The sequence below is a fragment of the Micromonospora sp. NPDC049891 genome, from assembly GCF_040660295.1.
Classification (GTDB): domain Bacteria; phylum Actinomycetota; class Actinomycetes; order Mycobacteriales; family Micromonosporaceae; genus Micromonospora.
In genome coordinates, this window is record NZ_JBFAML010000014.1 from 114,924 (window position 1) to 166,787 (window position 51,864).

Below are 51,864 nucleotides of genomic sequence, written 5' to 3' on the forward strand. Positions count from 1 at the left end.
CGGTCCACCGCGACCCGGGAGATATGGCAGAACCTGCGGGTGGGCGCCGCGACGTGACCACCGGCGCGCGACACCTCGGCGCTGTCGCGACGGTTGAACCGTGGTGGGCAGACAGCTGAACTGGAACGAGTACGCCACGGCGTGGGCCCGGCTGCACGGCGGTTTCGATCCCCGGGCCGCCACGCCGGTGGTGCGCGGCTGGCTGCGCTTCTCCTACCACCTCGGATTCCTGCTGGGTCGGCTACGGGTCGGCCCGACCGCGGTGACGGTGGTCGGGGTGCTGCTCTGCCTCTGCGTACCGCTGTTCGCGGTCCGGCCGGGCGACGGGCCGTTCCTGGGCGCGCTGTTCGTGCTGCTCGCCTCGGTCGCCGACAGCGTCGACGGGGCGGTGGCCGTGGCCACCGGACGCACCACCCGGCTCGGCTACGTCTACGACTCGCTGGCCGACCGGCTCGGCGAGGCCGCCTGGCTGGTGGCGTTCTGGCTGGTCGGCGCGCCGGGGGCGCTTGTCGCCGCGGGTGGTGCGCTCTCCTGGCTGCACGAGTACGTCCGGGCCCGCGCGGTCGCCGCCGGCATGCGGGAGATCGGCGCGGTCACGGTAGGGGAGCGACCCACCCGGGTCTGCGTGGCCGTGGCGGGGCTGCTGCTGGCCGGCCTGTCCGGGCTGATCGAGGCGGACCTGGCCGCCGGCACCATCACCATGGCCAGCGCGGTCTGGGTGCTGCTCGCCGCCTTCGGGCTCGGCCAGTTGCTCTCCGCCGTCCGCCGGGCGCTCATCGACGCGGACTGAGTCGTGCGCCGGGCGCTTGTCGACGCGGGCTGAGCCCTCCGGTCGCCTACCAGGCGGGGCCTATCGCGTCGGCGACGATCTGCGCGGACAGGGTCACCATCGGCAGGCCACCACCCGGATGGCTGGAGCCGCCGACCAGCCACAGGCCCCGGGCCGGTCCCCGGTTGGCCGGTCGGAGCAGGCCACCGGCCGTGCCGTAGATGGTGCCGCCCGGTGCGCCTGTGGCGCTGGCCAGGTCGGCCGGGGTACGGACGTCGCGGAACACCAGCCGGTCGCGTACGTCCACGCCGCGTCCGGCCAGCACGTCGAGGATCCGGTCGGCGTACGCCTGCGCCAGGCCCGGCCGACGCCAGTCGACAGATCCCGGAGCGGTGCCCTGACGGGCGGCGTTGACCAGCACGAACCACGCCTCGTGCCCGGCCGGGCGGACGACCGGGTCGTTCGCCACCGTGACGAAGACCGTCGGGTCGGCGGCCGGGCGGGCCCGCCTCCCCCGTCCCGGATCACCGAAGACCGCGTCGAACTCGGCGTCGTAGTCGGCGGGGAAGAAGACGTTGTGGTGGGCCAGCCCGGAGTCGCCGCGTACGCCGAGCAACAGCACGAAACCGGCCAGGCTGCGGTCGGTGAGCCCGGCCAGCCGGCGCGGGTCGGGCAGCAGGTCCCGGTAGACGCTTAGCGCGTCGACGTTCGCCACCACCACGTCGGCCGGGATCGGGGTGGCCGAGTCGGCGACGCGTACCCCGTGCACCCGGCCGCCCACCGCGTCGATCCGGTTGACGGTGGTGCCGGTGCGCACCACCACCCCCAGATCCAGGCAGCGCGACAGCAGCGCGTCGGCGAGGGTACCCAGCCCGCCACGCAGATACCAGCCGCCGAAGGCCAGCTCGGCGTAGGGCACCGCGACAAGCGCGGCGGGTGCCCGGCGCGGATCGGCGCCGGTGTAGGTGGCGTACCGGTCCAGCAGCATCCGCAGTCGCGGGTCGGACATCAGGGTGCGACCCAGCCCACGCAGGCTCTGGCCGGGCCGGATCGCGGCCAGGTCGCCCAGCCGCCAGGCCAACCGGGCCAGGTCGCGGGGGGAGTCGACGCGGCGGCGCAGGATGTCGCGTTCGGAGGCCCGCCACACCCGGCCGGCGCGCCGCCACAGCCGCTGCCAGTCGGCGGCGGCCCGGTCGCCGAGGGCCGCGCCGATCCGGGCGGTGAACTCGGCCGGGTCGGCGCAGGAGTCGAGCACCGGGCCGCCACCGGGGAAGACGTGCCGCACGATCGGGTCCAGCGGCACCAGGTCGAGGTACTCGTCGAGCTTCGCCCCGGTCGCTTCGAACAGCTCGTGGAAGACCTGGGGCAGGGTGAGCAGGCTGGGGCCGGTGTCGAAGTGGAACGGGCCCTCGGGGGTGTCCCGGCGGTGCCGTCCGAGTTTGCCGCCGACCTCGTCGGCACGTTCGAGGACGGTCACCTGGTGTCCGGTGACGGCCAGCCGGGCCGCGGTGGCCAGCCCACCCACCCCGGCGCCGACGACCACGATCCGCGCCATGTCGCGTCCCCTCAGCCTTGGTGCCTTGTCGGATCGCCGCCTGGACCTCGCCGCGACACCGTCAACGCCCTGAACACCGCACTAGCCGACCGGACGGCCGCGCCAGGACAGGCGCCGCCGCTTGCGCAGATGGTACGACCGTAGGGTCAGCCAACCGAGGACCGCGACCGACACGGGGTGGCCCAGCGCGTCGGGCCAGGCCCGGCCGCCGGTGGCCCGGGCGCTGATCACCCGCCCGGCCACCCCCGCCAGGTACGCGCCCCCGGCGACCCCGGCCACCATCGGCGCACCGGCGGCCAGCGCCGCGACGGCCACCAGCGGTGGTGCGGTGTAGAGCGCCAGCAGCAGGGCCAGCACCACGGCCGCGCTGGTCGGGTGCCCGAACGAGGCCCACAACGACTTGGTGTAGCCGTCGCGCAGCTGCGGCCAGTTCTCGTACATCCGGCAGCTGGCCAGTCGGGAGCCGTCGGCGAGGGCGATCCGGCCACCGGCCCGCTTCACCGCCCGGGCCAGCTCGATGTCCTCCAGCACCCGGTCGGCGACCGCCGCGTGCCCGCCCGCCCGCAGGTAGCCGGCCCGGTCGACGACCAGGAACTGTCCGCCGGCCGCGGCCAGCGACGGCCGCGGCGAACGCTCCATCGCCCGCAGCGGCAGGAAGGTCAGCCACAACCACTGCAACAACGGCTGCACCAGCCGGTCGGCCACCGTCCGCACCACGATCCGTGGGTACGGCGACAGCAGCGTCGCCCCGGCGGCGCGCAGTTCGGTGACCGCCGCCGCCACAGCGTACGGGTCGAGCACCACGTCGGCGTCCACGAAGACCAACGCGGTGACCGACTCCTCGACGCCTGAGGCCAACTGCCAGCAGGCGTGCGGCTTGCCCAGCCAGCCCGGCGGCGGGGCCACCCCGGTGAGCAGGGTGACCCGGGGGTCGTCGGCGACGACCGCGCGGACCACCTCGGCGGTGCCGTCGGTGGAACCGTCGTCGAGCACCACCATCCGCAGCCCGGGGACTGCCCGCTGGGCGAGCAGGGCGCGCAGGCACGGGGTGACCCGGTCGGCCTCGTCGCGCAGCGGCAGCAGCACCGCCACCGTCTCGGCGACCTCCACCGGTCGGTCGGCGGGCCGGCGCAGCCAGCGACCGGCGTTCACCACTGTGTGCGCGGTCAGCACGGTGACGCCGAGCAGCAGGACCAGCGCGACGGTCATGCCGCCACGTCGACCGGGGAGCGCGGCGAACCGGTGTCCCGGTCGCGGGTGCGCCGGGCCCGCAGCAGGGTGACGGCCAGCGGTACGGCGACCACCGCCATGCCGACCGCGCCCCACACCGCCGAGGCGGGCAGGTCGAGGAAGACGGCGTGGGCCAGCACGCTGGAGCCGTACGTCCACAGGTAGAGCGCGTACATCGGATGGTCGCGGTCACCGGTGCTGGCCACGGCGGGCCCGGCGAGCGGGCGCAGCGCGGTCATCATCAGCACCGCGAACAGCAGCCAACCCAGGTAGTTGCTGACCGGGATGCCGGGCAGGCCGGGCAGGGCCGGGGTGGGATCGCGCCACACCCAGTGCCCCTCGGCCACCATCTGCGGGTCGAGGAAGAGGTCCCAGGCGGCCAACCCGACGGTGGCCAACGCGATCCGGCCCGGCCAGCGCCACCGACCGGGTGTCCCGCCGGTGAGTCGGGTGGCCGCCAACCAGGCCGGCCAGGCCATCCAGGTCCAGGCCAGCGGGATGATCAGCGGAACGCCTGCCAGTTTCGGGCCGAGCTGACCGGAGTAGTCGTAGCTGCCGAACGGGAAGCCGGTGGCCACGCCGAGCGCCTCGATGGCGAAGCCGCCGCCGGTGGCCACCGCGACAAGCGCCACCGCCGTCCGTGGTCCCCGGCTGACCAGGGCGTGACCGACCGAGAGCAGGTAGCCGAGCACGACGGTGGCCACGGTCAGTCGGGCCCGGGTGACCCCGTCGGTCAGCGGGTAGCAGATCTGTGCCAGCACCAGCAGGGCCAGCAACGTCCAGGCGTAACCGCGGGCCGGTGACCGTGCGGTCATGACCGCACCGGCGGTGGGGTCGGCACCGACGCCTGTGGTGACGATCCCGGCACGGGCAGTGGCAGATCCCGGCCGAGCACCCCGAACGGGCGCTCGTCGCCGGGGAAACGGAAGTTGCGCAGCACGTCGACGAAGCCGAACCGGCGGTACAGCCGCCAGGCACGCGAGGTCTGTTCGTCGGCCTCCGGGGTGGACAGCAGGGTGGTGGCGCCCTCGGCCATGGTGAGCAGGGCGCGCAGTTGCCCGGCGCCCAGCCCGTGCCCCTGGGCCGGTGGCCGCACGTGCAGCTCGACCACCTCGAAGCAGTCGGTCAGCCAGCGCCGCCGGGTGGGCTGGTCCAGTGCCCGCCAGACCTGGTCGTGCCACCACTGACCGGCGGCGCCGACGTAGCCGTACCCGAAACCGGCCAGGTGGCCGGAGCTGGTGAGGCTGGCCACGGCGCGGAAGCCGGGCCGGCGTACGTGGGTGGCGATGTAGCCGCGACGGGCCTCCAGCAGGTCGGCGCGGTAACCCATCGCCTCGCCGTAGACGGCCACCACGTCGTCCAGCCGCCGGAGGAGATCGTCAGGTGTCCACCGCACCAACCTCATGCCCGCTCACCCTTCGCCGGGTCACCGTCGTCGGTGGCCCACCCCAGTACCGTCCGGTCGCCGACCACGTCCCGCACCTCGAACCGGGCGAAGAGCTCCTCCGCGTACCACCGCTGGGTCTCCGTCCGGGTGATCGCGGCCCGGTGCTGCGGGTGACGGTACGCGAACGCCACGAGATCCGCCGGATCACGCCACACGCTCACCGTGCCCTGCCAGCCCAGCGGCGCCTCGCCGACGCCGAAGCGGGCCAGCAGCCCGGGTGCGGCGTGCAGGGCCGCGGCCACCGGCGGGACCGCTCGCCAGAAGGTGAGTGCCCGGGTCGGGCGTAGTCGGGCCCGGGTCAGCGCCAGCACCGGGCCGGTGACCCGGCCGCCGGCGGGCTCACCGAACGGCCGCCGTCCGGACCATTCACCCCGGCTGGTCAGTGGCCGCAGGTCGAGTCGGACGCCCGCGCGGGCGAGACCGGACCAGGCCCGCGCCACCGGCGAGTCGGCGAACCGGGCGGCTGCGGCGGGGGAGTCCCAGACCGTCAACGCCGCCCAGCGGGTCAGGTCCGCGTCGCCGGGCCCGAAGCCGGTGCCGGTCCCGGTGCCGAGCAGCTTGCCGAACCGTACGCCGGGCAGGGCACGCAGCCGGCGCGGGTCGACCGCCATCCGGGTCAGTGCCCGACCCACGGCGGTCGGCGCGATCCGCCACACGTGCAGCGTGACCAGTTCGGGGACGCTCTCCGGGCGACTCACGCCGCCACCTCGCTGCGCTCGCCGCCGGCGCGAGGCACCACTGTGCCGTGCCTGATGGTTCGCTCGCTTCGCTCGTTCACGCCACGTCGGTCGGGGTCCCGCCGGTGACCCGCAGCAGTTCGGCGTACGTGATGGGGAAGACCGCCTGTGGTACGCCGCCGGCGGCCCAGATCTCGTCGTACTTGTCCAGGGCGGTGTCGACGAGCGTGCGTAGCGGCTGCGGGTGACCCACCGGGGCGACCCCGCCGATCACCTGCCCGGTGTGTTCCTTGACGAACTGTGGGGTGGCCCGGCGCAGCCGGGTGACGGCGAGCCGGGTGGCCAGGCCGGCGGTGTCCACCCGGTGCGCGCCGGAGGTGAGCACCAGCAGCGGGGTCCCGTCGGCGTCGAAGACGAGCGAGTTGGCGATGGCGCCGACGTCGACGCCGAGCGCCTCGGCGGCGGCCGCGGCGGTGTGCACGGCGTCGGGCAGCAGGCGGACCGTGGCGGGCGCGTCGGAGCCGTTCCGGGCGTTCGCGGCGTCGAGGGCGTCCTGCACCGCCCGGACGTTCGGGTGTGACTGCATGCCGCCATTCTTCCCGGTACGCGGACCGTCCGCGCAGCCGGCCACGTCGCCCGGGGAGCCGGCGCGCAGCGACCGGCACAGCGGCACAGGTTGCCGCATGTCGCGGTGTCCGGGCCGGTTGAAGCCGCGAGTTGCGGCGTCTCGCGGGACGCTGCTGATCCGATCGACGTTGTCGGCGCGTCACACGTTGCGTTTTCGTCGGAGGGAGGGTGTACTGTCAGCAGCAGTTAGAACGAGTGTTCGATTGCCTCGAACGTTCGTTCCAACCCCTCTCGGGGGCTGGTGTTTCGCGGCACCGGCTTCCGACAGGTGCGGTGCCGCGGACCGCACCTGGGCTCCGGGCAGTCGCGAGTCCGGGCCCGTCAGGCAGGACCGTCGTCCGCCGCCCAACGACCCCCGGGCGGCGGACGACGGACCCGCCGGTACGCCGGCCGGGTGTGGTGTGGGGAAGCTCCGCACCCGGCCGGCCACCCACCTGGTGCGTCTTCCTCCGCACCGACCGCCGCGGGCTTCCGCGTCGACGGATCCGACTCCGTCGTGCGTCTGCCCGCCCCGGCTCATCTGGAGGAGAGACCATGCCGACCAGTCCGGCTCAGGCGCCGACGGTGCCCGCGCATGTGCTGCCGCACCGCACTCCCGTCCAGTTGCTCGCGGTGGCCCGGCAGGGGCTCGCCGAGGCCGCCCGGACCGGCCCCGACGGCCTCCGGTACGCCACCGCCCATCTCGCGGCCCTGCGCGCCGCCGCAGCGGTGCTCGCCGCCCGCGCCCGTCCCGCGCCCGTCCGACGCCACCGGATCACAAGCGTCTGGGTGCTGCTCGCCAGCGTCGCCCCCGAGCTCGACGAGTGGGCCAGCTACTTCGCCCTCGGTGCCGGCAAGCGGGCCGCCGCCGAGGCCGGCATACCCCGGGTGGTGACCGCCCGGGAGGCCGACGACCTGCTCCGCGCCGCCGAGGAGTTCGTGACGGTGGTGGAGGCGGCGCTCGGCCTGGCGCACCAGCCGGCGATCGAGGGTCTGGTCGCCTGAGCCGCGGCGTCCGGCCACCACCGGCGGGACCCCAGGGTGGCCGGACGCCGCCCCGCCACGCGCACGTTCCTGTGATCCACGACAGCACCATCCACGGGCCGGATGTCCGTGGCGACGACGGGGGAGGTCCGATGGCGGGCCGCATGGTGGTCGGTTCCGCCGCGCTGGCCGGGCTGGTCCGCCCGGCCAGCGCACCCGACCCGGCGGGTGGGCACCGGGTGCTGCCCGTGCGGCCCGAGCTGACCGGGTTGCTGCCCAACCGGGGTCTGCGGCGCGGCAGCACCATCGCGGTAGGCGGCGGGCAGCATCGACACAGCGGCACCACCTCGTTGTTGCTCGCACTGCTCGCCGAGGCGTCCCGTGCCGGATCCTGGTGCGCCGTGGTCGGGATGCCGACCTTCGGGGCCGGCGCGGCGGCCGAGGCCGGCATCGTCCTGGACCGGCTCGCCCTGGTGCCGCAGCCCGGCCCGGAATGGCCCACAGTCGTCGCCGCGCTCATCGACGGGGTCGACGTGGTGGTCACCGCGGTCCCGTCCACCGTCTCCGCCTCCGTCGCCGACCGGTTGGCCGCGCGGGCCCGGCAACGTGGCAGCGTGCTGGTGCCGTACGGCCGGTGGGACGGCGCGGACGTGACGCTCCAGGTGGTCCGTGGGATCTGGCAGGGGCTCGGAGCGGGGCGGGGACGGCTGCGCCGCCGGGAGGTGACCATCTCGGCTCGCGGGCGGGGCGCCGCCGCCCGTCCCCGGGAGGTCAAGGTCTGGTTGCCCGGTGACGACCTGACCCGGGTCGTCCCCGGCCCGGCCGTAGCCGCCCGGTCGGGCGCCACTCGCCTGCGGGTGGTGGCGGGCCGTGGGTGAACCGGTCCGGACGCTGCTGCTGTGGTGCCCGGACTGGCCGGTACTCGCCGCCGAGATCGTCGACGGGGTGCCCGCCACCGGGCCGGTCGCGGTGCTGCACGCCAATCGGGTGATCGCCTGCTCGGAGCGGGCTCGCGCCGAGGGGGTACGCCGCGGGCTGCGCCGGCGGGAGGCGCAGGGACGCTGCTCCGGGCTCACCGTCGTCGACCACGATCCGGGGCGGGACGCGCGGGCGTTCGAGCCGGTGGTGGCCGCGGTCGAGGAGGTGGCGGTCGGGGTCGAGGTGATCCGCCCCGGGGCCTGCGCGCTGGCCGCGCGGGGGCCGAGCCGCTATCTGGGTGGTGAGGAAGCGGCCGCCGAGCGGATCATCGAGCACGTCGCCCTCAGTTGCGCGGTGGAGAGCCAGGTCGGTGTCGCCGCCGGGGTGTTCGCCGCAGGGCTGGCCGCCCGCGAAGGGCGGATCGTGCCGCCCGGCGGGACGGCGGAGTTCCTGGCCGGTCAGCCCGTCGAGGCGCTCGGCCGTTCCGCCCTGGCCGACCTGCTGCGCCGGCTCGGGGTGCGTACGCTCGGCGACTTCGCCGCGTTGCCCGCCGGCGACGTGCTGGCCCGGTTCGGGTTCGACGGGGCGCTGGCCCACCGGCTGGCCGCTGGGCGGGACGACCGGCCGCTCGCGGTGCGGCGCCCGCCGGTCGACCTGACGGTCACCGCCGACCTGGACGACCCGATCGACCGGATCGACGTGGCGGCGTTCGCGGCCCGGACGCTGGCCGAGCAGCTGCATGAGCGGCTCGCCGGGTACGGACTGGCCTGCACCCGGTTGGGCATCGAGGCGGTCACCGCGCACGGCCAGGAGCTGCACCGGGTGTGGCGGCACGACGGGCTGCTCACCGCGGCGGCGATCGCCGACCGGGTCCGCTGGCAACTGGACGGCTGGCTCTCCGGTGCCCGTCGCGGCGGTGACCGGCCCGCCCGTCCCACGGCCGGAATCATCCGACTGCGGCTGCTGCCGGACGGGGTGCTGGCCCAGGCCGGCCTGCAACCCGGGCTGTGGGGGGAGACCGGCGCGGAACGCGAGCGGGCGCACCGCGCGCTGAGCCGGGTGCAGGGCCTGCTCGGCCCCGAGGCGGTGGTCACCGCGGTGCTCGGCGGTGGACGGTCCCCGGCCGACCAGACCCGGCTGGTGCCCTGGGGCGACGAACGGCTCCCGGCTCGTTCCGGTGGGCGGCGGGCGAGCGCCGGGTCGGCCGTACCGTCCTGGCCGGGACGAATGCCGCCGCCCTCGCCGGCCGTGGTGCTGCCCACCCCGCTCGCCGCGAGCGTGCTCGACGCCACCGGCGCGCCGGTCGTGGTGAGCGCCCGGCTGGCGGTGAGCGCCCCACCGGCCCGGCTGAGCATCGGCACGAGGCCGCCGCAGCCCACCGGCCCCACTCCCGCCCCGGGTCCCGTTCCTTCGGCCGCCGTCCTCCGTGGTGGCACGGTCGCGTCGGTCGAGATCGTCGGTTGGGTCGGTCCGTGGCCGGTCGACGAGCGGTGGTGGGCCCCGGCCGAGGCCCGCCGCCGAGCCCGGTTCCAGGTCCGCCTCGCCGATGGCAGCGCCCTGCTGCTCGCCGTCGAGTCCGGTCAGTGGCTGGTGGAGGCGATTTATGACTGACGTCGGGCCGACGGACTTCACCAGTTGCGGTATGTGGGGGCATCCGGGCGGGTTGAAGGCGCGAGATACAGCGTCCTGCGCGACGGTCGCGACGGTGAGGTGGCGGCGGTGAGTTTCCACAATCCCCGGCTGCCCTGGTCGGAGTTGGAGCGGGTGCTCTCCGGGCGGTCGGACGGCGGGAAGGGCAGCGACGGCGGGAAGGGCAGCGACGGCGGGAAGGGCAGCGACGGCGGGAAGGGCAGCGGGGGGAAGGGCAGCGGTGCGGAGCGGCACCTGCACGTGGTGGATCCCCTCGCGGTCGACGCCGACGGGGGCGACTCGCCGGCCTGGAGCCGGCGGCGGGAGCACTACCGACCGCCGGAGCTGACCCGGCCCGACGGCGTGCCGCCGTACGCCGAACTGCACGCGCACACCAACTTCAGCTTCCTCGACGGCGCCAGCCACCCCGAGGAACTGGCCGAGGAGGCCGTCCGGTTGGGGCTCAGCGCGCTCGCCGTCACCGACCACGACGGTTTCTACGGTGTGGTGCGCTTCGCCGAGGCGGCCCGCGCGCTGGACCTGCCGACGATCTTCGGAGCGGAGCTGTCCCTCGGCCTGCCCGGCCCACAGAACGGCGTACCCGACCCGCACGGCAACCACCTGCTGGTGCTGGCCCACGGTCACGAGGGGTACGCCCGGCTGGCCACGACGATCGCCCGCGCCCAGCTGCGCGGCGGTGAGAAGGGCCGCCCGGTCTACGGCGAGCTGGAGGAGATCGCCGCCGACCTGCGGGACCACGTGCTGGTGCTCACCGGTTGCCGCAAGGGGCACGTGCCGGCCGCCCTGCTCACCGAGGGGGTCGACGCGGCGGCCCGCGAGCTGGACCGGCTCACCGCGCTGTTCGGCGCGGAGACGGTGGCGGTGGAGCTGACCGACCACGGGCATCCGGTCGACGGTGACCGCAACGACGCCCTGGCCGAGCTGGCGGCCGCCGCCGGGCTGCCCACGGTGGCCACGAACAACGTGCACTACGCGACCCCGGGGCGGCGTCGGCTGGCCACCACACTTGCCGCTGTCCGGGCCCGGCGCAGCCTGGACGAGATCGACGGCTGGCTGCCCGCGGCGGGTACCGCCCATCTGCGGGACGGCGCCGAGATGGCGGCCCGGTTCGCCGCCTACCCGGGCGCGGTGGCCCGGGCCGCCGAGTTCGGCGCCGAGCTGGCCTTCGATCTCCAACTCGTCGCGCCACAGCTACCGGCGTACCCGGTGCCGCCGGGGCACAGCGAGATGAGCTGGCTGCGTCACCTCACCGAGCAGGGTGCGCGGGAGCGCTACGGCCCGCGCGAGGCGCACCCGCAGGCGTACGCGCAGCTCGACCACGAGCTGAACATGATCGAGGAACTGGGGTTCCCCGGTTACTTCCTGGTGGTGTACGACATCGTCGCGTTCTGCCGGCGGGCGGACATCTACTGCCAGGGCCGGGGTTCGGCGGCGAACTCGGCGGTCTGCTACGCGCTGCGGATCACAAACGTGGACGCGGTCCGGCACCGGCTGCTGTTCGAACGGTTCCTGGCTCCCGAGCGGGACGGGCCGCCCGACATCGACGTGGACATCGAGTCCGACCGCCGGGAGGAGGTCATTCAGCACGTCTACACCCGGTACGGCCGGGAGCACACCGCCCAGGTCGCCAACGTGATCTCCTACCGGCCCCGCTCGGCGGTGCGGGACGTGGCCAAGGCGTTCGGCTTCCCACCCGGCCAGCAGGACGCCTGGAGCAAGCAGATCGACAGGTGGGGCGACGTGGCCACGGTGGACGTACCGGAGATCCCCGAGCAGGTGGTCGCGTACGCCAACGAACTCCAGACGTTCCCCCGGCACCTGGGCATCCACTCCGGCGGCATGGTGATCTGCGACCGGCCGGTGATCGAGGTCTGCCCGGTGGAGTGGGGGCGGATGCCCGGCCGCAGCGTGCTCCAGTGGGACAAGGACGACTGCGCCGCCGTCGGCCTGGTCAAGTTCGACCTGCTCGGCCTCGGCATGCTGTCGGCCCTGCACTACGGCTACGACATGATCGGGATGAGCCTGGATCTCGGGGACATGGCGCTTGACGACCCCGAGGTCTACGACATGCTCTGCCGGGCCGACTCGGTCGGGGTGTTCCAGGTGGAGAGCCGGGCCCAGATGGCCACCCTGCCCCGGCTCAAGCCCCGGACGTTCTACGACCTGGTGGTCGAGGTGGCGCTGATCCGGCCGGGGCCGATCCAGGGCGGCTCGGTGCATCCGTACATCCGGCGCAAGAACGGCCAGGAGCCGGTGACCTACCCGCATCCGCTGATGCGCAACGCGCTGGAGAAGACCCTCGGCGTGCCACTGTTCCAGGAGCAGCTGATGCAGCTCGCCATCGACCTGGCCGGCTTCGACGCGGCCGAGGCCGACCAGTTGCGCCGGGCGATGGGCGCCAAACGGTCGGTACAGCGGATGGAGAAGATCGCCGACCGGCTCTACCGGGGCATGGCCGAGCGCGGCATCACCGGCGAACTGGCCGACGACGTCTACCGCAAGCTCACCGCGTTCGCCAGCTACGGCTTCCCGGAGAGCCACGCGATGAGCTTCGCCTACCTGGTCTACGCCAGTTCCTGGCTGAAGCGCTACCACCCGGGTCCGTTCCTGGCCGCGCTGCTGAGCGCCCAGCCGATGGGTTTCTACTCGCCGCAGACCCTTGTCGACGACGCCCGCCGGCACGGTGTGGAGGTCCGCCGTCCGGACGTCAACGCCAGTGGTGCGAAGCCGGTGCTGGAGTCCACCCCGGACACCCGCTGGGGCAGCCGGGCGGGGGAGCCGCCGCACGCCTGGGGGCTGGGCGGTCCGGCGGTCCGGCTCGGGCTGTCCAGCGTGCGTACCCTCGGCGACGGTGTGGCCGAGCGGATCGAGGCCGAGCGGGTGGCGAACGGCCCGTACCGCGACATGCCGGACCTGGCCCGGCGGGTGGGGCTGACCGCCGCACAGTTGGAGGCGCTGGCCACCGCGGACGCCTTCGCCTGTTTCGGGTTGACCCGGCGGCAGGCGCTCTGGGCGGCCGGCGCGGCGGCCCAGGAGCGGCCCGGCCGGCTGCCCGGCACGGTGACCGGTACGGCGGCGCCCGTCCTGCCCGGGATGGAGGAGGTGGACCGACTGGTCGCCGACGTCTGGGCCACCGGGTTGTCGCCGGAGAGCCATCCGGCCCGGTTCATCCGTGCGCAGCTGGAGGCCGTCGGCGCGGTGCCGATCGACAGGTTGGGCCGGGTGGAACCGGGGCGGCGGATCCGGGTCGGCGGGATCGTCACCCACCGGCAGCGGCCGGCGACCGCAGGTGGGGTCACCTTCCTCAACCTGGAGGACGAGACAGGCATGCTCAACGTCACCTGCTCGCCGGGGCTGTGGCAGCGGCATCGGCGGGTGGCCCGCACCAGCGCGGCGTTGGTGGTGCGGGGACGGCTGCAGCGGCACGAGGGGGTGGTCAACCTGGTCGCCGACCGGTTGGACGCGATCGAACCACCGGTCCGCCCCACCTCCCGCGACTTCCGCTGACGGCAGGCGACGGCAGGCAGGTGGTGCCCCCTGGCGATCTGGTCCCGGCTGACTAGGCTCGACCGGGTGGAACAGACCCCAGGCCCGGCCGGGCCGCCGCTCACCCCCCGTACCGCCGTGGTCTGGTCGGTGCTGCGCGCCGAGTTGGACCGCCGGCCGGCCGCCGAGCTGACCGTGCTGGACGTGGGGGGTGGCACCGGTGGCTTCGCGGTGCCGCTGGCCCGGGCCGGGCACCGGGTGACAGTTGTCGACGCCAGTCCCGACGCGCTCGCCGCGCTCAGTCGCCGGGCCGCGGAGGCCGGGGTGGCCGGGCGGGTACGCGCGGTGCAGGGTGACGGCGACGCGCTGGCCGGGTTGATCGAGCCGGCAAGCGTCGACCTGGTGCTCTGCCATGCCGTGCTGGAGGTCGTCGACGACCCGGCACCTGTGGTGTCCGCGCTGGCCGGCGTACTGCGGCCGGGCGGTGCGGCGAGCGTGCTGGTCGCCGGGCGGGCCGCCGCGGTGCTCGGCCGGGCCATGAACGGGCACCTGGACCTGGCGGCGACGCTGGCCGCCGATCCGGCGGGCGCCGCCGGCGCCCGGGACACCCTGCGTCGCCGTTTCGACGTCGAGGGCGCCGCCGCGCTGCTGGCCGCCGCCGGGCTCACCGTCGAGGAGATCCACGGCGTACGCGTCCTCGCCGACCTGCTGCCCGCGGCGGTGGCGGACGGTCAGGCCGCTGCCCTTGTCGAGTTGGAGCGGACGCTGGCCGCGCGACCACCCTGGCGGGACATGGCGGCCCAGCTGCACCTGTTCGCCCGCCGCCCGGCATGACCGGCGTGGTCGGCCGGGCCCGGCCGCTGGAGGTCGTCGCGCCGGGGTACGGCGGCGGAAGCCTCGCCGACGTGCTGCCCAGCGCGCTTGCCGTGCTCGGTGTCCCCGGCGTCGCGGACCCGCTCGGCCTCGCCGCCGAACTGTCCGAGGTGCGCCGAATCGCGGTGCTGCTTGTCGACGGCCTGGGCTGGTACCAGATCCCGACCGCCGCACCGTACGCGCCGACCCTGACCGGGTTGACCGCCGCGTCGGGCCGACCGCTCACCTCCGGTTTCCCCTCCACCACCCCGACCAGCCTGGTCACCCTGGGCACCGGAGTGGCGCCCGGTGCGCACGGGGTGCTCGGCTTCACCGTGCGCGTTCCGGGCACCGAGCGGGTGCTCAACCACATCGAGTGGCTCGACGGCGATCCCGATCCGCTGCGCTGGCAGCCGGTGCCCACCCAGCTGGAACGGGCCCGGGCGGCGGGGGTGGCGGTCACCGTGGTGAGTCGGCCGGAGTTCGGCGGCACCGGCCTGACCCTGGCCGCGAACCGGGGCGGTGACTACCGCGGTGCGGCCGGGGTCGACGCGGTGGCCGCCACCACGTTGGCCGCGCTGACCGCCGGACCCGGCCCGACCCTGGTCTCCGCCTACCACCCGGACGTCGACCGGCACGGTCACCTCAGCGGCGTCGACTCGCTGCCGTGGCGGGTGGCGGTCACCGAGTTGGACGGGTTGCTGGCCCGGCTGGTGGACGGGCTGCCGTCCGACGCCGCGCTGCTGGTCACCGCCGACCACGGGCAACTCGACATCCCCGAGGGGGACCGGTTCGACCTGGACACCGATCCCCGGCTGACCGACGGGGTGCGGGTGGTCGCCGGCGAACCCCGGGTGCGCTACCTGCATGTCGCCCCGGGGGCCACCGCCGACGTGGTGGCTGCCTGGTCGGCCGTGCTCGGCACCGCCGCCCGGGTGTTGACCCGGGAGGAGGCGGTGGCCAGCGGCCGGTTCGGTCCGGTGACCACCGGCCACCTGGACCGGATCGGCGACGTCGTGGTGGTCTGCAACGACACGTACGCCGTGCTGGCCAGTCGGTCGGAACCGCCGATGGTGTCCCGGCTGGTGGCCTTCCACGGTGCGGACACGGCGGCCGAGATGACGATTCCGCTGCTGGTGGTGCGGGGCTGACCGGCCGGAATGTCACAGCCGCGGGCTAACCTGCGCGGGTGGGCCGCAGCCAGTCGCTACCCCGGGGCGGCGATTCCCGGTTCGGGCCCGGCGCCGACGACGCCGGGTGCCCGATCCTGCACGTCGACATGGACGCCTTCTACGCCTCGGTGGAGGTCCGTCACCGACCCGAGCTGCGCGGCCGGGCCGTGGTGGTCGGCGGGGTCGGTCCGCGCGGCGTGGTCAGTTCGGCCAGCTACGAGGCCCGGCGGTACGGCGTACGCAGCGCCATGCCCACGATGCGGGCCCGCGCGCTCTGCCCGCACGCGGTCTTCCTCGCCCCCGACTTCGCCAGCTACTCGGCGGCCTCGCGGGCGGTCATGCAGATATTCCGGGACGTCACGCCGCTGGTCGAGCCACTCTCCCTGGACGAGGCGTTCCTCGACGTCGCCGGCGCCCGGCGACTGTTCGGCCGGCCGGCGGCGATCGCCCGTGGCATCCGGGAGCGGGTCGCCGAGGAGCAGGGGCTGACCTGCTCGGTGGGGGTCGCACCGAGCAAGTTCGTGGCCAAGCTCGGCTCGACCCGGGCCAAGCCCGACGGTCTGCTCGTGGTGCCGGCCGACCGGGTGCTCGAGTTCCTCCACCCGCTTCCGGTCGGCGCGCTGTGGGGGGTGGGGGAGCGCTCCGAGCAGGCGCTGCTGCGGCTCGGTCTGCGTACCGTCGGTGACCTCGCGCAGGCTCCGCTGGGGATGCTGCGGACCGCGATCGGCGAGGCGGCCGCCGCGCACCTGCACGAGCTGTCCTGGGGTCGCGACCCACGCCGGGTCAGCCCGGAGCAGGCGGAGAAGTCGATCGGCGCGGAGGTCACCTTCGACGTGGACGTCGACGATCCGGCCGAGATCCGCCGTACGCTGCTGGCCCTGGCCGAGAAGGTCGGTGCCCGGCTGCGGGCCGGCGGGCAGGTGGGCCGGACGGTCTCGCTCAAGGTGCGGACCGCCGATTTCCGCACCGTGAGTCGGGCACGCACCCTGGACGTGCCCACCGACGTGGCCCGGGAGATGTTCGACACGTCATGGGCGCTCTACACCGCGCTGAACCCGGGTGAGCGGATCCGCCTGCTCGGTGTCCGGGCGGAGGGATTGTCGGCGGCGGCCGAGACGCCGCGGCAGCTCGCGCTCGGGCAGCCGGAGCGGGGCTGGCGGGAAGCGGAGGTCGCCGCCGACGCGGCGGCTGCCCGTTTCGGGCGGTCCGTCATAGGACCGGCCAGTCTTCTCAGCGGGCGCGATCCCCGACGAAATGAAAATCCGACCCGGCCGTAGGTCGTCCCGCTTTCCGACGCGCGAGGGCCCTCGTAGACTTGCGGGTAAGCAGCCGGTTGGCTGCCACGGTCTGTCGGTCCGACCGGACCGACCAACGTGACCGGGGAGGAGTGCCGTGCCGCTCTCGGAGCACGAGCAGCGGCTGTTCGAGCAGATCGAGCGGTCGCTTGCCGAGGACCCCAAATTCGCCTCGGCCGTGCGCGCCAGCGATCCGCGCTTCCACGCGCGGCGTCGCCTGCTCGTCGCTGCCGGCATGATCATCGCTGGCCTGGCGTTGCTGGTCTATGGCGCGGTGATCAAGACTCCGCCGCTGGCAGTGGCGGGATTCGTTGTCATGCTGGCCTCGGCCGCGTTCGCGGTGCAGTCGCACCGTCGGGCGCAGTCACCCGACCTGCACGTCGTCGGGGGCACGGCGAGTCGTCGCCGGTCCCGGGGCCGTGCCGGCCGGAGGTCGGGTTTCCTCGACCGGATGGAGGACCGGTGGCGGCAGCGCCCGGAGGGGCACCGCTGATCCCGTTCCACAGCTGACGAGGAAGCACGTCACCCCGGGCTCGACCGCCCGGGGTGAGCGACGCGCGACCGGCCAGGGTGCCGTTCGAGGCTTCGTGTTGCCCGTCGTAGGCCCCCAGGCCCGCCCGGCCGGTTGTCGGTGGGCGCGTCGGGGTGGGCTGACAGGGCACTCAACGTCATGTCGAGGTGACATTTTCATGTCACCTCGACGTGTTCCCGAATGGGAAACCCGGGCTGCCGGTCACTTTCCGTCACAGGGTGTCCAGCACCAGACCGACGCCGATCAGGTGGACCCGTTGTGACCACCGATCGGCGGGCCGTTGCCGGCGACCCGGATGGTGTCGCCGGCAACGGGGATCAGCGACCCGCGCGGCTGGCGATCAGCCGGCGCGGACTGAACCGCAGCAGCCTCCGGCGCACCTGGCCGCCGGAGTTGACAAGTCGTGACGAGTTGTCGGCGATGGCGGTGCGCCACCGGTACAGCACCGACGGCGGCAGTACTGTCGCCACCAACCGGGTCCGCCGGTCCGCCTGCTCGGCGAGCGCACCGCGCACCGTCCGCAGGGCGGCCGGCAGCGGTTCCCCGGTCAACGGGTCCCGGGCGTAGCGGGCCCGTTCCTCGGCCCGCCCGAGCAGGCGTACCGCCGATCCGGCGTCGGTCTGCGCGGCCAGCCGCTCCCGGGCCAACCGCTCCGCCGTGGCCCGTGGGGTCTCCGTCCGGTCCACCCCGACCCGGTAGTCGACAAGCGTGTCGATCAGTTCGTCCCAGGCGGCGTGCGCGTCGGCTCGTGCCCGGTCCGGATCGGTGGCGACCACCATGGCTGGTTGCCCGGTCGCGGATGAGGCCGCGTCCGGCGCGTCGACCGTCCGAACCGCCGGTGCCGGCCGGCCTCGACGACGGCGCAGGGCGAGCCGGCGCAGCGCGGGCACGGCGAGCAGGACCAGCAGCGCCAGCAGGCTGGCGGCGACCAGCCAGGGCCAGATGGGCCGCTGCTCCACAGGAGCGTCGGAGCCGAGCGCCGCGCCCGGGTCCTCGCCCTCCTCGAACTGGTTCGGTCCCTGCTCCGCCTCGGTCGACGGATCCGTCTCGTCGGGTGTGTCCGAGGTGCCGCCCTGCGGCGTGCTCTCCTCCGGGGCGTCCACGTCCGGTGCCCACGCCGAGCGGGTCGAGCCCGGCACGCCGTAGGCCGGCGTGGCGTCGAAGGGCACCCAACCGATCTGGTCGAAGTAGACCTCCGTCCAGGCGTGCAGGTTGCGGTTGGTCAGGGTGAGCCTGTCGTCGCTGCGCCGGCTGCCGTTGGTGAACCCGAAGGCGACCCGCGCGGGGATCCCCGCGTCGCGGACCATCCAGGCCAGCGCCGCGGCGTACTGCTGGCAGTAACCGACCTTGTTCTCCAGGAAGTCGAGGATCGCCTGGCCGCTGGTGCCCTGCTCGGTGCTGAGCCGGTAGCTGAAGCCGTTGTCCTCGGAGAAGTAGTCGTAGATGGCCCGGACCTTGTCGTACTCGGTGCGTGCCCCCCGGATCAGATCCTCCACCAGGGCCCGGACCTCCGGCACGTCCGGCGTCACGGTCTGCTGCCGGCGCAGCGGCAGGTCCGCCGGCAGTGGCTGGGCCCGCCGCAGCGCCTGCGGACTGTACGACGAGCGCACGTAGTCGAAGGAGTACTCCTTGCCCCGGGAGTTCTCCCGGTTGGAGAAGACCACCTGAAGGTTCGGGTCGTAGAACCAGTTGTTGCCCAGCTCGCCGAAGCCGACCGGTTCGGCGTAGACCGGCAGCAGCGGCATGTTCAGCTCCCGGCTCACCTGCACGGTGGCTCGTTGCCGGGTCCGTTCGACACCTGGCAGCGACCGCCCCGACGGATCGGGCAGCTCGCCGGTGACCCGCCTACCGTTGGGGCCGCGCACCCGGAACCCGTCGGTACGCAGGTCGTCGGCGACCCCGAAGCGCAGGTAGAACGGCTCCTCCTCGGTGGTGGTGACCGTCACCAGGTCGGTCACCTGGGACTGGTTGAGCTGTCCACTGAGCGCGGCGAAGAGGTCCACCCGGCCGGGGGAACCCCCGAACCCGGGACCGATACCGGAGCCGGCGCCGGAGTTGAGCGTGGTCATCAGTCCGGCGGTCATTCCCGGCACGGCCAGCGGCACCAGCACGGCCAGCGCGAGGCCCACCACCGCCAGTCGACGCCCGGCGGCGGCAAGTGGCGAGGACTCCCAGACGTCGACGTCGCGGCCGTCGCCGGTGAACCGCCGGCCGAACCGGCGGACCCGGTCCACGTTGTCGGTGACCAGCAGCCACAGGAAACCGGCGGCGCCGATCGCGAACGGCACCGGCGGAACGCTGTCCACGTAGACCGCCACCGGCACCGAGTAGATGGCCAGCATGGGCAGGCCGGCCAGGGCGGGGCGGCGCAGTCCGACGCAGAGCACGTCCACCAGCACCGCCACCCCGCCGATGCCGAGCACGGTGATGAACAGCAACGGATCGGTGTCCGGGACCTTCACGCCGTGGGAGCGCATGTCCTCGACCGAGTTGCCGAGCAGTTCCGCGAAATGCCCGAAGGTTGCCGGCGTGGGCAGCACCGCCAACAGTTCGCTGCCGCTGGGGAACAGCCAGGTCAGGGCGAGCGTGAGGCCGCCGACCATGGCCAGGATCTGCACCCACAGCGGGGTCCGGCCGAGCCGGGCCAGCGCCGCCGCGGCCGCTACCGCGGCCACCGCGATGACTGCCTGGACCAGCCACGTCCAGCGGTCGAAGATGGCCGACAGCGGCGCCGCCGCGAGCAGCGTCGCGCCGGCGGCCACCAGGCCCAGGTTCCGATGGGCGATCATGAGGGGGACCTTCCGTTCATCGCACGCCACCGGCCACGGTCTCGGCCATCGCCGCGCGTAGCGCGAACCCCTGCGAGCCCCGGCCGGCCTGCGGCCACAGCGCCGGCAGTCGGCCGCCGTGGTCGACGCCGATCACCCGCCAACCGGAGTGCAGCAGCGCAAGTGCCGCGGCGTCGTGCGCCTGATCGGCCTCGGCCCGCGCGGGCGTCGGCAGGTTCAGCCAGGCGGAGCTGTCCAGCAGGAAACAGATGCAGGTGGCACCGTTGGCCCGCAGCCCGGCCAACAGTTCCGCCTCGGCCGTGCTCAGCGACCCGAACAGGCCGATGATCAGCCCGCCGTCGGAGCGTTGCCGGAGATGCTGCACCAGGGTGGTGATCTCGACCCGCTGGTCCAGCCGGACCTCCGCGAGCTGGTCGAGCAGCAGGCCGTCACCGGCGCCCTCGGTGGCGTCGACGTCCGCGCCCGAGCCGGTCACCAGGCGCAGCTTGTAGCCGGCCTGCCGCAGGTGCACGGCGACGCTGGCGGCGGCCGAGACCGCCCACTCGAAGCTGGCCGTCGGGCCGTCGCCCTGGTGGCCGTACGCGCGGGTGTCCAGCAGCACCGTGGCCCGGCTCTCCCAGGGCTGTTCCTCCCGCCGCACCATCAGCTCGCCGGTGCGTGCCGTCGACTTCCAGTGCACCCGGCGCAGGTCGTCGCCGCGCCGGTACTCCCGGGTGGCCGCGTCGTCCTCGCCGTGCACCGCCACCGAGCGGGCCCGGCTCTCGCCGCTGCCGGCGTACTCGCCGGGCAGCCGCACCGACGGCAGCGGGACCACCTGCGGGACGACCGTGAGGCGGTCGGTGCCGGGGAAGGCGCGGCTGAGTTCGCAGAGACCGAAGGGATCGGTCATCCGGACCACCAGCGGGCCCACCTCGTACCGGCCACGCACGTCGGCGCGCACCGTGTACGCCACGGAACTGGCCTGGTGCGCGCCGAGACGCTCCAGCACCACCCGGGGCCGGCTGCCGAGGGCGTACGGGAGCCGATCCTCCAGCAGCAGGGTGCCGGTGGGCAGCCGGGACATGTTCTGCAGGCGCAGCACCACCCGGGCGGTCGCGCCGACCGGCACCCGGTGCGGCTCCAGTGACCGGTGGCAGGCGAGCTTGTAGCGGCTGCGGCCGACGTAGAGCGCGGCCAGCAGCGGCAGGACGGCCAGCAGCACGGCCACCCGCAGCAGGTCCTTCTCGCCGAGGATGCCGGCGGAGATGGCCGCCGCCACTGCCGCGGCCAGGAAGGAGCGGCCGCGGGTGGTCAGCCCGCGCAGCCCGTCACGCACGTCACGGCCTCCGGGGCTCGAAGGGGGCCCGGCCGTTACCGCCAGTGGGTGGCCGGGTGTCGTAGGGCGAGCGCTTGCGGTCGTGCGGCAGCGGCAGCCGGTGCACCAGGTCCGCGACGATCGCGTCGGTGGTACGCCGGGCGAGCTGGGCGTCGGCCGTGGGGATGATCCGGTGCGCCAGCACCGGCACGGCGAGGACCTGGAGGTCGTCGGGCAGGACGTAGTCACGCCCGTCGAGGGCGGCCACCGCACGGGCGGTGCGCAGCATCTGCAGCGTGCACCGGGGGGAGGCACCCAGCCGCAGGTCGGGTGACTCGCGGGTGGCGGTGACCAGGTCGACCGCGTACTGCTTGACCGCGTCGGCGACATGCACCTGCCGTACGTGCCCGATCAGCCGGCGTACGGTGTCGGCGTCGGAGACCGGCCGCAGCCCGGAGAGCGGGTCGACCGCACCGTGCCCGTCGAGCATGGCCAGCTCGGCGGTGGGGTCCGGGTAACCCATGGCGATGCGGGCGGTGAACCGGTCGCGTTGCGCCTCCGGCAGCGGGTAGGTGCCCTCCATCTCGATCGGGTTCTGGGTGGCGATCACCATGAACGGCGTCTGCAACTGGTAGGTCACCCCGTCGACGGTGACCTGGCGTTCCTCCATGCATTCCAGCAGCGCGGACTGGGTCTTCGGCGAGGCACGGTTGATCTCGTCGCCGACGACCAGGTTGGCGAAGACGGCGCCCGGGCGGAACTCGAAGTCGTGGGTCTCCTGGTTGTAGACGCTGACTCCGGTGACGTCGCTGGGCAGCAGGTCGGGCGTGAACTGGATGCGGCGTACCGAACAGTCGATCGACCGCGCCAGCGCCTTGGCGAGTTTGGTCTTGCCGACGCCGGGCACGTCCTCGATGAGCAGATGACCCTCGGCGAGCAGGACGGCCAGCGCCAGCCGTACGGTCGCGGTCTTGCCCTCGATGACCTGTTCGATGTTGGTCACGATCGCGTCACTCGCGGCGCGGAACTCGTCGTACGGCAGCAGACCGCCAACTTCGTCCCAGGTCTGTTGTGTCACGGGCCTCCTCCTCGTCGCCGTCACGGCAGCTCTATACAAGAGCACCCGGCCCCGCCGTTTCGTTCGCGAGGGATGAGCCTCATGTGCCGCGGCAATCTCACTGGCCTCTCAGGCTAACCATGTTTGTCGTCAACGCCGACCGCCGCAGGTGTTTGAGCGCTTACGCAGCGATTTGTCATTCACGCAGCGCATGTCGTCGGTTCTGCCGGGTAAGGGAGCCGGAACCAGCCATCCGGGACAGGAGGGACATGCCGGAGACAACCCTGCCGATCAACCTCGGAACCTGGCTGCTGGCGATCAGCCCGATCCTCCTGCTCCTGCTGCTGCTGGCGGTGCTGCGATGGAAGGCGCCGCAGGCCGGCCCGGTCGGCATGTTCCTCGTTCCTCGCCGTCGCGGTCGCCGTGCTGTTCTTCCAGGCGCCGTGGGAGTCCGTCGCGGTCGGTGCCGGCAAGGGTGTCTGGGACGCGGTGTTCATCCTGCTGGTGATCTGGCCGGCGCTGCTGCTCTACCGCATCGGTACCGCCTCCGGTGCCTTCGACGCGCTGCGTCGCGGGTTGTCCCGCTACAGCCGCAACCACGTGTTCCTGGTGCTCGCCTTCGGTTGGGTCTTCGCCTCCTTCATGCAGGGCATCGCCGGCTTCGGCGCGCCCATCGCGATCGTGGCGCCGCTGCTGCTCGCGATCGGGGTGCGGGCCGTCTACGCCGTGGTGATCCCGCTGATCGGGCATGCCTGGGCGAACATGTTCGGCACCCTGGCGGTGGGCTGGCTGGCCACCCTCCAGGTGGTCGATCTCGAGGACGAGCTGACCACCACGCTGATCACCGCGGCGCTGCTGGCCCCGGTGACGCTGATGGCGGGTGCCGCCATCGCCTGGATGGCCGGCAAGGGGCCGGCACTGCGGCTGGCCTGGCCGTTCATTCTGATCATTTCGGCCATCCACGGCGGTCTCCAGTTCGTGATCATGTACTGGGAACCGGTGCTGTCGACCTTCCTCGCCGCCACCGTGGCGCTTGTCGCGCTCTACCCGTTGTCCCGCTGGTCCCGCTACCGGGAACCGGCCCGGAACGTGTCGGACCGTCCGGCGATGAAGGAGGAGGCCGACGAGACGGCCGAGGACGAGGACGAGCGTGCGCCGACGATGAGCCTGTCCTGGGCACTGTTGCCGTACGCGGTGCTCACCGCCGTCGCCGTGTTCACCCTCGCCGTCCCGCCGGTCGAGGCGGTGCTGGACCGCATCGAGTTCGGTCTGCCCTTCCCGGAGGTCAACACGGGCTACGACGTGGTCACCGAGGCGGAACAGCCCTACTCGGCGATCGCCCCGTTCACCCATCCGGGTTTCTCGCTGATCGTCGCGGTGCTGGCCACCTGGCTCGTGTTCCGTGCCAAGGGCTTCTTCGCCGCCCGCACCGAGCGGGAGGGGCGGCAGCCGATCTGGTCGAGCCTGGCGGCCGACGCCACACCGGCGTCGGTGGCGATCCTGTCCTTCCTGATCCTGGCGGGCGTGATGGAGCACTCGGGGCAGACCGACGTGCTGGCCCAGGGCATCGAGCGGATCTCACCGCCCCTGCTGTACGCCTTCGCCGCCAACCTCATCGGCCTGATCGGCGCCTTCATGACCTCCAGCAACACCGCCTCGAACGTGCTGTTCGGCCAGTTGCAGCAGGGCGTGGCGTCGGGTACGGGCCTGTCCGAGAGCGCGGTCATCGGTGCGCAGAGCGCCGGTGGGGCGATCGGCAACGCCATCGCCCCGGCCAACATCGTGCTCGGCACCGGTACCGCCGGCATCGTCGGCCAGGAGGGCGCGGTGCTGCGCAAGACCCTGCCGTGGACTCTCGCCGCCGCCGTGGTGATCGGCCTGCTGACCCTGCTGTTCGTCTGACCGGAAGGAGTCGAGAGTGAGCGAGTTGCGTTGGCTGCTGTTGGCGTTGGTGCTGTTCCTGGCCGCCCTGCCCGCGTTGAGCCTGGGCACCGACGGCGACCTGCCGGCGCTGTGGTGGGCCGGGCTGGTCCTGGTGGCCGTGGCCGGTGCCATCCCGGTCGTGCTGAGGTTCGCGCCGTCGGATGGTGAGGACTGAGATGGCCGGCTACCGGGAGATCTACCGCGAGACCGGCGACGGTGGGGTGCAGTTGGGGGCCAGCGCCGACCGCTGGTACCTCTACGAGGACCACGTCCACCTGGCACCGCACCACACCGAGGGACAACTGGTCCGGTTCGACGCCGAGCTGCTGCCGTTCGTCGACAACCTGGACCGGGGAGCGCTGGCGGTGGTGGACATGCAGAACGACTTCTGTGCACCGGGCGGATGGACCGAACGTTCCGGGCTCGACCACGAGGCGTGCCGGGCGGCCATCCCGGGCGTGCAGCGGGCGATCGACGCCGCCCGCCGACACGGCATGTTCGTCATCTGGATCTACTGGCACAACCGACCGGACCTGCGCAACCTCGGTGCGCCGACGCTGCACTCGTTCAAGCACCGCCTCGACCAGGCCGGTATCGGGGAGGAGCTGGACAACGGCGCGGTGCTCACCGCCGGGTCGTGGGGCGCGGAGATGGTCGACGAGCTGAAGGGCTACCTGGCCGACGACGACATCCACATCGAGAAGGTGCGGATGAGCGGCTTCTACGGCACCCATCTCGACCAGGTGCTACGCACCCAGGGCATCCAGACCCTCTACGTCTGCGGGGTCAACGCCGACCAGTGCGTCAGCACCACCCTGGAGGACGCCTACTTCCGCGACTACAACCCGGTGCTCATCGCCGACGCCACCGCCACGTCCAGCCCCGCGTACTGCAAGGACGCGGTGCTGTTCAACACCAAGCAGTGCTGGGGCTTCGTCACCACCACCGAGGCCTTCGCCAACCCGCAGCCGTACGAGCGGAAAGGGAGGACATGACCGCACCGCACGGACCCCGTACCGGCCGGCCGCCCACCCGCGCCGATCGTGGCATGGTCGCCTCGCCGCATCACCTGGCCAGCGGTGCCGGGCTGGCGGTGCTGCGGGCCGGTGGCAGCGCGGTGGACGCCACGATCGCGGTGAACGCGCTGCTCTGCGTCGCGTACCCGCACATGGCGGGCCTCGGCGGCGACGGCTTCTGGCTGCTGGCCGAGCCGGATGGCGCGGTGCACGCGCTTAACGCCTCGGGCCCCGCGGCCCAGGCAGCCACCCGCGACTACTACGGCGAGCGCGGCCACACCGACGAGGTGCCGTCGCGGGGCCCACTGTCGGCGCTGACCGTGCCGGGCGCGGTCGACGGCTGGCGGTTGGCCCACGAGCGGTACGGCCGGTTGCCCTGGGCGGATCTGTTCGACGACGCCATCCACTACGCCCGGCACGGCGTTCCGGTGGCTCGCTCGCTCGCCGACTGGCTGGTGGAGGATCTCGACCTGCTCGGCGCGGAGTCCTCGACCGCACGGCTATTCGTACCGGAGGGCCGGGCGCGGCGGGAGGGGGAGCGGATCGCCCAGCCGGAGCTGGCCCGCTCGCTGGAACTGATCGCCTCCCAGGGTGCCCGCGCCGGCTTCTACGAGGGCGACCTCGGGCGGCGCTTCTGCACCGGGATCGCCGCGCAGGGCTCGCCGCTGCACCCGGACGACCTGGCCGCCTACCAGGCCCACTGGGAGGAGCCGATCGCCGTCGACTACCGGGGGCACACCGTGTACGAGATGCCACCGAACACGCAGGGCTTCGCCGCCCTGCAACTGCTCAACCTGATCGAGGGCTACGACGTGGCCGCCTGGGGGGACGGCACCCCGGACTACTACCACCACCTCGCCGAGGCGGTGAAGCTGGCCTTCGCCGACCGGGACGAATGGCTGACCGACCGGCACTGGGTGGACATCCCGGTCCCCGACCTGCTCGACAAGGCGTACGCGGCACGCCGCCGCGAGCTGATCCGACCGGACCGGGCGATGGTCATGGCCGACGTCGAGCCGGGGATCCGCTTCGGACCTCAGGCCCGTCGGCGCGCACCGGAGGGCGACACCTGTGCGTTCTGCGTCGTCGACGAGCACGGGCTGGTCGTCTCCGCCATCCAGTCGATCTACCACGACTTCGGTGCCGGCCTGGTCTCCGGTGACACCGGGATCATTCCGCAGAACCGGGGTTCCTTCTTCTCCCTGGACGAGCGGCACCCGAACCGGATGGAGCCGGGAAAGCGGACCTTCCACACCCTCATCCCGGGTCTGGTCTGCCTCGACGGCCGGCCGTGGTTGGCCTTCGGGTCGATGGGGGGCGAAGGGCAGCCGCAGACCCACGCGGCGCTGCTCACCCGCCTGATCGACTTCGGTTACGACGTGCAGCAGGCGATCGAGGCTCCCCGCTGGCTGATGGGTCGCACCTGGGGTACCACCGCCCAGGACCTCTCCCTGGAGGGGCGCATCTCCGACGAGGTGGTGCGCGAGCTGCAACGCCGTGGCCAGCCGGTGCGGATGCTGCCGAACTGGGACGACAACATGGGCCACGCCCAGGCGATCCGGATCGACGCCGAGCGGAGCCTGTTGGAAGCGGGTGCCGACCCGCGTGGCGACGGTGCCGCGATCGGCTACTGAGGCGGGCGGGACGAGGTGATCCTGGCTGTCGCGCTCGCCTGGCAGGTCGGCCTGGCGGCCTGCGTACCGCTGCTGGTGCGGCGCTTCGGCCGCAACGCCGGCTATCCGCTGGCCGCCGGCTACCTCACCGGGGCCGCGCTGCTGCTCAGCCGGTTGCCGGTGATCCTCGACGACCGGGAGGTCGCCGTGGCCTGGCGGTGGCTGCCCGGACTGGAGGTGCACGCCGCGCTGCGGATGGACGCGCTGGGGTTGGTCTTCGCGCTGCTGGCCCTCGGTGTGGGCGCGCTCATCATGGCCTACTGCCCCCGCTACCTCGACGGCACCGAGGTGGAGCAGGAGCGGGTGTACGTCACGATGACCCTCTTCGCCGCCGCGATGCTGGGCCTGGTCCTCGCCGACGACCTGCTGGTGCTCTTCGTCTTCTGGGAACTCACCTCGATTCTCTCCTTCGTCCTGATCGGGCAGGGCGGCCGGCCGGCGGCCACCGGCCCCGCGGTGCAGGCGCTGCTGGTCACCGTCGCCGGCGGTCTGGCGCTGCTGGCCGCGATCGTGCTGCTGGCGGTGCACGTCGGCACCACCAGCCTGGACACCATCGTGGCCGAGCCGGAACGGCTGAGCGGCGGACCGGCCTGGGTGGTGGGGGCGCTGATCATCGTCGCGGCGTTCACCAAGTCCGCGCAGTTGCCGTTCCACTTCTGGCTGCCCGGCGCGATGGTGGCGATCACACCGGTGAGCGCCTACCTGCACGCGGCGACGATGGTCAAGGCCGGCATCTACCTGCTGATGCGCTTCTCGGCGGTGTTCGCCGGCTCCTGGGCGTGGGACGGCACCCTGATCGCCGTCGGTCTGCTCACCGCGATCCTCGGCGCGCTGCTCGCGCTGCGTCAGTACGACCTCAAGGCGCTGCTGGCGTACTCGACTGTCAGTCAGCTCGGCCTGCTGGTCGGGGTGATCGGCGTCGGCACTCCGGCCGCCGATGCTGCGGCGATCCTCTACACCGTCGCCCACGCGCTGTTCAAGGCGACCCTGTTCATGCTGGTCGGCATCATCGACCATCAGGCCGGCAGCCGGGACGTGCGGGAACTGGCCGGGCTGCACCGGGTGATGCCGGCGACGGTCTCGCTCACCGCGCTGGCGGCGATGTCGATGGCCGGCCTGCCACCGACGATCGGCTTCGTCGGCAAGGAGGCGATCTTCGAGTCACTCGGTGAGGCGCACGGCGGATGGTGGCTGGGCTGGTGCGCCGCCGGGCTCGGGGTGCTCGCCTCGGTGCTCACCTTCGCGTACGCGGCCCGTCTGGTGCACGGGATGGTGGAGGGGCCGCCCCGGCAACGCCAGCTGCGCGAGCCGTCCTGGGCGTTTCTCGCCCCGGCCGCGGTGGCCGCGGTGGTGGCGACCGCGCTCGGCCCCACGGTGGCCGTGCTGAGCCCGCTTGTGGAACGGGCCGCGAACGATGCCCGCCCGGAGGGTACGCCGCCCTACCTGGCGTTCTGGCACGGCTTCACCCCCGCGTTGGGGCTGAGCCTGCTCACCGTGCTGCTGGGTGTGCTGATGTTCCTCGGCCGCGTCCGGGTCGACCGGTGGCTACGGGCTGTACCCACCACCCCACCGTTCGCCGAGTTGCTGGAGCGCGCCCGGCAGGCACTGCTGCACACGGGCTCGATCGTCGCCCGGACCGCGCACGCGTCGAGCCCGGCGCCCTATCTGGCCCGACCGTTGCTGGCGGCGGTGGCCCTGGCGGCGGTCGCGGCGGTGGCGCTGCCGGACCTTCCGGCCGGTCTCGGTGGCGATCCGGCCCGGCCCGGCGACTGGCTGATGCTGGGGCTGCTCGTGACGGCCCTCGGCGGGCTGCTGGTGGTGCGTTCCGCGCTGGCGGCGATCGGACTGACCGGGGTGGTCGGGCTGCTGCTGTCGGCGTGGTTCCTGACCGTCGGAGCACCGGACGTGGCGTTGACCCTGATGCTTGTGGAAGTGCTGACCGCGGTGGTCGTCATGCTGGCGTTGCGGCAGCAGCCGCGCCGGCTCGCCCACGTCGGGCGACGCGTGTCGGTCACCGGCGCGGCCCTGCTCGCGGTCGCCACGGGTGTCGCGGCGGCCGCGGGTACGGCAGTGCTGACCGGACGCGACAGGTTGTCCGACCCCGGCCGGTGGTACCTCGACCGGGCGGAGGAACTGACCGGCGGCGCCAACGTCGTCAACACCATCCTGGTGGACTTCCGGGCCCTGGACACCCTCGGTGAGGCGGTGGTGCTCGCGGTGGTGGCACTCGGGCTGGTCCGGCTCGCCGCTGGCCGTCCCATCGAGCCGGCCAACGTCGAGCCCGCCGGGGAGGACCTCGTGCTCGGCCTCGCCTACCGGGTGCTCGCACCGGTGATGCTGCTCGCCTCGGCGGTGCTGTTCCTGCGTGGCCACGAGGAGACCGGTGGCGGTTTCATCGGCGCGCTGCTGGCGGGCACCGCCGTCGGGCTCGGCCAGTTGGCGCACCCCGGAGGAGCGCCACTGCTGAGCCGCCTGAGGTCGGCGCCGCTGGCGGCGGCCGGGCTGCTGACCGCCACGGTCGCCGGTCTGGTGCCACTCGCCGCCGGTCGTCCGCTGTTCACCCCGCTGAGCGTCGCCCTGCCGGGGCCGGTGCCGTCGCTGTCCACGTCACTGCTGTTCGACCTCGGGATCTACCTGATGGTCCTGGCGCTTGTGGTGGCCGCCGTGCGGCGCCTCGGCGTACCACCGGCCCGACCGGTGGTCCCCTCGGAAGCCGGAGGTGCCCGGTGAGCGCCGCGTTCGTGGTCGGCGTCCTGGTCGCCGCGGGGGTGTTCCTGCTGTTGCGGCCGGGCCTGCTGCGCGTGGTACTGGGCTTCGTGCTGCTCGGGCACGCCGTCAACGTGGTGCTGCTCGCCGCGGGTGGGCTCGGCCGGCGGACCGCGGCGCTGGAGGAGGTGGGCCCGGACACCGCCGACCCGCTGCCGCAGGCGTTCGTGCTGACCGCCATCGTGATCACTTTCGGGATCACCATCCACCTGCTCGGCCTGCTGCGGCGCGGTGCCGGCGGACCCACGAGCGGTGCAGACCCCACGGGCGGTGGCAGCGGTACCGAATCCACCGACGAAACCGACGACACCGACACCGGCGGAGACGACACCGGCGGGAACGGGACAGTGGGGCGGCGGCGGTGAGCGGTCTTCTCCTGATCCCGGTGGTCGGGCCACTGCTCGTCGCCGGGGTACTGCTCGCCCTACCGGGCCGCACCCGGCTGCATCGGGTCGGCGCGCTCGCCACCATGGCCGTGGTCCTGGTGACCGGGCTGGTCCTGCTGGTACGGACCAGTGGTGGCGCGCTGACCGTACTGCGGGTCGGTGGCTGGCCCGGCCCGATCGCCATCAGCCTGGCGGCGGACGCGTTCAGTGCCCTGCTGGTCACCGTGACGGCGCTTGTGGTGCTCTGCTGCCTCGTCTCCGCCGTCGGCTCCGGAGACGACCGTCGCCCGTACTTCCTGCCGCTGGTGCTGGTGCTCTCCGCCGGGGCCAGCGGCGCGTTCCTCACCACCGACCTGTTCAACCTCTTCGTGCTGATCGAGGTCATGCTGGTGCCCTCGTACGTGCTGCTGAGCCTGGCCGGCGGGGCCGGACGCGGCGGTGCGGGACGGGTGTACGTGGCCACCAACCTGCTCGGCTCCACCCTCCTGCTGGCCGGGGTGGCCCTGGTCTACGGCACCACCGGAGTGGTCGGGCTGGGTGACCTGGCCGGCGCGGCACGCGATGAACCGACGGTCGCGGTCGCCTGCGGTGTGGTGCTGCTCGCCCTCGGCGTCAAGAGTGCCCTGGTGCCGCTGCACGACTGGCTGCCGCGCACCTATCCGGTGGCCTCGCCGGTGGTGGTGGCGCTCTTCTCCGGGCTGTTGACCAAGGTCGGTCTCTACGCGGTGATCCGGATCTACGCGGTGGTGTACGGCGGCGACCCCGCGTACCACTGGCTGCTCGGCGCGGTGGCGTTGCTGTCGATGGTGGTCGGCGTGCTCGGTGCCGTCGGTGAGGACTCGATGCGGCGGATCCTGACCTTCCACATGGTCAGCCAGCTCGGCTACGTGCTGCTGGGTCTGGCCCTGTTCACCGCTGCCGGGCTGGCCGCGGCGGTCTACTACCTGGCCCAGTACATCCTGGTGAAGGCCGCGCTGTTCCTCTGCGCGGCGGCGGTACGCACCGGCCGGGGCACCGACCGGCTCGACGGCTCCGGCGGTCTGGCCGGGCAACGTCCCGCGCTCGCCCTGGCCTTCGCCGGGGCGGCGCTGTCGCTGGCCGGCCTGCCGCCGTTCTCCGGGTTCCTGGCGAAGTTCCTGCTGCTGCGCGCCACCGCGGAGACCGGCGCCTGGCTGGCGATGACGGTCGCGGTGCTGGTCAGCCTGGTCACCCTGCTGTCCATGCTGAAGATCTGGAGCGCGCTGTTCACCGGCGACCCGCCGGCTTCGTCGACGGTGGCGAAGCGGATCGGACCGAACCTGGTCGGCCCTCCGCTGGTGCTTGCCGGCCTCTCCCTGGCCGCCGGGCTGGCAGCTCAACCGCTGCTGGTGGTCGCCGACACGGCGGCGGCCGGGCTGCGTGACCCGGCGGGCTACGTACGGGCGGTGACCGGCCGATGAGCACCGAGACGATGCCGGCCGCCCGCCGTGCGGCGGTGCGGGCGCGACGCGTCCTGCGGTTCGCCGGCTACTTCGCGGTCCGGCTGGTCCAGGCGAACCTCGCCGTGGCCTGGGAGATCCTGACCCCGGGCTCCCGGCTGGCGCCGGCGGTGGTACGGGTGCCGTTGCGGGCGGCCACCGACACCGAGGTGGCGGCGGTGGCGCTGGCGGTGAGCCTGACCCCGGGCACGTTGACCCTGAGCGTGCACCGGGAACCCACCGCAGCGCTGTCGGTGCACGGCATGTACGCCGCCGACCCGGTGGCGTTCCGGCGGGAGGTGACCGAGCTGGAGTGGCGGCTGCTGGCCGCCCTGCGCCCGGCCGCCCACCCGGACGGCGGTCCCGACGCGGGCCGGTCGGAGGCGAACCGGAGGTGACGATGTTCCTGCTCGACGTGGTGCTCGTGGTTCTGGCGGCCTCGATGGCGGTGGTGATCGGCCGGCTGGTGGTCGGTCCGACCGACGCCGACCGGGCGGCCGCGCTGGACCTCGGCTTCTTCGTCTTCCTGGCCGCCCTGGCCGTGCTCGCCGCCCGGCTGGACGCCCCTGATCTGCTCGACCTGGTGCTCACCGGGACGCTTGTGAGCTTCCTGGCGACGGTGGCGATGGCCCGGCTGGTGCACCGGAGGCAGCGGTGATCCGGACCCTGGCGGCATCGGCGCTGCTGCTGCTCGGCACCGGGCTGATCGCGATAAGCGCGGTCGGCCTGATCCGCCTGCCGGACGTGTACAACCGGATGAACTCCGTGGCCAAGGCCGCCAGCCTGGGGCTGAGTTTCGTCCTGCTCGGCGTGTTGCTGCTGATTCCCGGCTGGCGTACCGCCCTGGTGGTCGTCGCCGCTGTCGCGCTGCAACTGTTCACGGCGCCGATCGGCGGCTACGCCCTGGCCCGGGCGGCGTACCGGGCCGGGGCGCCGCTGGCGCCGATCACCAGGTACGACGAACTCGGCGGTCGGGCGGGCGAGGGCGGCGACGAGCCGGCCCGGGACTCCGCCTGAGGGGTGGTGGGAAGCGGCGTCGCATCACGCGCGGTACACTGCCGGTCATGGCCGGAGTCTTCCTGCTTCTTACCGGGCCGTGCTGATGCGCTGAGCGCGCGACAGCACGGCGGCCCCTCCTGCGTGAGGGGCTTTTTCGTGCCCGCCGCCGGCCCGGGACGGGCCGTCGAGGCAGACCCGAGACCAGCCAGCACTGCGACAGACTCCGCCGAGCGACGCGAGGAGAAGGCCATGACCGAGGCAGACGTCCCACCGTTCCGGTACACCGCGGCGCTGGCCGACGAGATCGAACGCCGCTGGCAGGACCGTTGGGAGCGGGAGGGCAGCTTCCACGCGCCGAACCCGTCCGGTCCGCTGGCCGACCCGGCCCACCCCCGGTCCGGCGCGGAGAAGCTGTACGTGCTGGACATGTTCCCCTACCCGTCCGGCGCCGGGCTGCACGTCGGGCACCCGCTGGGCTACATCGGCACCGACTGCTTCGCCCGGTACCAGCGGATGGCCGGCCGCAACGTGCTGCACGCGATGGGCTTCGACGCGTTCGGCCTGCCCGCCGAGCAGTACGCGGTGCAGACCGGCACCCATCCGAGGACCACCACCGAAGCCAACATCGAACGCTACCGGGCACAGCTGCGCCGGCTGGGGCTGGCCCACGACCAGCGGCGTTCGGTGGCCACCATCGAGACCGACTTCTACCGCTGGACGCAGTGGATCTTCCTGCAGATCTTCAACTCGTGGTACGACCGTGAGGCCGGTCGGGCCCGGCCGATAAGTGAGCTGATCGCCGAGTTCGCCGGTGGTGACCGGCGCACCCCGGACGGTCGGCCGTGGGCCGAGCTGTCACCCGCCGAGCGACGCGCCATCGTCGACGACCACCGCCTGGCGTACGTGTCGCAGGCGCCGGTGAACTGGTGCCCCGGGCTGGGCACGGTGCTGGCCAACGAGGAGGTCACCGCCGACGGCCGCTCCGAGCGGGGCAACTTCCCGGTCTTCAAGCGCAACCTGAAGCAGTGGATGATGCGGATCACCGCGTACGGCGACCGGCTGCTGGACGACCTGGACAAGCTGGACTGGCCGGAGCCGATCAAGCTGATGCAGCGCAACTGGATCGGCCGGTCGCAGGGCGCGCACATCGACTTCCCGACCCCGGCCGCCCCGATCCGGGTGTTCACGACCCGGCCCGACACCGTCTTCGGCGCCACCTACATGGTGCTGGCCCCGGAACACGAGCTGGTCGACACGCTGGTGCCGGCGGCCTGGCCGGAGGGCACCCGGGACGCGTGGACCGGCGGGCACGCCGGCCCGCGGGAGGCCGTCGAGGCGTACCGCAAGGCGGCGGCCGCCAAGACCGACGTGGAACGGCAGGCCGAGACGAAGGAGAAGACAGGCGTCTTCACCGGCGCGTACGCCACCAACCCGGTCACCGGCGGCCAGATCCCGATCTTCATCGCCGACTACGTGCTGGCCGGGTACGGCACCGGCGCGATCATGGCGGTGCCCGCCCAGGACGAGCGGGACTGGGAGTTCGCCGAGGTCTTCGAGCTGCCGATCGTGCGTACCGTGCAGCCGCCGGAGGGCTTCGACGGCAAGGCGTACACCGGGGACGGCCCGGCCATCAACAGCGCCGCGCCCGAGCGCGGCCTGGACCTGGACGGCCTGGGGGTGGCCGAGGCCAAGGCCCGGATCATCGGCTGGCTGGAGGAGACCGGCAGCGGCCAGGGCGCGGTGACCTACCGGCTGCGGGACTGGCTGTTCAGCCGGCAGCGCTACTGGGGCGAGCCGTTTCCGATCGTCTACGACGCCGACGGCGCGGCGATCGCGCTGCCGGAGGAGATGCTGCCGGTCGAGCTGCCCGAGGTGGACGACTTCTCCCCGCGTACCTTCGACCCGCAGGACGCGAACAGCGACCCGGAGACGCCGCTGTCGCGCCGCCGCGACTGGGTCGAGGTCGAGCTGGACCTGGGTGACGGCCCGAAGCGGTACACCCGGGAGACGAACGTGATGCCGCAGTGGGCCGGCTCCTGCTGGTACGAGCTGCGCTACCTGGACCCGACGAACAGCGACCGGTTCGTCGACGCGGACAACGAGCGGTACTGGATGGGACCGCGTGGCGAGGGCGACTGCGGCGGTGTCGACCTGTACGTCGGTGGGGCCGAGCACGCCGTGCTGCACCTGCTGTACGCCCGGTTCTGGCACAAGGTGCTGTACGACCTGGGCCACGTGTCGTCGTTCGAGCCGTTCCGCAAGCTGTTCAACCAGGGCTACATCCAGGCGTACGCGTACACCGACGCCCGGGGCGCCTACGTGCCGGCGGAGGAGGTCGCCGAGCGTGACGGCGGCTACTTCCTGGGCGACGTCCAGGTCAACCGCGAGTACGGCAAGATGGGCAAGTCCCTGAAGAACGTGGTCACCCCGGACGAGATGTGTGCCGCCTACGGCGCCGACACGTTCCGGGTGTACGAGATGTCGATGGGCCCGCTGGAGGTGTCCCGTCCGTGGGAGACCCGGGCGGTGGTCGGCTCGTACCGCTTCCTGCAACGGGTCTGGCGGGCCGTCGTCGACGAGCAGACCGGGCAGTCGCGGGTGGTGGACGCCCCCGCCGACGAGCAGACCCGGCGGCTGCTGCACAAGGTCATCGACGGTGTCCGGGGCGACATGGAGCAGATCCGCTTCAACACCGCGATCGCCAAGCTGATCGAGCTGACCAACGGGGTGACCCGGCTGGCGGGTACCCCGCGCGAGGTGGCCGAGCCGCTGGTGCTGATGGTCGCGCCGTTCGCCCCGCACGTCGCCGAGGAGCTGTGGCAACGGCTGGGCCACTCGACCTCACTGACGTACGCGGACTTCCCGGTCGCCGACCCGGCCCTGCTGGTCGCCGAGACCGTCACCTACCCGGTGCAGGTCAACGGCAAGGTCCGGGGTCGCATCGAGGTCCCCGCCGACGCAGGCGAGACCGACGTACGGGCAGCGGCCCTGGCAGCCGTAGCCACCGTCCTGGCCGGCAAGGACCCCCGCAAGGTCATCGTCATCCCCAACCGAATGGTCTCAATCGTCGCCTGACCCCACCCCCACCCGGCCCTCCCCACCCTCCCGGCCCTCCCGCGTTGATCATGAGGTTGACGGCAGTAGATGATCTTCAAACTGCCGCTAACCTCATGATCAACGCGGGAGGGTGAGGGTGGGGTGGGAGTGGGGGAGGGGGTTAGGGGTGGCGGCGGGGTAGGGCTGTGATGGTGATCAGGGTGGCTGCTGCGGCCCAGGCGGCGTAGGTGGTCCAGGCTCCGGTGACGGTCGCGGGATAGGGGTTGTCGAGCCAGGCCGGGGGGCCGGTCGGCTCCATCAGCCGCTGCCATGCGGGGAGCGGCATGGCGTGCCGGAGCAGCGCGCTCCAGCGTTCGTCCTCGTTGACGGCGGTGGGCAGCAGGAGCAGCACCGTCGCGGCGGTGACGATTGTCGGCGCGGTGTGCCGGATCAGCGCGGCGAGGGCCATACCGACAAGCGCGCAGAGCGGCACCAGCAGCGCGGAGGCGGCGATGCCACGCAGGGCGCCGGGGTCACCGACGGACATGTTCGCGCCGACGTCGGCGAGGATCGCCTGCGACACCGTGAACGCCGCCGCCGCACCCAGCGCCCCCAGCAGGGTCAGCACGCCGGTCAGCACGGTCAGCTTCGCGGCGGCGACGGCGCTTCGCCGAGGGACGGCCGCGAACGTGGTACGCATCAGCCCTGAGGCGTACTCGCCGCCGATCGCGACCGCGCCGACACCACCGGCGGCGAGGACGACGAACATCTGCGCCTCGGTGGGGAAGGCGTCCCAGAGCGGGGAGCGCACCGCCCGTCGCTCGGCCGGCCAGTCCGGCCAGCCCGCGTGGGTGGCCAACGCGGCGTGGACGGCGAGGCCCACCATGGCGAGCAGGATCAGGGCGAAGGCAGCCCAGGTGGAGCGCAGCGACCAGAGCTTGATCCATTCGGCGGCGAGCAGGTCACGGAAACGCGCCGGACGGGTGGGGGTGGTCGGCGTGGCGGGTCGGGTCACGGCGGTCATCGGCTCTCCCGGGCGGCGTACTCGACATCGGCGGCGGTGAGCGCCATGAAGGCCTCCTCCAGCGAGGCGGTGCGGGTGGTCAGCTCGTGCAGCGGGATCCGCAGACCCAGGGCCAGCTCCGCGATCTGCTCGGCGCTCACCCCGGTCACGCTCAGCGCACCAGCGGGATCCGGGTGCACGCTCGCGCCGGCGTCCGCCAGCGCCGTGGTCAGGGTGGCCGGTTCGGGGGTACGCACGACGACCTCGGTGCGACCGACGCGGGCGGCGAACTCGTCCAGGGACTCCTCGGCGATCAGGCGGCCCCGGCCGATGACCACGAGGTGGTCGGCGCAGTGCTCCACCTCGCCCATCAGGTGACTGGAGACGAAGACCGTGCGGCCCTCGGCGGCGAGCCGGCGGAACAACCCCCGCACCCAGCGCACCCCCTCCGGGTCCAGGCCGTTGAACGGCTCGTCGAACATCAACACGGGTGGGTCGCCCAGCAGCGCAGCGGCGATACCGAGGCGTTGCCGCATCCCCAGCGAGAACCCCCCGACCCGGCGGTCGGCGGCGTCGTCGAGGCCGACCTGCCCCAGCACCTCGTCGACCCGGGCGGCCCCGATGCCGTTGCTGCGAGCCAGGCTGGCCAGGTGGGCGCGGGCGCTGCGCCCGCCGTGCACGTCCGCGGCATCGAGCAACGCGCCGGCGTGCCGCAGCCCGCGGGCAAGCTCCCGGAACCGGACGCCGCCGACGGTGGCGGTGCCACTCGTCGGGGTGGTCAGCCCGAGAACCATGCGCAGGGTGGTGGACTTGCCGGCTCCGTTGGGGCCGAGGAAGCCGGTCACCCGGCCCGGCCGGACGGTCAGGGTCAGGTCGTCGACGGCTGTGGTACGGCCGTACCGCCGGGTCAGGCCATCAAGTTCGATCATGCCGTTCACGCTGCCGGTCGCCGGGCCCGACCGCGTCACCCCGCCGGCCGTACCGAGCACCACGGCGGTGGCCTGCGGGCGTACGCCCCCGGGCCGATGCCGGTGCGGCGCGGAGCTGGATACCGTGTGCCGGTGAACGCCATCGCCCTGCTCCGGCCGCGTGGCGCCGTGCCGGTGTTGCGGGCGGTGCTGGTGTGGGCCGGGGTCGCGCTCCTGCCCGCGCTCTGGGTGATGGCGCCGGCCGTGGCGAACAGCGGCGACGGTGTCGGCGTCGTGGGCTGGTGGCTGCCGGTGCGTTACCTGGTGCCGGTGCTGATCGTGGCGCTACCGGCGGGTCTGCTGCGCCGCCGGCCGCTGACCGCGCTCGGCCTGATGCTCGCCGGTGCGACGCTGTGCAGCGCGACCGTGCACGGCCGGGACCCGGGATACCTCGGTGATCTGTTCAACCTCCAGTTCCTCGCCGTCGACGCGGCGCTCGCCGTGGTCGCCGCCAACCGTTCCCGTCGGGTGTCGGTGCCCGCCGCCGGGGTGGTGCTGGTGACGCAGTTGCTCGCGGCCTTCGTGAACCTCGGAGTCGAGCCGGTGAACCAGGCCGCGCTGACCGTGCTGGCGGTCGCGGCAGCCTGGATCACCGGCAACTCGGTGCGGGCCCGGCGGAACTACGCGGCCGCGCTGCGCGTCCACGCCGCCACCGAGGCGGTCACCGCCGAACGGCTGCGCATCGCCAGGGAGCTGCACGACATGGTCGCGCACAGCATCGGTGTCATCGCCATCCAGGCCGGAGTGGGCGCGCGGGTGATCGACACCCAGCCGGCGCAGGCCCGCGCCGCCCTGGCCACCATCGAGGCGGCCAGCCGGGACACCCTGGCCGGGCTGCGGCGTACCCTCGGCGCGCTGCGCCACGGCGACGGGGATCCGGCGTCGCTGGAGCCCGCGCCCGGGTTGGCGGACCTGGACCGGCTGGTCGCGGCCACCGGCGATGCCGGTGTTCGGGTCGAGCTGCGTACGACCGGCGACGCGCCCGTCCCGGCCGAGGTCGACCTCGCCGCGTTCCGCATCGTCCAGGAGGCCCTCACGAACGTGGTCCGCCACGCCGGGGTCGACGCGTGCCAGGTCATCGTCGAGCGTGGCGACGACGCGGTCATGGTGGAGGTCGTCGACGATGGCCGTGGCGGCCCGATCGGCGTCGACGGGCACGGACTGATCGGCATGCGCGAGCGGGTGCTGGCCGTCGGTGGCCACCTCCGGGCCGGGCCACGGCCCGAGGGAGGCTTCCGGGTGACGGCCCGGCTGCCGGTGTCGTCGGAGACCGCCGTCCCGGCTGGCGGTCGTCCGGCCGATGGCGACCGGGCCGGCGGTCGTCCCGCTGACGACGGTCGGGTCGGGGGCCGACTGAGTGGTGCTGGTTCTGCCGGCGGTCGTCCGACCGACGGCGGCGCCGGTGGTCGTTCGGATCGTGGTGGCGGGACCGATGGTCGTTGGGACGAGGCGGTGGACGGGTGACCATCCGGGTGCTGCTCGTGGATGACCAGCCGCTGGTGCGGGCCGGGCTACGGGTCCTGATCGCCGACGTGCCGGACATGGCGGTGGTCGGCGAGGCCGGCACCGGCGCCGAGGCGGTGCGTCTGGCTCGTGAGATGTTGCCCGACGTGGTGCTGATGGATCTACGGATGCCGGGAACCGACGGCATCCAGGCGACGCGGACGATCACCGACTCCGGTGGACCCGTCCGGGTGCTGGTGCTCACCACGTTCGACGACGACGAGCACGTGCACGCGGCCCTGCGGGCCGGCGCGAGCGGCTTTCTGGTCAAGGACATGGCGCTGGAGGACATTCTCGGCGCGATCCGGGTGGTGGCGGCCGGGGACGCGTTGATCGCACCGGGCGTCACCCGCCGACTGATTGCCGAGTTCAGCCGCCGGCCAGCGGCCCCGATGCCCCGGCCGCTCGCCGGGGTGACCGATCGGGAGCGCGAGGTGCTCACCCTCGTGGGCCGAGGCCTGTCCAACGCCGAGATCGCCGCCGAACTGGTGATCAGTGTGGCCACCGCCAAGGCGCACGTGGCCCGCCTGTTCAGCAAGCTCGGCGCCCGTGACCGGGTGCACCTGGTCATCGCCGCCTACGAAGCCGGCCTGGTCGCCCCACCCCGCTGACGCCACACCGTAATCGCCCTGCCGCTCGTCCCCCGTCCGATCGCACCCCGTTGGCCCACACACTGGCCCGCCGGCTCCGCAACGTCGGGAAAGTGCTGCCTCGACCCGCCTCGGACCCGGCAATCTCCCCGGCGTTGCGCGGTCCGCGGGACGGTGATCTGTGGTGGGGCGCGGCCCGTGGTGTTCGCTCAGCGGAGGGCGCGGCCAAGCCGCGGGCGGCGTTCGGCACGCCACCAGCGGGCGAGCAGCACGGCGCTGGCGATGAAACCCAGCGCGGCCGGGGCCGCGGCGAACCAGTTGATCTCGCTGGGACTTGTCACGGCCGCGCCGACCGCCGCATAGCCGAACGCGGTCGGCGCGGAGGCGATCACGCTGCCGACGAGGAACGGCAACACCCGCGCACCGGTGGTGCCGTAGCCGTAGCTGACCAGACCGAAACCGGAGATCGGCAGCAGCCGTACGGTGACCACGCCGAGGACGCTCTGCCGGGTGAACCAGCGGTCGAGGCGGGCCAGCCGACCCCGGACGCGTTCGGCGACGAACTCACGGCCCAGCACCCGGCCCACCGTGAAGCCGATCAACGCCGCCAGCAGCGCGGCGCCGAGCGCGTACGCGGCACCTTCCAGGGCCCCGAAGATCGCTCCTGCGGCGAGCGTGATGAACGTGCGGGGGACCAGTGCCACCAGCAGCAGCGCCCCGCCGAGCACACCGGCCACCGGAGCGAGCCGACCCATCCGGTCGGCCAGGTCGGGCAGTGCCGTCGGTTCGGGGTGGGGCACCAGCAGCAGCGTCACCCCGAAGGCGGCGAGCAGGAGCAGCAGCAGCGCGAACCGGGTGACCGACGGCGTCGCGGCGACCAGCAGGCGGCGCCATCCGGCGGCCGGCGCGCTGACCATCATGCTGCCAGACCGTGCGCTGTCGGCCGGGATGGCAGCTGTGGTCTCGGTCGGCTTGGCACCGGCGGGCGGCGGGGTCTCGGCCGGGCCGGCACCGGACCGGACGGCGTCGGGCGCGATGGTGTCGGGCTGTGGAGGGCCGGCTCCGGGGTCGCCCGCCCGCAGTAGTCGTCTCCGCAGCTTGCGGATCATGCCCGGGCGGTGGCCACCGCGGTCCGGCGTTCGGCACGCAGCCGGTCGGCCCAGGTGTCGTCGAGCGGCGGGAGGTGCTGTGCGCCGGTCGCCCAGCGCAGCAGCAGGTCGGCCAGGGCCGGGTTGCGGGCCAGCGCGGGGCCGTGTGAGTACGTGCCGAGCAGCTTGCCGCGCCAGGCACCCTCGGTGGCACCGTCGTTGCCGATCCCGGCGGTGACCCGGGCCAACGGGGAGACCCCGGGGCCGAGGTGGGTACGGCCGCCGTGGTTCTCGAACCCGGTCAGCGGTGGCAGGCCGAGGCGTGCGTCGATGTCGCCGGCCAGCTCGCCGACGGCCCGGCTGGGGCCCCGGTCCGAGGAGAGGTCCAGCAGTTCCAGGCCCTGGTACTGGGTGCCCTTGGCGAAGAACGAGGTGCCCAGCAACTGGTAGCCGGCACAGACGCCGAACACCACCGAGCCCTGGGCCACGGCCCGGTGCAGGCCACCGTCGGCGAGCAGTCGTTGCGCGCCGAGCGCCTGCGGGCCGTCCTCGCCACCGCCGATGAGGTAGATGTCGGCGGTGGTGGGCAGGCGCTGGTCGGAGCGGACCTCCAGGACCTCGACCGGGAACCCGCGCTGCTGAGCCCGGCGGGCCAGGATCAGGGCGTTGCCCCGGTCGCCGTAGGTCGACAGCAGGTCCGGGTAGATCCAGACGATGCGCAGGGTCTCAGTTGACACGGTCCAACTCCGCTCGGATGTCCTGGAACGCGGTGTAGTTCGCGATGACCTCCAGCCGACCCGGCGGTACCGCCCGGACCGCCTCGTCGAAGGTGCGTACGTACTGGAAGGGCACGTCGTTGACCTCCAGCCGCACGGCCAGGTCGTACGCCCGGTCACCGGTGATGAGCACCAGGCGTCCGCGCAGCGGGGCGAAGTCGACGTCGAAGAGCCAGGAGGTGTCCAGCCCGTCGGGGTCCCGGGCGTTTATGGACAGCAGCGTCGGCGCCTCGTCCGCCATGTCGAACGCCTCCAGCCAGCTGGCCGGGTTCTTCGCCAGCAACAGCCGTACGGTGCGACCCTCCCGGACGACCTGGGCGTAACGCCCGGCCACCGAGGTCACGTCACCGAGGCGGGGGACCGCGTCGAAGGGGCGTACGCCGAATTCGGCGGCGACGGCGAGGGCGGTGGCCGCGTTGCCGACGTTGACCTTGCCGGGGAGCTGGAGCTTGACCTTGTACCAGGCGCCGGTCGGGTCCAGGACGCCCTCGTCGTCCACGGTCCACTGCGGCTCGGGCCGGCGTAGCGCGCAGCCGGTGCACCACCACTGCTCGCCGGAACGCTGGATGGTGGAGCCGCACTCGGGGCAGACCCAGGAGTCGTCGTGCCAGCGCTGCCCGGCGGAGAACCAGGTGACGTGCGGCGGGGTGATCCGCTGGTCGTGGGTGGCCGGCGGGGTGGCCGCCCAGACCACCATCGGGTCGTCGGCGTTGGCGACCACGCGGATGTCCGGGTGACGGGCCAGCGCCGCGCGCCAGAGCTGCGCCATCATGGCGACTTCCTTGGCCCGGTCCAACTGGTCGCGGGAGAGGTTGAGCAGCGCGACCACGTGCGGGTCGGTCGCCTCGATCACCTGCGCGAGGTAGTGCTCGTCGACCTCCAGCACCGCGTACGGGGTGCTGCCGGCCTTGGCCAGCGCGGAGGTGTGCCCGGTGGGCATGTTGGCGCCGAAGGAGTTGGTGGCGACCCGGCCGAGCACCCCCACGGCCGCGGCCGCGAGCCGGGTGGTGGTGGTCTTGCCGTTGGTGCCGGAGATCAGCGCGATGGCCCGTCCGGCGGAGAGGTGAGCGAGCAGTTCCGGGTCGATCTTGAGGCCGAGCCAACCACCGATCACCGAGCCGTCGCCCCGGCCCGCCGCCCGGGACAACGCCGCGGCGGTCCGTGACACGGAGCTGGCCACCTTCGCCCGCAGGGGCATCTTCGCGTCCGTCACGCGAGCGAGGTTACCGGACCAGCGGACCCGCGAGATCGGCACCGACGGCGATCCGTTCGGCTCTGCTCTGCCGGCGCCCGGTCGGATGACGCTCGGCCGGACGGAGTCGATCTATGTCGGAAAGCGGACCCGCCCTGGCGGGCCGCTCCGCCCTCCACTCCGCTCCACCCCGGCTGACGTGCGGTTTTGCCGTGACGCGCGGCGCGCCACGCGGTCGAATCTGGTTGCGAGTGGAGGGAAGTGGAGTAGAGTGGGGCGCATTGGTGGGGCCGGGAGGGGCCCACCGGCCCGGGGGGTCAGCGGCGCGCGAACGCCGCTAAAGGGCGAGGGGGTTGGGCCGATGTTCCTCGGCACCCACACTCCGCGCCTGGACGACAAAGGCCGGTTGATCCTTCCGGCGAAGTTCCGGGATGAGCTGGCGGGGGGTGTCGTGATCACCAAAGGGCAGGAGCGCTGCCTCTACGTCTTCCCGACGCCGGAGTTCCAGCGGATCGCGGAGCAGTTGCGCGCGCAGCCGATGACGCACAAGGCGGCCCGGGCCTACAGCCGGGTGTTCTTCGCCAGCGCGCACGACGAGGTGCCGGACAAGCAGGGCCGGGTGACCATCCCGGCGCACCTGCGCACATATGCGGGGCTCGACCGGGACCTGGTGGTCATCGGCGCGAGCACCCGGGTGGAGATCTGGGACAGGATCGCCTGGGAGACCTACCTCGCCGAGAGCGAAGACGACTTCGCCGACATAGAGGAAGGGGTGCTGCCCGGCGGTCTGTAGGGCGTGGCGACGCCCGACGTACTGCGAGATCTCCAGCCGCTTTCGAGTTCCTGGCATCCCTTCCCCGGTGCCAGGCGCACGATCCGACCCTCCGGGCCACGGTCCGAGGGGCGGGCGGAGAGCGGATGGGGATCTGGCGGTACGACGGCACGGCGTCGTCCGACGAACAGGGCGCGGATACAACCGGTTCAACCAGTGGGGGTCGACATGGGGGAGCTACGCGGCACGCATGTGCCGGTACTGCTCGAGCGGTGTCTCGAGCTGCTTGCCCCCGCGCTGGGCCGGGGTGGGCGCACCGTGCACGTCGACGCGACGCTGGGTCTCGCCGGCCACGCCGAGGCGGTGCTTCAGGCCCATCCGGAGACGGTGCTGGTGGGCCTGGACCGGGACACCGAGGCGCTGGCCCACGCCAGGGTCCGGCTGGCCCGGTTCGCCGACCGCGTTCACCTGGAGCACGCCGTCTACGACGAACTGCCCGAGGTGCTCGACCGGCTGGGTTATCCGTCCGTGGACGGGGTCCTGTTCGATCTCGGCGTCTCCTCGTTGCAGCTCGACGCGCCCGACCGCGGGTTCGCGTACGCGCAGGACGCGCCGTTGGACATGCGGATGGACCAGACCCGGGGGGTGACCGCCGAGGAGGTGGTCAACACCTACCCGCACCCGGACCTGGCCCGGGTGCTGCGGGTGTACGGCGAGGAGAAGTTCGCCGGGCGGATCGCCTCGGCGATCATCCGGGAGCGGGAACGCGGCCGGATCACCTCGTCGGCGCGACTGGCCGAGCTGGTCCGGGAGTCGATTCCGGCACCAGCCCGACGAACCGGGGGACACCCGGCAAAGAGAACGTTTCAGGCTTTACGGATCGAGGTAAACAGAGAACTGGCAGCGCTGGAGACAGCGCTGCCGGCCGCTCTGGACCGGCTCGCCGTCGGCGGTCGCCTGGTGGTCCTGTCCTACCACTCGTTGGAGGACAGGCTCACCAAACAGGCGCTCGCCGATCGGGTCCGTAGCACGGGCCCGATCGACCTCCCGGTCGAACTGCCCGGGTCAGAGCCGACGTTCCGGCTGCTCAGCCGGGGCGCGGAACTGCCCGGGGAGGTGGAGGTCACGGCGAACCCGCGGGCCGCTTCGGTGCGCCTGCGGGCTGCGGAGCGGATCGACCCGCAGGCACGGCAACGGGGGCGTACCGACCGCGAACGGTACCGCCGCCGGGTCAAGGCGATGCACCAACCGGGGACGGGGTCGGCCACGGAATCCGGTCCGGATCCGCGGCGGACGCCGGGGGACACCACGGACGAAGAGGGGGAGGGGACATGAATGTAGACAAGCGTCGGGACATCGCCGGCGCCGGGCAGCGCGCACCGCGGTCGGGGGGCCGGATCGCGGCGGAGCGGACCCGGGGAGCGGGCGACGGTGCTCGGCGGACGGACCGGGTGAACCGGTCGACGGAGACTCGCGCCCGGGGGGCGCGCGAGTTTCCGACCCAGGGCAGCGCGGCGCTGCGTCCGGTGGAGCGGGCCGCTGTCGCGGCCGAGCGGTCGGAGTCGCCGCGGCTGCGGGTCGCTCCGCCGCCGCCGGTGCGGGTGCCGCGGGCGCCGTTCGCCGCGCTGGTGGTGGTCCTGGTCGTCGGCGGGGTGCTGGGCATCCTGGCGGTCAACACGAAGATCAACGAGAACGCCTTCCGGCTGGACGAGTTGCAGCAGCAGCAGGCCAAGCTCGATGTGGAGCAGCAGCAGCTGAAGAAGCAGATCGCCGAGTCCGAGTCGCCCGGCAACCTCGCCGCTCAGGCCCGCAAGCTGGGGCTCGTCGAGTCGGGTGAGCCGGCGTACATCCGGCTGCCGGACGGCAAGGTGATCGGGGTGCCGCAGCCGGCCGGCGGGCAGCTCTCCATCGCCAGCCAGCAGGGCGCGGAGGGGTAGGCCGTGCCACCGAGGTCGGAGGAACCGCGCCGGGACGCCGAAGGCTCCCGGCGCGGTTCGTCGCGTGGCGGCGAGCAGCGGGGGGTGCCGCCCCGTTCGGCGGGGGAGCGGGACGTGGAGCCGGGCATCGGCGGCATCTCCGACGCCCGCGCCTACACCCCGCGGGGCCGTTCCATTCGCGAGGGCGGCGCGCCCTCCGGCACCGGGCGCGCGGAGCAGCGGCGTACCCCGCGCAGCAACCGGTCACAGGATCCGTTCCGGCCGGCTCTCCAGGTCCTCGACGGTGGCCGGGGTACCGCCGGGCGACCGGGCGGTCCGGCCCGCCGCAACGGTGGCGCCGGACGGGCCACGGTGACCCGTGCCGTCACCGACCGGACTCCGCGCGACGAGCCCCCGGTCACCGCCCCCCGACGGCGGGTCGCCGCTCGGGAGCCGCGGCGTGCGGACCGGCCGCCCCCGCGCCGACCGTCGCGTAAGCCACCCCGGCCGCCCAAGCTGGCCGACTCGGGGCGTCGCCTGCGGCTGGGTACCGCGCTGACCCTGGCCCTCTTCGTCGCCGTCGGCGTGCGGCTCGTCGTGCTCCAGGCGGTCGACACTCCGGCGTACGCCGACGGTGGGCTCGCCGACCGGACGCGGACCGTGCAGCTGCCCGCGCCGCGTGGCGCCATCTTCGACCGCTCCGGCGAGGCCGCCCTGGCGCACAGCGTCGAGGCCCGGTACGTCTACGCCGACCCGACCCGGGTGGTGGACATCGCGGCGACCGCGCGGGCGCTCTCCCCGCTGCTCGGCATCCCGGCCTCGGAACTGGCCGAGAAGATGAAGCCCCGGAAGCGGATCAACGGCGTCGACTCACAGTTCGAGTACCTGGCCCGGGGGGTGGACATCAGCCGCGCCAAGGAGATCATGGCGCTGAAGCTGCCCGGCATCGCCACCCATCGAGACGAGCGGCGCGAGGTGCCCGGCGGGGATCTCGCCGCCAACCTGATCGGTTTCACCAGCCCGGACATGGTCGGACTGGAGGGCCTGGAGGCGCGCTTCGACGACCTGCTGCACGGCGAGGACGGCCAACGGGTCTTCGAGGTCGGTCTGGGGGATCTGGCCGCGCCCATTCCCGGTGGCTACAGCCGCACCACGAAGGCCAAGCCGGGCAGTTCGGTGGTGCTCACCGTCGACCGCGACCTGCAGTACATGGTGCAGCGCATCCTCAGCGAGCGGATGCAGCAGGTGCAGGGCAGCACCGGGGCTGCCGTGGTGCTGGACGCGCGTACCGGTGAGGTGCTCGCCCAGGCCAGCCACCCCACCTACAACGCGGCGAAGCCCTTCCCGAGTGAGCCGACCGACCGGGAGGACGCGGCCACCAGCTTCATCGTCGACCCGGGTTCGGTGCACAAACCGATCACGTTCGGCGCCGCTCTGCAGGAGGGGGTGATCACCCAGGAGACGTCGTTCCCGGTCGCCAACGCCATCCGCAAGGGCGACACCTGGTTCCGCGACACCCATCAGGCGGACGGGCGCCGGATGAGCGTCGCCGGCATGATGGCGTACTCCTCGAACGTCGGCACCATTCAGATCGCCGACAAGCTCGGCGCGGAACGCCTGCTGGACTACCAGCGGCGGTTCGGTCTGGGCAAGCCGACCGAGGTCGGCATGCCCGGTGAGGCGAGCGGGCGACTGCTGCCGGTGCAGGAGTGGAGCGACTCGTCGCACGGGTCGGTGCCGATCGGGCACAGCGTGGACGCCACCCCGTTGCAGATGGCCGCCGCCTATGCCGCCATCGCCAACGACGGCACGTACGTCCAGCCGCACCTGCTGAAGGAGACGATCGCGCCGGACGGGAAACGGACCCCCGCGCCGGAGCCGGAGACCCGGCAGGTGCTCAGCCCGGACAACGCCGCCGCCCTGCGCACGATCATGGAGGCGGTCACCACTGTCGACGACGCCACAGGTCTGGCCGCCGCGGTCCCGGGTTACCGGGTCGCCGGCAAGACCGGCACCGGCTGGCGGCTGGTCGACGGCAAGAAGCAGCCCGGCGAGGTCGCCTCGTTCATCGGGATGGCCCCGGCGGAGAACCCGCGCTACGTGATCGCGGTCTTCGTGCACAGCCCGAGCGGCGGTGGCGGCCAGATCTCGGCGCCGGCCTTCCGGGAGATGATGACCTTCACCCTGCGTCACCATCGGGTACCGCCGTCGACCGAACCGGCACCGACGTTCACCGTTTTCCCGTAGCCGCCACCTGCGGTTCGACTCCATGAGACGGAGATTCAGGCGCGCCGTGCGGCCCGGACCGAGCGACCGGGTAGGGTCTGACGCCGTGCGCGGCAATCCTCGTCCCCGTTCCGTGACCGGAATCCGGCTCGGTGACCTGGCCGCCCGGCTCGCCGTGGCGTCCCCGACAAGTGCCGACCCGATGGTGACCGGGGTGACCCACGCCAGCGGCGAGGTCCGCCCCGGTGATCTGTACGCGGCCCTGCCGGGCGCCCGACGGCACGGCGCGGAGTTCGCCGCCGCCGCGGCGACCGCCGGTGCGGTCGCGATGCTCACCGATCCGGCCGGTGCCGAGCGGGCCGCCGACAGCGGGCTGCCGACCCTGGTGGTGGCCGATCCCCGGGCGGTGCTCGGCACGCTCGCCTCGGCCGTCTACGGCGACCCGACGGCTGGGTTGACCGTGATCGGGGTGACCGGCACCGCCGGCAAGACCTCCACCGCGTACCTGGTCGAGTCGGGGCTGCGCGCGGCCGGCCACACCACCGGCCTGATCGGTACCGTGGAGACCCGCCTGGGTGATCTGGTGATCGACAGCGTGCGGACCACGCCCGAGGCCACCGACCTGCACGCCATGCTGGCCGCTGCCGGTGAGCGTGGAGTCACCGCCGTGGTCATGGAGGTCTCCAGCCACGCCCTGGCGATGGGCCGGGTCGGTGGGGTGCGGTTCACCGTCGGCGGCTGGACCAACTTCGGTTCCGACCACCTGGACTTCCACGCCGACGCCGAGGACTACTTCGCCGCCAAGGCTCGCCTGTTCGACGGCCGGTGCGCCGTCGAGGTGCTCAACCACGACGACCCGGCGTTGAAGGCGCTGTTCAAGCCGGGCACGGTCAGCTTCTCGGCGGCCGGGGACCCGGCCGCCACCTGGTGGGCCGACGAGTTGACCGGCGAGGGGTACGCGCAGCGGTTCACCGCACACGGTCCGGACGGGCTGGTGCTGCCCGCCCGGGTGGCGCTGCCCGGCCGGCACAACGTGTCCAACGCCCTGCTGGCCATCGCCAGCCTGGTGGCCGCCGGGGTCGGCCCGGTGACCGCCGCCGAGGGAGTGGCCGCCTGCGGGGGCGTGCCCGGCCGGCTGGAGTCGGTGGGCGTGGCCGGTGGGGTGCGCGGGGTGGTCGACTACGCGCACAAGACCGACGCCGTGGTGGCCGCGTTGGCCGCGCTGCGTGAACTCAGCACCGGTCGGCTGATCTGCGTCATCGGCGCCGGCGGCGACCGGGACCGGGGCAAGCGGCCGGCGATGGGTGCGGCCGCCGCGGCCGGTGCCGACGTGGTGGTGGTGACCGACGACAACCCCCGTACCGAGGATCCGGTGGCGATCCGTGCCGAGGTGCTCGCCGGCGCCCAGCAGGCCGGTGCGTCGGCCCGGGTCATCGAGGTCGGCGGTCGCCGCGCGGCGATCGACGAGGCGGTGCGGCTGGCGGCGCCGGGCGACGTGGTGGCCCTGCTCGGCAAGGGGCACGAGCGGGGCCAGGAGATCGCCGGCGAGGTGTACCCGTTCGACGACCGGACCGAACTCGCCGACGCGCTGCGGAGCCGCTTCGGGGATCTGGAGGGCCAGTGATCACGCTCAGCCTGGCCGAGTTGGCCTCGGCGGTCGACGGTCGGCTGGTCGCCGCCGATCCCGACGCGCAGGTCACCGGCAGTGTGGAGTTCGACTCCCGCAAGGTCACCTCCGGTGGGCTCTTCGTCGCCTTTGACGGGGAGAAGGTGGACGGCCACGACTTCGCCGCCGCGGCCGTGGCGTCCGGTGCGGTGGCCGTCCTGGGCACCCGCGAGGTGCCCGGGGTACCGATGATCATCGTCGCCGACGCGTTGGCCGCGATGGGCCGGCTGGCCCGTGCGGTGGTGGACCGGCTGCCCGGGCTCACCGTGATCGGGTTGACCGGTTCCTCCGGCAAGACCACCACCAAGGACCTGATCGCCCAGTTGACCGCCCGGCTCGGGGAGACGGTGGCCCCGCCCGGGTCCTTCAACAACGAGCTGGGGCACCCGTACACGGCGTTGCAGGCCGGACCGACCACCCGCTACCTGGTGATGGAGAAGGGCGCCCGGGGCATCGGCCACGTGCGGTACCTCTGCGAGGTCGCGCCACCGCGGATCTCCGTCGTGCTCAACGTCGGGGTGTCGCACATCGGCGAGTTCGGGTCGCAGGAGAACATCGCCCTGGCCAAGGGCGAGCTGGTCGAGGCGCTGCCGGCCGACGGCCTGGCGGTGCTCAACGCCGACGACCCGCTTGTCGACGCCATGGCCGCCCGGACCGCGGCCCGGGTGATCCGCTACGGCGAGTCGGCGCATGCCGACGTGCGGGCCGTGGACGTGACGCTGGACGAGCGGGGGCGGCCCGCGTACACCCTGGTCACGCCGGAGGGCAGGGCGCCGGTGCGACTCGGGCTCACCGGCCGGCACCAGGTCTGGAACAGCCTGGCCGCCGCCGCGGTGGCCCGGGAGCTGGGGATGCCGCTGGCCGAGCTGGCCATCGCGTTGGGCGCGCTCGGGTTGGTTTCCACCCGTCGGATGGACGTCTTCGAACGCACCGACGGGGTGACCGTGATCGACGACTCGTACAACGCCAACCCGGCGTCGATGGCGGTGGCGCTGCGGGCGCTGGGTGGCATCGGCGCGGGACGGCGTACCGTCGCGGTGCTCGGCTACATGGCCGAGTTGGGCGAGTTCGAGGCGCAGGGACACGCCGAGGTGGGCCGCCTCGCGGCCGAGCTGGGCGTGGACCGGCTGCTCGTGGTCGGCGAGGCGGCCTCGTCGATCCACCACGGGGCGACATCGGTAGGTGACTGGGGAGGAGAGTCGGTGCTGCTCACCGATCAGGCGGCGGCCGTCGAGGTGCTGCGCAGCGAGCTACGGCCGGGCGACGTCGTCCTGGTGAAGGGCTCCCGGTACCGGACCTGGGAGGTGGCCGACGCACTGCGCGTCGACGCCGCCGGGGACGGCACGGGTACGTCGGCGTCGGCCGGAGGTGGCGCCGCGTGAGAGCGGTGATCGTGGCCATCGGGGTGGCCTTCCTCGTCTCGCTGTTCTGCACCCCGATCGCGATCCGGGTCTTCACCCGGCTCAAGGCGGGCCAACCGATCCGGACCGATGGTCCGCAGATGCACCAGGGCAAGAAGGGCACGCCGACGATGGGCGGCGTGGTGTTCATCCTGGCCACCGTCATCGCGTACGTGGCCGGTCACCTCGCCCTGACCACCCTGCCGGACGCGCAGATCGCCCAGGTCGAGCCGACCATCACGGCGCTGGTGCTGCTGGGGCTGATGGTCTTCTGTGGTGCGGTCGGCTTCATCGACGACTTCCTGAAGGTGCGCAAGCGGCACAGCGGTGGCCTGAGCGCGCGCGGGAAGCTGCTCGGGCAGATCCTGGTCGGTGCGGTGTTCGGGGTCGTCGCGCTCTGGTTCCCCTCCACCATGACCGACGCCTCGGGCGCGGTGACCAACACCGAGACGGTCGGCAGCACCACGCTCAGCTTCATCCGGGACATCCCGGCGCTGGACGTCACCAAGATCGGCGCCGTGATCATCTTCATCTTCGTGGTGATGGCGGCGACGAACGGCGTCAACCTCACCGACGGGCTCGACGGGCTGGCCACCGGGGCCTCGGTGATGGTGCTCGGCGCGTACGCGGTGATCGCGTTCTGGCAGTACCGCCACTGGTGCGCCGACCCGGCGTACACCGCGAATCCGGACAACTACTGCTACACGGTCCGGGACCCGCTGGAGATCGCGCTGATCGCCGGGGCGGCGGCCGGGGCCTGTGTCGGCTTCCTGTGGTGGAACACCTCGCCGGCCCGGATCTTCATGGGCGACACCGGAGCGCTCGGTCTCGGTGGCCTGATCGCCGGCATGGCGATGTCCACCCGCACCATCCTGCTCCTGCTGATCATCGGTGGCCTGTTCGTGATCATCACGATGTCGGTGGTGATCCAGATCATCTCCTTCAAGACCACAGGCAAGCGCGTCTTCCGGATGTCCCCGCTCCAGCACCACTTCGAACTGGCCGGCTGGAGTGAGGTCAACATCGTCGTCCGGTTCTGGATCATCGCCGGCATCGGTGTGGCCATCGCCCTCGGCCTCTTCTACAGCGACTTCCTGGCCAACATGGGCTGACCTCCCCCCCTCCCCCCCCCGGCCCCCTATCGCTGTGGTTGATCAAGAAGTTTGGGTCGGGATCCGCGCCGGATCCCGACCCA

Annotated in this window: 42 protein-coding genes and 2 pseudogenes (1 of these 44 cut by a window edge); 30 read left to right on the top strand and 14 right to left on the bottom strand. The window is 73.1% G+C overall.

Annotation, left to right across the window (positions count from 1 at the left end):
- On the top strand, window positions 1-57 hold the 3' end of the coding sequence (gene metF / locus AB0I71_RS19330; RefSeq protein WP_357586410.1) for a methylenetetrahydrofolate reductase [NAD(P)H]. The gene continues 861 nt to the left of window position 1, outside the view; the window shows 57 of its 918 coding nt (coding positions 862-918); its start codon lies off the left edge, out of view; it ends in the stop codon at window positions 55-57.
- A 43-nt stretch (window positions 58-100) separates the two neighbouring features.
- Window positions 101-790: a CDP-alcohol phosphatidyltransferase family protein gene (locus tag AB0I71_RS19335; RefSeq protein WP_357586412.1), complete on the top strand. Its 690-nt coding sequence runs from the start codon at window positions 101-103 to the stop codon at window positions 788-790.
- A gap of 46 nt (window positions 791-836) precedes the next feature.
- On the opposite strand, the pseudogene crtI reads toward AB0I71_RS19335, so the two are convergent.
- The 6 genes and pseudogenes from crtI to AB0I71_RS19365 all read right to left on the bottom strand — a co-directional run.
- Window positions 837-2,366: pseudogene (gene crtI, locus AB0I71_RS19340) on the bottom strand (phytoene desaturase family protein); the annotation flags it as partial.
- 39 nt (window positions 2,367-2,405) lie between these two features.
- A complete protein-coding gene (locus tag AB0I71_RS19345) occupies window positions 2,406-3,533 on the bottom strand; it encodes a glycosyltransferase family 2 protein (RefSeq protein ID WP_357586414.1) in 1,128 nt (375 codons plus the stop codon).
- Window positions 3,530-4,369 (bottom strand): carotenoid biosynthesis protein, encoded by an 840-nt coding sequence (locus AB0I71_RS19350; protein WP_357586416.1) that lies wholly within the window; start codon window positions 4,367-4,369, stop codon window positions 3,530-3,532. The genes AB0I71_RS19345 and AB0I71_RS19350 overlap by 4 nt, the downstream gene beginning before the upstream one ends.
- Window positions 4,366-4,959 carry a GNAT family N-acetyltransferase gene (locus tag AB0I71_RS19355; RefSeq protein ID WP_357586418.1) on the bottom strand — a complete coding sequence of 198 codons (594 nt, stop codon included), beginning with the start codon at window positions 4,957-4,959 and terminating at the stop codon, window positions 4,366-4,368. Before AB0I71_RS19355 ends, AB0I71_RS19350 begins: the two co-directional genes overlap by 4 nt.
- On the bottom strand, window positions 4,956-5,699 hold the full coding sequence (locus tag AB0I71_RS19360; RefSeq protein ID WP_357586420.1) for a monooxygenase: 744 nt from the start codon (window positions 5,697-5,699) through the stop codon (window positions 4,956-4,958). Before AB0I71_RS19360 ends, AB0I71_RS19355 begins: the two co-directional genes overlap by 4 nt.
- Before the next feature lie 76 nt (window positions 5,700-5,775).
- Complete coding sequence (locus tag AB0I71_RS19365; RefSeq protein ID WP_357586494.1) at window positions 5,776-6,264, bottom strand: YbaK/EbsC family protein; 489 nt, start codon at window positions 6,262-6,264, stop codon at window positions 5,776-5,778.
- A 575-nt stretch (window positions 6,265-6,839) separates the two neighbouring features.
- Between AB0I71_RS19365 and AB0I71_RS19370 the strand changes: the two genes are divergently transcribed.
- From AB0I71_RS19370 to AB0I71_RS19405, 8 genes are all read left to right on the top strand, one after another.
- Complete coding sequence (locus tag AB0I71_RS19370) at window positions 6,840-7,289, top strand: SAV_6107 family HEPN domain-containing protein (RefSeq protein ID WP_357586422.1); 450 nt, start codon at window positions 6,840-6,842, stop codon at window positions 7,287-7,289.
- Window positions 7,290-7,420: 131 nt separating this feature from the next.
- Window positions 7,421-8,146: a hypothetical protein gene (locus AB0I71_RS19375; RefSeq protein ID WP_357586424.1), complete on the top strand. Its 726-nt coding sequence runs from the start codon at window positions 7,421-7,423 to the stop codon at window positions 8,144-8,146.
- The gene (locus AB0I71_RS19380; protein WP_357586426.1) at window positions 8,139-9,797 is read left to right on the top strand and encodes a DNA polymerase Y family protein; all 1,659 of its coding nucleotides are present in this window, start codon (window positions 8,139-8,141) and stop codon (window positions 9,795-9,797) included. The genes AB0I71_RS19375 and AB0I71_RS19380 overlap by 8 nt, the downstream gene beginning before the upstream one ends.
- A gap of 108 nt (window positions 9,798-9,905) precedes the next feature.
- Window positions 9,906-13,343 carry an error-prone DNA polymerase gene (locus tag AB0I71_RS19385; protein WP_357586428.1) on the top strand — a complete coding sequence of 1,146 codons (3,438 nt, stop codon included), beginning with the start codon at window positions 9,906-9,908 and terminating at the stop codon, window positions 13,341-13,343.
- 48 nt (window positions 13,344-13,391) lie between these two features.
- The gene (locus AB0I71_RS19390) at window positions 13,392-14,156 is read left to right on the top strand and encodes a methyltransferase domain-containing protein (RefSeq protein ID WP_357586496.1); all 765 of its coding nucleotides are present in this window, start codon (window positions 13,392-13,394) and stop codon (window positions 14,154-14,156) included.
- Window positions 14,153-15,325: a nucleotide pyrophosphatase/phosphodiesterase family protein gene (locus tag AB0I71_RS19395; RefSeq protein ID WP_357586430.1), complete on the top strand. Its 1,173-nt coding sequence runs from the start codon at window positions 14,153-14,155 to the stop codon at window positions 15,323-15,325. Before AB0I71_RS19390 ends, AB0I71_RS19395 begins: the two co-directional genes overlap by 4 nt.
- A gap of 38 nt (window positions 15,326-15,363) precedes the next feature.
- Window positions 15,364-16,623 carry a DNA polymerase IV gene (locus AB0I71_RS19400; RefSeq protein ID WP_357586432.1) on the top strand — a complete coding sequence of 420 codons (1,260 nt, stop codon included), beginning with the start codon at window positions 15,364-15,366 and terminating at the stop codon, window positions 16,621-16,623.
- Between the two features lie 115 nt (window positions 16,624-16,738).
- On the top strand, window positions 16,739-17,134 hold the full coding sequence (locus AB0I71_RS19405) for a DUF3040 domain-containing protein (RefSeq protein WP_357586434.1): 396 nt from the start codon (window positions 16,739-16,741) through the stop codon (window positions 17,132-17,134).
- A 356-nt stretch (window positions 17,135-17,490) separates the two neighbouring features.
- Here AB0I71_RS19405 and AB0I71_RS19410 read toward each other — a convergent pair whose 3' ends face one another.
- Genes AB0I71_RS19410 through AB0I71_RS19420 form a run of 3 tightly spaced genes read right to left on the bottom strand, consistent with a single transcriptional unit; the run spans window position 17,491 to window position 22,334 of the window.
- On the bottom strand, window positions 17,491-19,962 hold the full coding sequence (locus tag AB0I71_RS19410) for a DUF3488 and transglutaminase-like domain-containing protein (protein ID WP_357586436.1): 2,472 nt from the start codon (window positions 19,960-19,962) through the stop codon (window positions 17,491-17,493).
- 16 nt (window positions 19,963-19,978) lie between these two features.
- Window positions 19,979-21,277, bottom strand: a complete 1,299-nt coding sequence (locus tag AB0I71_RS19415; protein ID WP_357586438.1) for a DUF58 domain-containing protein — start codon at window positions 21,275-21,277, stop codon at window positions 19,979-19,981.
- A gap of 1 nt (window position 21,278) precedes the next feature.
- Window positions 21,279-22,334, bottom strand: a complete 1,056-nt coding sequence (locus AB0I71_RS19420; RefSeq protein ID WP_357586440.1) for a MoxR family ATPase — start codon at window positions 22,332-22,334, stop codon at window positions 21,279-21,281.
- Between the two features lie 387 nt (window positions 22,335-22,721).
- Here AB0I71_RS19420 and AB0I71_RS19425 point away from each other — a divergent pair.
- From AB0I71_RS19425 to leuS, 11 genes and pseudogenes are all read left to right on the top strand, one after another.
- Window positions 22,722-24,215: pseudogene (locus tag AB0I71_RS19425) on the top strand (L-lactate permease); the annotation flags it as partial.
- A 16-nt stretch (window positions 24,216-24,231) separates the two neighbouring features.
- On the top strand, window positions 24,232-24,411 hold the full coding sequence (locus AB0I71_RS19430; protein WP_099851002.1) for a hypothetical protein: 180 nt from the start codon (window positions 24,232-24,234) through the stop codon (window positions 24,409-24,411).
- On the top strand, window positions 24,398-25,231 hold the full coding sequence (locus AB0I71_RS19435; protein WP_357586442.1) for an isochorismatase family cysteine hydrolase: 834 nt from the start codon (window positions 24,398-24,400) through the stop codon (window positions 25,229-25,231). Before AB0I71_RS19430 ends, AB0I71_RS19435 begins: the two co-directional genes overlap by 14 nt.
- Complete coding sequence (gene ggt, locus AB0I71_RS19440) at window positions 25,228-26,886, top strand: gamma-glutamyltransferase (RefSeq protein ID WP_357586444.1); 1,659 nt, start codon at window positions 25,228-25,230, stop codon at window positions 26,884-26,886. The genes AB0I71_RS19435 and ggt overlap by 4 nt, the downstream gene beginning before the upstream one ends.
- 15 nt (window positions 26,887-26,901) lie before the next feature.
- Window positions 26,902-29,655: a hydrogen gas-evolving membrane-bound hydrogenase subunit E gene (gene mbhE / locus AB0I71_RS19445; RefSeq protein WP_357586447.1), complete on the top strand. Its 2,754-nt coding sequence runs from the start codon at window positions 26,902-26,904 to the stop codon at window positions 29,653-29,655.
- Entirely contained in the window at window positions 29,652-30,056 is a 405-nt protein-coding gene (locus tag AB0I71_RS19450; RefSeq protein ID WP_357586449.1) for a sodium:proton antiporter, read from the top strand. The genes mbhE and AB0I71_RS19450 overlap by 4 nt, the downstream gene beginning before the upstream one ends.
- Entirely contained in the window at window positions 30,053-31,516 is a 1,464-nt protein-coding gene (locus AB0I71_RS19455) for a monovalent cation/H+ antiporter subunit D family protein (RefSeq protein WP_357586451.1), read from the top strand. Before AB0I71_RS19450 ends, AB0I71_RS19455 begins: the two co-directional genes overlap by 4 nt.
- A complete protein-coding gene (locus AB0I71_RS19460; protein ID WP_357586453.1) occupies window positions 31,513-31,932 on the top strand; it encodes a Na+/H+ antiporter subunit E in 420 nt (139 codons plus the stop codon). Before AB0I71_RS19455 ends, AB0I71_RS19460 begins: the two co-directional genes overlap by 4 nt.
- Before the next feature lie 2 nt (window positions 31,933-31,934).
- Entirely contained in the window at window positions 31,935-32,192 is a 258-nt protein-coding gene (locus AB0I71_RS19465) for a monovalent cation/H+ antiporter complex subunit F (RefSeq protein ID WP_357586498.1), read from the top strand.
- On the top strand, window positions 32,189-32,551 hold the full coding sequence (mnhG, locus tag AB0I71_RS19470; protein WP_357586455.1) for a monovalent cation/H(+) antiporter subunit G: 363 nt from the start codon (window positions 32,189-32,191) through the stop codon (window positions 32,549-32,551). Before AB0I71_RS19465 ends, mnhG begins: the two co-directional genes overlap by 4 nt.
- A gap of 231 nt (window positions 32,552-32,782) precedes the next feature.
- The gene (gene leuS / locus AB0I71_RS19475) at window positions 32,783-35,608 is read left to right on the top strand and encodes a leucine--tRNA ligase (protein WP_357586457.1); all 2,826 of its coding nucleotides are present in this window, start codon (window positions 32,783-32,785) and stop codon (window positions 35,606-35,608) included.
- 142 nt (window positions 35,609-35,750) lie between these two features.
- Here the strand turns inward: leuS and AB0I71_RS19480 are convergent, their stop codons facing one another.
- Entirely contained in the window at window positions 35,751-36,593 is an 843-nt protein-coding gene (locus tag AB0I71_RS19480) for a hypothetical protein (RefSeq protein ID WP_357586459.1), read from the bottom strand.
- On the bottom strand, window positions 36,590-37,501 hold the full coding sequence (locus AB0I71_RS19485) for an ATP-binding cassette domain-containing protein (RefSeq protein ID WP_357586461.1): 912 nt from the start codon (window positions 37,499-37,501) through the stop codon (window positions 36,590-36,592). The genes AB0I71_RS19480 and AB0I71_RS19485 overlap by 4 nt, the downstream gene beginning before the upstream one ends.
- Before the next feature lie 132 nt (window positions 37,502-37,633).
- Here AB0I71_RS19485 and AB0I71_RS19490 point away from each other — a divergent pair, with 132 nt between their 5' ends.
- A complete protein-coding gene (locus AB0I71_RS19490; RefSeq protein ID WP_357586463.1) occupies window positions 37,634-39,004 on the top strand; it encodes a histidine kinase in 1,371 nt (456 codons plus the stop codon).
- Window positions 39,001-39,654, top strand: coding sequence for a response regulator transcription factor (locus AB0I71_RS19495; RefSeq protein ID WP_357586465.1), 654 nt, complete (start codon window positions 39,001-39,003; stop codon window positions 39,652-39,654). The genes AB0I71_RS19490 and AB0I71_RS19495 overlap by 4 nt, the downstream gene beginning before the upstream one ends.
- A 188-nt stretch (window positions 39,655-39,842) precedes the next feature.
- Here the strand turns inward: AB0I71_RS19495 and AB0I71_RS19500 are convergent, their stop codons facing one another.
- The 3 genes from AB0I71_RS19500 to AB0I71_RS19510 all read right to left on the bottom strand — a co-directional run bounded on the left by AB0I71_RS19500 (window position 39,843) and on the right by AB0I71_RS19510 (window position 42,695).
- Entirely contained in the window at window positions 39,843-40,553 is a 711-nt protein-coding gene (locus AB0I71_RS19500; protein WP_357586500.1) for a VTT domain-containing protein, read from the bottom strand.
- Window positions 40,554-40,738: 185 nt separating this feature from the next.
- A complete protein-coding gene (locus AB0I71_RS19505) occupies window positions 40,739-41,458 on the bottom strand; it encodes a glutamine amidotransferase (RefSeq protein WP_357586468.1) in 720 nt (239 codons plus the stop codon).
- Window positions 41,448-42,695, bottom strand: coding sequence for a MurT ligase domain-containing protein (locus AB0I71_RS19510; RefSeq protein ID WP_357586502.1), 1,248 nt, complete (start codon window positions 42,693-42,695; stop codon window positions 41,448-41,450). The genes AB0I71_RS19505 and AB0I71_RS19510 overlap by 11 nt, the downstream gene beginning before the upstream one ends.
- Before the next feature lie 355 nt (window positions 42,696-43,050).
- On the opposite strand from AB0I71_RS19510, the gene mraZ reads away from it, so the two are divergent.
- The 7 genes from mraZ to mraY all read left to right on the top strand — a co-directional run bounded on the left by mraZ (window position 43,051) and on the right by mraY (window position 51,781).
- The gene (gene mraZ, locus AB0I71_RS19515) at window positions 43,051-43,482 is read left to right on the top strand and encodes a division/cell wall cluster transcriptional repressor MraZ (protein ID WP_357586470.1); all 432 of its coding nucleotides are present in this window, start codon (window positions 43,051-43,053) and stop codon (window positions 43,480-43,482) included.
- 207 nt (window positions 43,483-43,689) lie between these two features.
- Complete coding sequence (gene rsmH, locus AB0I71_RS19520) at window positions 43,690-44,796, top strand: 16S rRNA (cytosine(1402)-N(4))-methyltransferase RsmH (protein ID WP_357586472.1); 1,107 nt, start codon at window positions 43,690-43,692, stop codon at window positions 44,794-44,796.
- Window positions 44,793-45,398: a septum formation initiator family protein gene (locus AB0I71_RS19525; RefSeq protein WP_357586474.1), complete on the top strand. Its 606-nt coding sequence runs from the start codon at window positions 44,793-44,795 to the stop codon at window positions 45,396-45,398. Before rsmH ends, AB0I71_RS19525 begins: the two co-directional genes overlap by 4 nt.
- A 3-nt stretch (window positions 45,399-45,401) precedes the next feature.
- On the top strand, window positions 45,402-47,624 hold the full coding sequence (locus AB0I71_RS19530; protein WP_357586476.1) for a penicillin-binding protein 2: 2,223 nt from the start codon (window positions 45,402-45,404) through the stop codon (window positions 47,622-47,624).
- 46 nt (window positions 47,625-47,670) lie between these two features.
- Window positions 47,671-49,227, top strand: a complete 1,557-nt coding sequence (locus AB0I71_RS19535) for a UDP-N-acetylmuramoyl-L-alanyl-D-glutamate--2,6-diaminopimelate ligase (RefSeq protein WP_357586504.1) — start codon at window positions 47,671-47,673, stop codon at window positions 49,225-49,227.
- Window positions 49,224-50,651, top strand: coding sequence for a UDP-N-acetylmuramoyl-tripeptide--D-alanyl-D-alanine ligase (gene murF / locus AB0I71_RS19540; protein ID WP_357586478.1), 1,428 nt, complete (start codon window positions 49,224-49,226; stop codon window positions 50,649-50,651). The genes AB0I71_RS19535 and murF overlap by 4 nt, the downstream gene beginning before the upstream one ends.
- The gene (mraY, locus tag AB0I71_RS19545; protein WP_357586480.1) at window positions 50,648-51,781 is read left to right on the top strand and encodes a phospho-N-acetylmuramoyl-pentapeptide-transferase; all 1,134 of its coding nucleotides are present in this window, start codon (window positions 50,648-50,650) and stop codon (window positions 51,779-51,781) included. Before murF ends, mraY begins: the two co-directional genes overlap by 4 nt.
- Window positions 51,782-51,864: the final 83 nt, after the last annotated feature.

Bases quoted from the DNA above. Each gene is read 5' to 3' on its own strand.
- AB0I71_RS19465 (WP_357586498.1), top strand. From the start codon at position 31,935: ATGTTCCTGCTCGACGTGGTGCTCGTGGTTCTGGCGGCCTCGATGGCG.
- AB0I71_RS19480 (WP_357586459.1), bottom strand. From the start codon at position 36,593: ATGACCGCCGTGACCCGACCCGCCACGCCGACCACCCCCACCCGTCCG.
- AB0I71_RS19370 (WP_357586422.1), top strand. From the start codon at position 6,840: ATGCCGACCAGTCCGGCTCAGGCGCCGACGGTGCCCGCGCATGTGCTG.
- AB0I71_RS19410 (WP_357586436.1), bottom strand. From the start codon at position 19,962: ATGATCGCCCATCGGAACCTGGGCCTGGTGGCCGCCGGCGCGACGCTG.
- AB0I71_RS19435 (WP_357586442.1), top strand. From the start codon at position 24,398: ATGGTGAGGACTGAGATGGCCGGCTACCGGGAGATCTACCGCGAGACC.
- AB0I71_RS19510 (WP_357586502.1), bottom strand. From the start codon at position 42,695: ATGCCCCTGCGGGCGAAGGTGGCCAGCTCCGTGTCACGGACCGCCGCG.
- AB0I71_RS19350 (WP_357586416.1), bottom strand. From the start codon at position 4,369: ATGACCGCACGGTCACCGGCCCGCGGTTACGCCTGGACGTTGCTGGCC.
- AB0I71_RS19460 (WP_357586453.1), top strand. From the start codon at position 31,513: ATGAGCACCGAGACGATGCCGGCCGCCCGCCGTGCGGCGGTGCGGGCG.
- AB0I71_RS19525 (WP_357586474.1), top strand. From the start codon at position 44,793: ATGAATGTAGACAAGCGTCGGGACATCGCCGGCGCCGGGCAGCGCGCA.
- AB0I71_RS19375 (WP_357586424.1), top strand. From the start codon at position 7,421: ATGGCGGGCCGCATGGTGGTCGGTTCCGCCGCGCTGGCCGGGCTGGTC.
- AB0I71_RS19395 (WP_357586430.1), top strand. From the start codon at position 14,153: ATGACCGGCGTGGTCGGCCGGGCCCGGCCGCTGGAGGTCGTCGCGCCG.
- ggt (WP_357586444.1), top strand. From the start codon at position 25,228: ATGACCGCACCGCACGGACCCCGTACCGGCCGGCCGCCCACCCGCGCC.
- rsmH (WP_357586472.1), top strand. From the start codon at position 43,690: ATGGGGGAGCTACGCGGCACGCATGTGCCGGTACTGCTCGAGCGGTGT.
- AB0I71_RS19355 (WP_357586418.1), bottom strand. From the start codon at position 4,959: ATGAGGTTGGTGCGGTGGACACCTGACGATCTCCTCCGGCGGCTGGAC.
- AB0I71_RS19345 (WP_357586414.1), bottom strand. From the start codon at position 3,533: ATGACCGTCGCGCTGGTCCTGCTGCTCGGCGTCACCGTGCTGACCGCG.
- AB0I71_RS19485 (WP_357586461.1), bottom strand. From the start codon at position 37,501: ATGATCGAACTTGATGGCCTGACCCGGCGGTACGGCCGTACCACAGCC.
- leuS (WP_357586457.1), top strand. From the start codon at position 32,783: ATGACCGAGGCAGACGTCCCACCGTTCCGGTACACCGCGGCGCTGGCC.
- mraZ (WP_357586470.1), top strand. From the start codon at position 43,051: ATGTTCCTCGGCACCCACACTCCGCGCCTGGACGACAAAGGCCGGTTG.
- AB0I71_RS19500 (WP_357586500.1), bottom strand. From the start codon at position 40,553: ATGATGGTCAGCGCGCCGGCCGCCGGATGGCGCCGCCTGCTGGTCGCC.
- AB0I71_RS19365 (WP_357586494.1), bottom strand. From the start codon at position 6,264: ATGCAGTCACACCCGAACGTCCGGGCGGTGCAGGACGCCCTCGACGCC.